Raw genomic sequence first — 55,350 nt, 5'->3', positions numbered from 1 at the left:
TGCAGTTTTCAAGGTTCAAAGAACTCTAACTGAGTTCAAAATATATCTAAAAATACATTTCTGTACTTTATTCAAAAAATATCATTTTAGGGCTTGACTTTTAATAGTTAGTCTCCTTCGGGCGTGTAAGATATTCACGTATTTTCTGGCGTATTGGAAAAAGTTCCGGAAATAATGCAGCCAGCCGGTTGATTTCATCCGGTGTCTCTGCTGTGAAAAGCGAGAGATACATAAGCCTGTCACGCCTCATCTTTTCCGTCAGCCTGTTTTCGTACTGTGTGTCATCACAGTCAATATCAGCTGAATCAATACGTCCTTCTATGATGTCAGAATATCTGTATTTCCTGAATGTGTCAAGGCTTATCAGGTGATATTCCTGCAAAAGCTTCATGTTGATTTCGGTATTAAAAACAGTCTTTCCAACATGGAAGTACAGTCTTTTGTCTTTAGGGCTTTTAAGTGAACTGCTGCTTTTTTCAAAAAATATGATGGTATGTACTTTTTTCATGTTTTCATAAGAAGGCTTGCTGGATGAACCATCAGCTGCTTGAGATGTTTCATTTCCGGCTTTTCCGGCCGCGGCATCGTCGTAATAATCGTTTCTTTGTCCTTCATTCATTCCCTGCAACATGCGGAACTGCCTTAATACAAGGTCAGCAGAATAACATGAGATTCTTGCTGCCGGAAAATCGTAAGGGACTTTCTGAATCTCAATATTTGTGATGCTGCCGTCATCAAGCCTTACAACCATATCCATAATTACAAAAGAATTAACAAATGCGTAACTGGTATCCGGAAACACCTCAATAACAGTTACATGCTGGCCGAGGATGCAGCTTACAAGCTCGGAAAGCCTTGCCCTTGATTCAACCGGGTTAAATATCATTTTAAAAAATGGGTCATATAAGAGGGGCAGGGTTTTCTTTCCGGCAAAGAAGCCGGCAAAACGGTCAAACCACTCTTTGTCAGACATGAGATATCCATACAGATGTTTGGTTGATGGATTATCTGCAAGAGAATGCAGTGCGGCTTCGTAATTGCGTAGAGCGTCAGGATTATCTGACATATCAAAATTACCCACTGCATCAGATATAACGACATTATTATCACCGTTATAAAAAGAAAAGCTATTTTGTTTATTTTTCAATAAAAATCCTTAACATCGATGTTTTTTCTTTCACGTTAAAAATGTAAAGTGACTTGATTATAATAGTATAAATTACAAAAATATATAAATATGCATATCTATAGATATACTTATAACATATGTTTTAAAAGTATGCAAGTAATATTTAAAATAAATAAATAATATTAATACTTGCAATTATAGATAAGTTATGTTAGTATTGAAATATAAAGAGGCTATTCATGTGGATATTGTGACAAGTGATTTGCTTGTGATAGAATTTGCTGATAACGAGGAAAAAGCTAAAATATATATGGCTGACGACGGACAAACATATTATATAGGTGATTACGCCACACCTGATGAATTGTTTATTGCAATGATGAAAGAAATAGAATATGAATTAAAAACGTCATAGGCTTGATGACAAATGACGTTTTTATCTATAAAGTTATCATATTCAATTCTTTTTTTGTTTGTTAATTGTAAGGTATAAAAGTCCTATGCCTATGAAAATTAATAAAAGCAATATTATCATGTATGCAACGCCTATTCCAAGTGTTTCAGTACTCATCCGGCTTAAATCCCATCCGAACCATCCGGTAGGAGCATTATAATTAAGAAAATTATATGGTGCTGTCATTGTTTGATACCAACGTACGCCGGTTAAAGCAAGGAGGTATACGAATCCGACATAGCAAAGAGGTGGAATGACGGCATATATGGCGTATATTTTTTTTGATTTGAATCCTTTATCAAATAGAAGAAAATCAGCTATAGCGAATAGTGGACCTACAAAATGTACACCGAAACTTCCGGCATGATTGCGAAAATATGCACCGATAAGTCCATCTTCAGATGTTGGACCAAGAATCAACATGTAAACAAGAAATGTAAGTGTGATTGAAAGTGTCATAAGAAATTTTAATATATATAATTTGTTATTTTTGTAATCTTTGCCTGTTTTAAGCAGAATAATATCTAACACAATAAATATTATAAGAATTATGTCCAGTGCGACATTTGACAATGTTGTAAAAAATGTAAAAGACATAATGTTATCAATTGTAAATATTAATCCATATAACGATGCAACAAGTGAGATGGATTTTAAAACAATGCTTATAATTAAAGATTTTTTATTTGTAGTGGACATGTTTATTTTAGCCTCCAAATATTTGATTATCAAATTATAATACATTTGTGAATATATTGCAATATTACAAAAATAAGATATAAATTTCTGATGCATCAGATAATATATTGACCTGGATTAAGATTAGTGATACTCTTTTTTTAAAAAGTAGTGAAATAATACCTTTGCATGGAGGGCAGCATTTATGGGAGAAATAAGAAATAAAGATGGATTGACAGAGGAAGAATTTTTAAAACAATACAAGCCGTCAAAGTATGAAAGACCAAGTGTTACGGTTGATATGCTGATTTTGTGTATGAGCAGATATCTTGATAATCTGAAAGTATTATTAATTCAGAGAAAAAATCATCCATATATTAACTGCTGGGCTTTGGCGGGAGGATTTGTAGGAATTTATGAATCAACTTATGATGCGGCTTGCAGGGAATTACAGGAAGAGACAGGATTAGTAACAAATACATATCTAGAGCAGTTGTATACAATGAGTAATCCTGACAGAGACCCAAGAATGCGTGTTATAGATGTAGCATATATAACATTGATGAGAGAACAGCCAGTGCTGGCAGGAGATGATGCGAAAAAAGCACTATGGTTTGATATTAGTTTGCATGATGATATTTTGGAACTTAAAAATGAAGAAGAAAATATTAATATAAAATATTGTCTGCATAAAAAAATATTTAAAAATGGTGTGGTGGATACGACAGGGTATACGCAGGAAAGCATAACAGATGAAAAATTGGCATTTGACCATAATGAAATAATATTAGAAGGATTATTAAGATTAAAAAATAAAATTTTATATAGTGATATTGCTTTTAATCTGCTACCTGAAGAATTTACACTCCCAGATGTTAAAAGGGTGTATGAAGTGATTCTGGGGAAAGAATTGTATAAATCGAATTTTAATGCAAATATAAAATCTAAATTAATATCAACAGATTGTAAAATTACATCTATGATAAAAGGCGGAAAAAAAGCAGCTGGTTATAAATATAAAGGACAATGATTTAAGGAGAACAGTTATGAAAATTTTAGTTATTGTAGATATGCAGAATGATTTTACATCAGGAGTATTGGGGAATAATGAGTGCGAAGAAGCGGTTTCAAAGGTTGTAGAAGTTATCAATGAAGATAATTATGATAAGATTTTTCTTACAAGGGATACACATCAAAAAAATTATCTTGAAACTCAAGAGGGACGGAATTTACCAGTTGAACATTGCATAGAGGGAACAATTGGCTGGCAGATTAGAGAAGAGATTATGAAAGCTGTCAGCGACAATAATTTTTGCATTATAGATAAGCCTGTTTTTGGTTCCCTCAAACTTGCAGAAGATATAAAAACGGAATATGAAAATAAGCAGGATAATCTTGAAATTGTTCTTGTGGGTGTGTGTACGGGGATTTGTGTTATCAGTAATGCAATGCTGTTGAAGGCAGCTTTGCCTGAAGCTGTAATTACAGTTAAGGCAGATGCATGTGCCTGTGTAACACCCGAATCGCATAAAATAGCATTGGATGCAATGAAAATGTGCCAGATTAATATTGATTGAAATTCGGAGAAATTATGCTTAAATATATACGTGATGAACTGGTATCAATGACAGATAAAGGAAATTATCAAACATTTACATCTTCACTCATTCCGGGGTGTAATAATATTATCGGTGTGCGTCAGCCGGCACTGAAAAAATATGCAAAACAGCTTGTGAAAGAAAATGAGGATTTTAGAAAACTTCTTACGGAGCCTGATTTATACTATGAGGAAACCCTTCTAAGAGGTTATATCATAGGAATGGGTACCGCGAAAGAAAAAGATTTTGACAAAGCTCTTGAAGATTTAAAGAAATTTGTTCCGCTTATTGATAATTGGGCTGTTAATGATGGATTTTGTGTGGAATTCAGAATTATGGATAAATACAGACAGGAATTTCTGCCGTTTTTGGAAAAATGTATATTGTCGGAAGATGAATTTGAGGCAAGGGCCGGACTTATAATGCTTCTTGACCATTATATTAAGGTTGATGCCGACGGCAATAAAAAGCCGAGAATGAAAAAAGTTATGCTTGAAGATATAGGCATGTGTGGTGAAAATAATAAAAAAGAAGAGCAGGGAATGTACATAGATAAAATTCTTTTGCTTGTGAACCGTGATTTTTCTTCAAACGGATATTATACTCAGATGGCGGCAGGATGGCTTCTAGCAGAGTGTTTTGTTACATTTCCGCTAGATACATGGCGTTATCTTACGGATAAAGAAAATATGAAACTTGATAATGTTTCATACAAAAAAGCAATAAGAAAAATATGTGAGTCGCTCACACCGGATGATGAAGTTAAAAAAGTAGTGAGAGAGCTTGCGTGATGATGCTGTAAAGAGTTTGTGTAATGACGCAAAACTGAGAGGCGGTTTTGGGGTAAGTTTGTATGAAATCAGTATGTATGTTATTATATATAAATATATGTTCTGTAGTAACAGCCGTGATTAAATTAAAAATCGCGGCTGTTACCGTTTTTATCGCATTCTTGACTGTAAAAATGCCGGTATTACAAGTTCAGTTTCTTTTTTGTGTGCATTGTTTTTAAGCGTATCAAATACAGGAATATCAGAATTGCTGATATAAATGTTTTTCGTGTCATGTTTCGGAACGTAAGCCTTGTCGTAAGCCTTGTCGTAAGCCGTATTTGAATCGGATTTTGAGGCAGATACATTTTCAAGTCCGGTTGCAATAATTGTAATAACAGAATTTTTATTATCGTTTAACTGTTCTTCACTTGAGACAGTTCCCCACATTATTTTTGCATCTTTTCCTGCAATTTCCTGGATGTACTGGATTGCATTGTTTAATTCTATAAGATTGACGTCTCCGGATGAATTAATCATTACATATTTGGCATTTGTAAGATTAGTGTTAAGGAGCGGCGAATTTACTGCCTGTTTCACCGCATCTGTTATTGATGTATTTTCGTCTGCATATCCGATTCCCAGATGTCCGTAACCTTTGTCACCAAGAACTGTTTTTAAATCATTAAAGTCAAGATTGACAGTACCACAGTTGAATACAATATTTGTTATTGTGTCAATGGCATTTTTAAGTACAGAATCTGCAAGAGAAAAAGCTGCAGACATAGTAACAATTTTTTCATTGCACGAAAGAAGTTTGTCGTTGGAAATTACAAGCAGTGTGTCAATGTATTTTTCGAGATTTTCAATTCCGGCATTTGCAATGTTTGTACGATTAGGATTTTCAAAATTGAAAGGAGTTGTGACAACAGCTACTGTAAGTATTCCCATATCTTTACATATTTTAGAAATGTAGGGAAGTGCACCGGTACCTGTCCCGCCACCCATTCCTGCAGTCAGGATAACCATATTTGCATCGTTTACAAGTTCCTTGATTTCATCGGTACTTTCTTCGGCAGCGGCATATGCAATCTCAGGATTTCCTCCTGCACCGAATCCATTTGTCAATTTTTTACCGATTGTAAGACAGATATCGGCATTTGATTTGTCAAGAACCATCTGGTCGGTGTTTATGGCAATAAACTGAATTGGAAAAGGGGTTTCGTGAGAAAGCCTGTTTACAGCGTTGTTGCCACAGCCGCCGACACCTATAACTTTAATTACAGGCATATTTGATGAAGCATATTTTAAGTCTGTTATTTCAAGCATATTTAACCTCCTGAAGTTTGCATAAATGCGAATTTATAATTTGCAATATAATGCATTTATGCTAAAATGTCAATGATAATATGCAAAAACGCAAAAAATAATTGCGAAAATGCAAAAAGAGGTGTATGATTTTAATAGAAAAATGCAGCAGGAGATTTATTATGGATTTAGGGAAAAGATTGAAAGCAAAAAGAAAAGAAAAAAATATATCTGCCGAATATCTTGCAAAAGAATTGGGGATTTCAGTGTCAACCGTTTACAGATATGAGGATTCAAGCATATTAAAGATTCCTGTATCAACTTTTGAAAAAATGTGTGATATTCTGGGAACAACACCGGCACAAATGATGGGAAATGTTCCTGAAAAAACAGTTGATATAAAAAGCGGTAATGATTTACCTGTGAATTTTGATAATCCAAAAGATGCTATGGAATTTCTTTTGAAGCTGCCGACAGTGGCGGCTTATGGCGGATATGATCCGTCAAAGATGGATGACGAGACAATGGTGGCATTTGCAAATGAAATTTTACAGCAGTTACAACTTGTGAGTTACAAATACAGGTAGGTGGAAAAATGAGAGCAAAAGAAATAAAAAATCTCGCAGAGGATTTACGAGAAAATTACAATACGAGAAATCCATTTGAACTGGCGGATAAGTTTGGCATAAAAGTGCTTATAAGCAAAGTGCTTCCGGCGGATAAAAAGGCGTATACAATAAAATCAGATAATTATCCTACAATTATAATTGTCAACGGCAGATATGAATATAAAAGTCAGATGGTGCTTTGTGCACATGAGCTGGGGCATGCACTTCTTCATTCAGATGCGGTCAACAATTTCGCAGTTACAAGTAAAAATGCTTTTAAAAATGTTGAATATGAAGCGAATCTTTTTGCAGTATCATTGCTTTTTGATGAAGAAGATTTTAATATAAAAATGCTCAATATGAGCAATTACCTGTTAAAACAGGTTTTAGATTACAATATAGAGGAAAAATAGGGAAGTAGTTATATTGTGAAAAATAGAATTTTTAGTTATATTTTAATTTTGACTTTATTAATCGTGACTGCCGGTTGTGGAAGTAAAAAGCAGGCAGAATTAAATACACAGAATGTAGTCGAAACAACAGCTGCCGATATTGCACTGACAGAAAAACAAACTAAAACTGAAAGTATAAAAGAAACAGAAAGTGAAAATATGACAGAAGAATCAAGTGAAGAAAATGTTGATACACAGGAAGAAGTTGATGAAGATTCAACAGTAGAAGATTCAGGTGATACATATTATGAGGAATATGAGGAAGAATCACGAAACGATGAGACTCCAGGGGAAAGCAGACCGATAATAATATGTATAGACCCCGGACATGGCGGAGATAACGATGAGGGCACAAAAGAAACTTATGACGGAAAGCTTGTTATGGAAAAAGACTTAAATTACAGGATTGCGACAAGTTTAAAGTCTTATTTTGAGCAGTATGACGGAATCAAAGTTATACTTACAAGAAATGAAAATCAGGGGCTTGGCCTTATTCAGAGGATTGATTATGCTGTTGCAAATGAAGCAGATTATTTTATATCAGTCCATGTAAACAGCAGAAGCACTGACGAAGTAAATTCGCATGGATGTATGGTTCTTATGAGCTGCAGCAGATATCAGCCTGCAAATACAAAAGTCGGAAGTCTTTATGACACAGAAAGAGGAATGGCATTGTCTGTGATTTCAAAGCTTAACCGGCTTGGGCTACCAATAGCAAATGACTGGAATACAGAAAATACACAGGGAATTCTGCAGAGGGTAAATACCGTAGGTGCGACATATCCTGATGGCTCACAGGCTGATTATTATACACTTCTTTATTGCGGAACCGAAGCCGGACTTCCAACGATAATTATTGAACATGCTTTTTTAAGTAATGAAAATGATTACAGGAATTTTCTTTGCACTAATGATAAACTTGATGCATTGGCAAAAGCGGATGCTGAAGGCATAATTGAATCAATACGTTAAGCCGCGTGTCATACAGCATGCAGTAATAAAGAAAGGATTAAAGATATGCAATTTATTATTCTCATGTGCTGTGTTGTAAGCATAATAATTTCGGTTTTATGTTTAACAGTAAGCATGAAAAATAAAAATACTGATGAATATAAAAGAGTTAATCAGCAGCTTGATATGATGTCACAGACGTTTGCAACACAGATTTCTACACTTTATGACCAGCTTAACCGTCAGAATAACCTTATGGTTAATAATATAACAGCACTTGGCAGGGAGTTAAGAGAGTCACAGGAAACACAGCAGGGCAGGGCGAAAGAGCAGCTTGTAAATGTGCAGAATGAAATGAAAGAATTAAGAAAAGAAAACAGGGAGATTCTTGATAAAATCCGTGAAGACACATTGGGTACACTTGACAGCATGAGAAAATCCAACTGGGAAAGTCTTGAACAGTTAAGGAATGATAATCAGAAGAGTCTTGATAAAATTAATGATACTGTAAATGAAAAACTGCAAAAAACACTTGATGATAAGATTTCACAGTCGTTTGAAGCTGTAAATAAGCGTCTGGCTGAAGTTTACGAAGGCCTCGGTGAGATGAAAAAAGTTGCATCGGGAGTTACCGATCTTAAAAATGTACTTTCAAATGTAAAGACAAGAGGAATTATGGGAGAGATTCAGCTTGCATCAATATTAAGTGAGATACTTGCACCTGAACAGTTCGCAGAGCAGGTTGTGCTTGTTCCGGGTAAAAATGAAAAAGTTGATTTTGCCGTAAAACTTCCGGGGGCATCTGCTGACAAAACAGTATATCTTCCTATTGATTCAAAATTTCCGGGTGATACATATGCCAATCTTATGTCGGCCTATGAAAATGGCGATGTAGATGATATAAAGCAAAAGAGAATTCTTCTTGTAAATGAGATAAAAAAATGTGCAAAAAGCATACATGATAAATATATTATTCCGCCATATACAACTGATTTTGCAATAATGTTTCTTCCTTTTGAGGGACTTTATGCAGAAGTTGTAAATATGGGGCTTGTGGAAGATTTACAGAAAAATTACAAAGTAAATATTGCAGGGCCATCTACCATGGCGGCAATGCTTAACAGCCTTCAGATGGGATTCAGGACACTTGCAATACAGAAAAAAAGTGGGGAAGTCTGGAAAATACTTGAATCTGCCAAGAAAGAATTTGAGACATTTGAGGATGTACTTAACAAAACACGCAGCAGATTAAGACAGGCTGACGAAGAACTTGAGAAGCTTATCGGAGTCCGTACAAGAGCGATTAACCGTAAGCTCACTAATGTTACAGTTCTGGATGAACCGCAGGAGCTTGATTAAGAATACTTAATTCAGAGAAATAATAAAATTCAGAATTTACAAAAAAATTAAATTGATTTCATACGGATATAATTTATATTTTACATACCATCTGTATATTAATAGCTGTGATTGAAAAAACAATCATGGCTATTTTTTATATTTATAAAATGTGAAAGGCAGATGGAAATGAGAAAAACAAAAAAACTTGTAAAAACAAAAAGAGCAGTATGTGCACTGACTGCAGGAATTCTTGCAGCGGGAATGATAATGCCGGCATTTGCACAGGATGAGGCGATTGCACCAAAAAGTGCAGATTATGGTTATTATGTAGATAATTATAAGAAAAACGGTGAGAGTGGAGTTAAGGATACGATTGACAATCCGGCTAATGGAGTGCTTTCAGAAATGCTTGATTATTTTACTCCGGGAACATCATGGGATAATGGAACAATCCTTAATAAAACAATTCATGAAATGAATATTGCCGAGTCATCAAAAATAAGAAATGGTGCTGATGATTCACAGCAGGTTCTCGCTTTTTATGATGATGTACGTGATAAGAATTACAGCATGATTTCAGGACTTGGAAAATATGCAGATGAATTTAAGCATGGTGTAAATGCACAGAGTTATATTATTAAAAGTGATGAATATAAAAATTCCGGAAAAACTGAGGCTGATTACACAGATAATACTGCAGAATGGTCAGCTGTCGTCCCACAGGATGCTGAACAAAATAAATATATGGATGTACATAATGATTCAGCGTGGGCATCAGCAACAGGTGATTATGCGGGAATAGTTAATCTTGTATCTGTTTTAAGAGGCGGTGCTGCAAGTACATCTCCAGCAAAGAAGTTTTTTAAATATATGAGACCTTTCCGCTGGTCAAGAAAAGATGCATCTCTTGCAAAAGTAACAATTCTTCCGTCACTTACAACTATGGAAAAAGCAGACCCGTCTAATGACGGCGGTTATCCAAGCGGACATACTAATGCTGCATATCTTGCTGCTATCACAATGGCATATTCAGTACCTGAGCAGTATTCAGAACTTATGCTTCGTGCAAGCGAACTTGGATATGACAGAATAGTTGCGGGAATGCACTCATGCCTTGATGTTATTGGAGGAAGAATGACATCTACAGCTATTGCAGCTTCTAATTTATATGATGGTAATAATGCTGATGCAAAAAAAGCTGCTGTTCAATCAGGACAGAAACTTACCGGAAATGACAGTACAGTTGAAGAAAAAAGCGATTACGATGCTTATCAAAAAGATAAAGATACATATTTTTACAGAATGACATACAATCTCAAAGAAGACAGTGCAGATACAACAAAAGCAGTATCAGTTCCTAAAGGTGCAGAAGCACTTCTTGAATCAAGATATCCGTATATGGATGATACACAGATAAGATATGTTCTTTATTCAACAGCAATTTCATCTGGCTATTCAGTGCTTGATGATGCAGAAGGATGGGGACGTCTTAATCTTTTTGAAGCATCAAATGGTTATGGCTCATTTGATACAGATATAACGGTAAATATGGATGCCTCAAAAGGCGGATTCAATGCGGCTGATAATTGGAAAAATGATATTTCAGGAACTGGTTCACTCACAAAGGAGGGAAGCGGCATGCTTGTTCTTTCAGGAAATAATACATATACAGGCACAACAACTGTTGATGATGGAAGTATACGGGCTGATTATGCTTCGGCATTTGGTAATGGAAATGTTGTAAATAATTCAGTTATAAAAGAAAATACAGATGATACATTAAAGATTAACGGTGATTATAAACAGAACAAAAATGGTGTTCTTGAACTTACTGTTTCAAATGAAAATGATTTTGTTGATATATCAGGAAATGCTGAATTTGGCGGAAAACTTATTCTGAATTTTAATGACTATATTCCGTCATCAGATGCAGAAATTATCAAGTGTGCATCTGTTGCTTCACAGTTTGATGAAATTGAAGTAAATGCACCTGAAGGATTTGAAGGCAAGATTGTATATAATAACGGAGGAATTGACCTTGTATTTTCGCAGCCTTCCGGAAATGAAACAATCGACAATGTTACAGACAATAATTCACCTGAAACAGGTGACACATCATCAGCAGTAATGGCATTTGTAGCATTTGCATTATCGCTAGCCGGACTTCTTACAGCATCATTTGCAGATAAGAAAATGATTGATAAAATCAGATAATATTTATAATTATAAATTTAAAACTTGCATTTTATCCGAAATCGGAGTATATTAAAAAATATCCGATTTCGGATAATTTTTTTGTGCTTGCGGAGATTATAATGAACAGAGAAAAAATGGAAGAAGATTTACTTAGAAGTTTTAACCAGTTATCAAAAGAAACAAATGTGATATATCACAATTATGCAGCTGCAAATGGAATGTCGGATGCGACATTCTGGATTTTGTATACTATCTGTTATTATGGTGAGGGCGTAACACAAAAAACCATCTGCGAAGAATGGTTTTACAGTGCACAGACGGTTAATTCGTCCTTGAAGCTGCTTGAAAAAAAGAATCTTATTGAACTCAGGCTTGCACCGGGAAATAAGAAAAACAAGCAGATTTTTCTTACAGAAGAAGGAAAAGATATGACAAACAGGCTTATAGTACCTGTTATAGAAGCTGAAAAACTTTCGTTTGATGCATTTGATATACAGGAATTAAAAAAGATGTTCAGGCTCTCTTTTGAACATGTAAAACAACTTGAAAAGTTAGTTGGTAAAATAAGTGACAATAGTAAAGGAGAAGATGAATGAAAATTCAGTTATCAGATCATTTTTCATATAGCAAACTTATAAAATTTACACTTCCAACAATAGCAATGATGATATTTACATCAATTTATGGTGTTGTAGATGGTGTTTTTGTTTCAAACTGTGTCGGAAGTGATGCTTTTGCGGCTGTTAATCTGATTATGCCTATAATTATGATACTAGGTTCTGTCGGATTTATGATAGGAACAGGAGGGAGTGCCATTGTATCAAAGACACTGGGAGAAGGCAAGAAAGAAAAGGCTAATGAGTATTTTTCAATGCTTGTATATCTGTGTGTTGTATCAGGCGTAATATTGTCTGTTATAGGTATAATATTTACAGGACCGATTGCTGTTTTACTCGGTGCTAAGGGAAGTATAGCAAAAGACTGTGTGACATATGGCAGAACTGTGTTTTTTATGCTTACGGGCTTGTTTTTGCAAAATGCATTCCAGAGTTTTCTTGTTGTTGCCGAAAAGCCCAAGCTTGGACTGTTTGTAACGCTACTTGCCGGATTTACTAATATGTTTCTGGACTTTTTATTTGTATATGTATTACGGTTTGGCGTTTTTGGTGCGGCACTTGCAACAGGAATAAGCCAGTTTGTCGGTTCTGTAATTCCGATTATATATTTTGCCGGTGGTAAAAATAATGTACTTAAACTGACAAAATGCCGTTTTAACAAAGATATAATTATAAAGACATGTATTAACGGTTCATCAGAAATGGTCACCAATATGTCAATGTCTCTTGTAAATATTCTGTATAATATGCAGCTTATGAAATATATAGGTACTAATGGAGTTGTTGCATACGGAATAATTATGTATGTGGGATTTATATTTGTGGGAACATATATGGGATACGCTGTTGGTTCTGCTCCTGTTATAAGTTATCATTACGGTGCAGGCAATAAAGATGAACTTAAAAATCTTTTCAAAAGAAGTCTTACTATAATAATTGTAAGTTCTGTTGTCATGACACTTATTGCTGAAATTATTGCCGGTTATCTTGCAGGAATATTTGTAAGTTATGACAATAATCTGCTTGAGCTGACAACTGAGGCGATTAGAATATATGCTGTTTCATATCTTATAAGCGGTGTAAATATATTTGCTTCGTCATTTTTTACTGCTTTAAATAATGGTGTTGTTTCAGCTGTTATTTCATTTATGAGAATGTTTGTATTCCAGATTGTCATGATTCTTCTCCTTCCGGTCGTTCTGGGAATCAGCGGAATATGGACTGCGGTGATTGCAGCAGAAGTTCTTTCTGTTGTAATAAGTGTGATGTTTCTTGTAAAAAACAGGAAAAAATACAGCTATTAAACTATTTTGTTTGACAAATATAGTCATGTAGGCTAAAATTTTACGCAGAGTTTTATACAAAAGATTTATATGGAATTGATGAGGAAGGAGCTTGTAAAATGGCAGAGAAAAAGACATTTGTAACATTGGAACAGTTGAAGGAGATTGATAAGACATATCCTACACCATATCATCTTTATGATGAAAAGGGCATCCGCGAGAATGCAAAGAAACTTAAAGAAGCATTTTCATGGAATAAAGGATACAGAGAATATTTCGCAATTAAAGCTACTCCAAATCCATACATACTTAAAATCTTAAAAGATTACGGCTGTGGAGTTGACTGTGCATCGATGACTGAACTTATGATGGCATATGCATTAGATTACAAACCGGAAGAGATTATGTTTTCTTCTAATGATACACCGGCAGAAGAATATGAATATGCAGCAAAGATTGGTGCAACAATCAACCTTGATGATATAACACATATTGATTTTCTTGATAAGATACTTGACGGAAAGTTCCCGGAGACAATGAGCTGCCGTTATAATTCGGGTGGATTTTTTAAGCTTGGTACTTCGATTATGGATAATCCGGGAGATGCCAAGTATGGTATGACTCATGAACAGATAATTGAGGCATTCAAGATTCTCAAGTCAAAAGGCGTTAAGCATTTTGGTATTCATTCATTCCTTGCAAGCAATACTGTAACTAATGAATATTATCCTACACTTGCCAAGATTTTATTTGAGCTTGCTGTTGAACTTAAAGAAAAAACAGGAGCAGATATCAAGTTTATCAATCTTTCAGGCGGTATCGGCGTTGATTACAAGCCAGAGCAGGAAAAGAATGATATTTCAATTATCGGTGCCAATGTACACAAGGTATATGATGAAGTATTAAAGCCGGCCGGAATGGACGATATTGCAATTTATACAGAGCTTGGACGTTTCATGCTCGCACCTTACGGATGCCTTGTGACTAAAGCAATACATGAAAAGCATACTTACAAAGAGTATATTGGTGTTGATGCATGTGCTGCAAATCTTATGAGACCGGCTATTTATGGTGCATATCATCATATCACTGTTGCCGGAAAGGAAAATGCACCTTGCGACCATGTTTATGATGTAACAGGTTCACTTTGTGAAAATAATGACAAATTTGCCATAGACAGAAAGCTTCCAAAGATTGATATGGGAGATTATCTCATTATTCATGATACAGGAGCACACGGATTCTCAATGGGATATAACTATAATGGCAAGCTTCGTTCAGCAGAGCTTCTCTTAAAAGAAAATGGTGATGTCCAGATGATAAGAAGAGCAGAGACTCCAAAGGATTATTTTGCAACATTTGATTTCAGCGATGCATTGGATAAGCTTAATCTTAAATAAAATAGTTAATCCGGATAATCTCAATTTTAAAATAAAAATTAAGGAACTTGATAATGAAAGATTTAAAATATATTGCAGGCGAAATAAGCAAAGGTAAAAATCTTGATATTAATCTTGAAAAATATGCGACGGGTATGTGTTCTTTTTACAATACCCTCGCATGTATAAAGCTGGCAATGAATTACTATACAGTATATGATATGTATAATGAACAGCCTGTAAAAGAACCTCTTTTTAATGAATGTTTCGAAGAGTTTAACAGCCTTGTTGCAAAGATTGCAGCAAAAGAAGATATTGACATTAAAACTGTTGATGATTTAAGAAATAAGATTACGGGAATTATGGAAAGTGTAACTTCTTTTGTTGACAGATTAAGAATATATGAGCATGCATTAAACAGAATTGAATACAGATTCAGGGATGATGAATTTGATAAAGAATATTATAATACGTATCTTACAAATGATTTGATGCATTATATATTATCTGATAAGGATAATGTGGTTATTCACAGTAAGATAGCAGAGGTTGTAGGCCAGCTTCCTATGAGATTGTCAAGAAATAAGTTTTATGAATATTTAAGAGATGCATTCTCTTTGTATCATGGTGCCCAGAAAGGCACAATTGATGATTTTGCCTATTCTTTAAAGACAACAGCTACAATACATAAGCCGGAAGGCTTTGATGAAATTATGCCTGAAATGCATGAACTTGTTGGTTTACTTGAAAATGCAGATTACACATCCCTTGACAAAGACGAGTACAAGAAACTTCATGATGCATTACAGATTGGTGCTGAAAAAGTAACAGATCTTGCAGATTATTTTGTACTTCTGGCACAGATGGTTAATGATTTGTATACAATACTACTCACAGGCGGATATACTGTCGGTGAGGTAGAGGAGACAAATCTTGCATTTTCTATTATAGAGCAGATTGTTATGGCACATAATGGAAAAGATGAACTTAGCGAGGACATTCTTGAAGATTTTACCCAGTTTGAGGGTAAACAGGAAAGAATTTTAAGTGTTATAAGCCAGTGCGATTATGCTGTCGATATGGTGATTGATGAGTATAAAGAGGAGGCAGAAAAATGCAATCTTCTTACAGTATACGAAGCACTTAAAAAGGTTTCACTTTTACAGTCCGGAAGTGATTTTGTTGAGCTTGAAAAAGATAAATCAAGTGAAGAAGTTCCACAGGATTTATATGCAGATGAGGTGTGTGAATCGCTTATTGATGATTTGAAAACATTTTTTGAAAGTGCAAGCGTTCCGGTCAGAAGAGCAGTGATGGCAACTTTGTTATCACAGCTTCCTGTATTTTTTAATAATACTGATGAAATTCAGAATTACATCAATGTTTCACTTATGCAATGTACTGATGAAGCCGAAGCAGCAGCTACGGTTGAGGTTTTGAAGCTTATAATTAATTCATAGATGGGACTGTGATATATAATGAGATGGTATAGAAACCTGTATCTGGGTGATAATGCTAAAAAAGCAAAATATAAAGTATTTGGCAGAATACGAAAAGGGAGATTTACATCGGATACATTTCTTATAACACTTCCTTCCTCTGAGGAAAATCTGCTTGATATAACATCAGCAAATTTTTTATTACAGCCATATTTCAAGAAGAAAATAAATCTTGATAAAATATATGTTGTGGGGCTTGCAAAAGGAAGAGAAGAGGCTTTATATCTTGTAAGAGATATAATTGATGAAGTGTATTCAAATACCAAAGGTTTTGACATAGCCGGATATCTGCATTTCGGGGTTGGGAGAAATAGAGAATGATTCATATATTGCTTCTGGTTTTAAAAATAATAGGGATTATTCTTCTTGTTATCCTGCTTGCGGCTATTGCGGTTATTATGGCAGTGCTTTTTGTTCCCGTAAGATATAATCTTACGGCAGAATATTATGATAATAAGCCTGATGTTAAGTTTAATGTTTCATGGCTTTTGCATCTTTTCAGGATTAATGGCCTATATAACAAAAATGACGGTTTCATGATGAAAGTGAAAATTTTATTTTTTACACTTTATCCTAAAAATAAAAAGACAGATGCAGATGATAATGCAGTGAAAAAAAGCCATGAGAAAAAAACTGAAAAAAAAGAACAAACAGAACATAAAAGACATGAAAAGAATGTTTTTGACGATCTGCCTGATAAAGATGAACTTCAAGATAAACAGGAAGACCCGTGCCAGCAGGAAGTTTCTGTTGATGAATTAAAAAAGCCTGAAAATGTGTCACAAAAAATGATTGAGAAGAAAGATTCTCATTCTGAGACATGTAAAAAAACAGGAATCATGCAGAAAATTTTGGGTATTTTTGATAAAATAAAAAGTATTGCAGTAAAAATCAAAATCACTTTTAAAAATATAAAAAACAAACAGGAAAATTTATCTGATAAAATCAGAAATTTTAATAGTAAAATAACAGATGAAAATAACAGAAAGCTTGCCGGCTTCCTATGGGAACAGACAAAGCTTGTTATTGCAAAGGTTAAGCCTTCAAAGTTTAAGGGGCATATCTGTTTTGGGTTTGATGAGCCTGATATAACAGGCAGGGCTGCAATGTATGCAGCTGTTCTGTATGGCTTTCTGGGACTTGATTTTGATATAATTCCTGATTTTGAGAATGAGATTCTCGAAGGAGAGGTATATTTAAAAGGCAGCGTACAGCTGTTTGGAATGGTAGTTATAGCTTTAAGGGTATATACTAACGAATTATTCAAAAAGATAATTTTAAAGAAAAATTAATATTTTATCAAAGTTGGATAATAGTTAAAATAAAGGAGGATATTATGGCAGAAAATAAGAATAACTTTGATGCTACTGTGGCATCACTTTTTAAAGGGATGGATTCATTTGTATCAGCCAAGACGGTAGTGGGTGATGCTGTGACGGTAAATGATACAATCATTCTTCCGCTTGTTGATGTTTCATTTGGTGTTGGTGCCGGTGCATTTGCAGGTGAAAAGAAGAATAATGCCGGTGGTGCAATGACAGGGAAAATGTCACCAAGTGCTGTTCTTGTTATACAGAATGGTGCAACTAAGCTTGTAAATATCAAGAACCAGGATACTGTCACAAAAATTCTTGATATGGTTCCTGATATTATTGATAAATTCACAGGTAAATCAGGCAATGTGACAACTGATGATGACATTAATGATGCTATTGACGGAGTTGCAAAGGAATTTGAATAACAGATTTTAATAAATATATTTGAATAACAGATAAACTGTGTGCATATAATAAAGCAGGGAAATGTGCATTTTAGGAGAATGATATGTGTTGCAGAATGATTGGTTTTATACTTTTCTGGATTGCAATCGGAATGATAATTGCACTTTTTCTTGCTGAAAATATGTTTTTTTGCATATGTGTTATTATTGCACTCATATTGCTTGGATATAATATGTTTTGCAAATGATATATAAAGGCTGGAAAAAAGCAGGGCAGTAAAAATACATAAGTAAATTATGATGATATCAAACATTCGACAAACTTTTTTCAAAAAAGTATTGCATTTTGTCTTGTTGTCTGATACAATGTCTGTTGTTGTGGGTAAAAATAACCCAGCCGTAAGGAGGTGTAAATCAATGGCAAAATGTGCAATTTGCGAAAAAGGTGCTCATTTCGGTATAGCTGTGAGCCATTCTCATAGAAGAACTAATAAGAAGTGGAATTCTAATGTTAAGTCTGTAAGAGTTAATGTTAATGGAGCAGCTAAGAAGATGTACGTTTGTACTTCATGCTTACGTTCTGGATTAGTTGAACGTGCTTAATTTCATTCAGTAAGCATCTGCTATTAATTTTCGAAAATTTATAACAGTAAAAAGTGGATTGCTGTCAGCGACCCACTTTTTTCTTTTTAAACGGATATTAAACTGAGAATAAGCATTGTGCTTCTTAATAGAAGAAAAAGGGTTTATTTTTTGGTCAAAGCAATGTATAATAACATCAATGAAGTAGAATATAAATTCAGATGTTTTATTACATCTGTGAATGGAGGTATATATGAAAGGTTATTTGGATGGTGAACTGGGGATGATTTCCATTGATTCAGAGGTGATTGCCAGATATGCAGGTTCTACTGCGGTGGAATGTTTCGGCATCGTCGGAATGGCAGCTGTCAGCATGAAAGACGGACTTGTCAAGCTTTTAAAGGGTGACAGCCTCACAAGAGGAATCAAAGTTGATATTGATGAAGATAATAAGATTACAATAGATTTTCATGTTATAGTTTCATACGGTGTAAGTATTCTTACAGTTGCTGATAATCTTATTGAAAATGTCAAGTATAAGGTTTGTGAATTCACAGGTCTTGAGATTAAAAAAATTAACATATTTGTTGAAGGTGTCAGAGTAATAGATTAACTGGCACATATATATATATTGATTCATATATATTGATTATTGCAGACAGACGTAAAGTTTGTCATTTGCCGTTGTATCGGCGGAATGGAGGAAAATTGTGGCAACCAATACAATAGATGCAGCACTTGTCCAGAAGATGTTTCTTGCAGGTGCCAAGAATCTTGAATCAAAAAAAGAATGGATAAATGACCTTAACGTATTTCCTGTACCGGATGGTGATACAGGTACTAATATGACAATGACAATTATGTCGGCAGCCAAAGAAGTAAGTTCAATTGCCAATCCTACTATGGAGAATCTCGCAAAGGCAATTTCTACAGGTTCATTAAGAGGTGCTAGAGGAAATTCAGGTGTTATTCTCTCACAGCTTTTAAGAGGATTTACAAAGGAAATGTCATCACTTAAAGAGATTACTGTTGAGAATCTTGCAGCTGCAACACAGCGTGCAACAGAGACAGCTTACAAGGCTGTCATGAAGCCAAAGGAAGGTACAATTCTTACTGTTGCAAGAGGAATTTCTGAAAAGGCAGCTGAAGTTGCGTCGCAGACAGAAAATCTGGAAGAAGCTCTTCTTACTATAATTGAACATGCTGAATATGTTCTTTCAACAACACCTGATCTGCTTCCTGTATTAAAAGAAGCCGGTGTTGTGGATTCAGGCGGACAGGGACTTGTTGTAGTCCTCAGAGGAATGTATGATGCACTCACAGGAAAGGTTACAGAATTTGATATTTCAGAACCAAAGGCAGATATATCAGAGAAGACACAGGCTAAAGGTGCAGCTATTGATAATGTTGATATCAAATTTGGATATTGTACAGAGTTCATTATTATGCTTGATAAAGAGTTTAATGAAAAGACAGAACAGGAATTTAAGGCATTTTTATCATCAATTGGTGATTCGATTGTATGTGTTGCATTAGATGATATTGTAAAAGTACATGTTCATACAAACCATCCTGGTCAGGCATTTGAAAAAGCACTTGAATATGGCCAGCTTACAAAAATGAAAGTTGACAATATGAGAGAAGAGCATAACCAGAAAGTTGTCGAACAGGCAGAGGTGCAGGCTGCTGTTGCTTCAGAGGCACAGAAAAAGAATGGCAAGCCGATTGCATCAAACCAGCCTAAGAAAGACTTTGGATTTGTTACAATTGTAGCAGGTGAAGGTCTTGCTGAGATTTTTAAAGGACTTGGCGTTGACAGCGTAATTGAAGGTGGTCAGACAATGAATCCGAGTACAGAAGACATCCTCAATGCGGCAGACAGTGTCAATGCTGATGTTGTATTTGTTCTTCCTAATAATAAGAATATTATTCTTGCCGCACAGCAGGCAGCTTCGATTGTTGAAGGCAAGAAGATTGTTGTTATACCTACAAAGACAATTCCACAGGGTATCACAGCTATGATTAATTTCGAGGCGACAAGAAGTGCAAAAGAAAATGAAGATGCAATGGTCGAATCACTTTCTACAGTTGCAACAGGACAGCTTACATATGCAGTCCGCGACACTTCAATTGACGGCAAAGAGATTAAAAATGGTGATATTATGGGTCTTGGCGATTCTGGACTTCTTGCAGTCGGCAAAGACATAGATTCAACTCTTATTGAAATGCTTGATGAGATGATGAAAGAAAATGCTGAAGCAGAACTTATCAGCGTATACTATGGTGAAGATGTGACAGAAGAGGATGCTGAAGCAGTTGTTGCCAAGATAGAAGAAAAATATCCTGATACAGATGTTGAATTACAGCCGGGTGGCCAGCCAATTTATTATTATCTTGTATCAGTAGAATGATTTATGTTAAACAGGAGGATGTTTGGTCATGAGTATGATAGATGTTGTAAGAGCAGATATGGTAGCTGCAATGAAGGCAAAGGAAAAAGAAAAGAAAGAAGTTCTTTCAATGCTTCTTGCTGATCTTAAAAATTATGAGATTAATAACAGAGTTGAGCTTACAGATGAAGCAGCTGCACAGGTTGTTTTAAAACAGATTAAACAGCTTAAAGAAACTTTGTCACTTACACCTGCGGACAGAACAGATATTATTAACGAATGTAATTTTTCAATAAGTGTATTGCAGAATTATGCACCTGAGATGATGGATAAAGATGCAATTGAAAAAGTAATCAAAGAAACACTTGCTGAACTTTCAATCGAAAAGCCAACACCTAAAGATAAAGGTGCCATTATGAAAACACTTATGCCTAAAGTTAAGGGTAAGGCAGATGGCAAACTTGTAAATGAAGTTTTAGCATCAATGATGTAATAAGCCTATGAAAATAACAGAGTTAAAAGGTATAGGCGAAAAATATGCACAGCTGCTTGGCAGGCTTTCTGTATATACAGTTGAAGATCTCGTGGGTTTGTACCCACGGGATTATGAACTGTATCAGGAGCCTGCTTTTATTAGCACACTGTCGCCAGATTATGAGAATACTAATGTTGTAATAGACGGTGTTGTATCAAAAAAAATTGATGTCTATCATACGGGAAAACTTGCAGTTATAAGTACATTTATCAATGATGAAAATGGTGACAGAATAAAATGTACATGGTTTAATATGCCATTTTTAAAATCGTCATTAAAGCTTGGAATGCGTTATATATTCAGAGGCAGGTTTGTTATAAAAAATGGAATAAAAATACTTGAGCAGCCGCAGATGTATACACGATCGCAATATTCTGAGATTGAAGGAACCATGCAGCCGATATATCCGCTTACAAAAGGATTGTCTAATAAAACGGTTGCCAACGCTGTGCATCAGGCACTTGAAAAGTTTGATGCCGGATTGGAGAAAGAATACATTCCAGGTTATGTGAGACAAAAAAACGAACTTGCTGAGCATAACTATGCAGTTGTAAATATTCATTTTCCAAAATCGATGGAGGACTATATTCAGGCACGAAAAAGGCTGGCTTTCGAGGAATTCTTTTTATTTGTTCTTGCTGTAAGAAGTCTTAGAAATTCTAACGAAAGAATTCCTAATGGATACATTATACAAAATGATTCACGGACGGATGATTTTATAGAAAAGCTTCCATTTTCGCTTACAAATGGACAAAAGAGTGCGTGGACGGAAGTTAAAAAGAATATGTCAGGAAAAGGTCTTATGAGCAGGCTTATTCAGGGCGATGTTGGTTCTGGAAAAACAATTATAGCAGTGCTTGCACTTATGAATACAGCATATGCCGGTTATCAGTCAGCAATGATGGTACCGACGGAAGTTCTTGCAAAACAGCAGTACGATTCAATAACAAAAATGTTTAATAATATGGGCGTTGAACTTAATGTTTCATTACTTGTCGGTTCAATGACAGCTGCCGCAAAAAGAAAGGTATATGAAGATATAGAAAACGGAAGCACCGATATAGTAATTGGAACACATGCTGTAATACAGGAAAAAGTGATATTTAAAAATCTTGCACTTGTAATTACAGACGAACAGCACAGATTTGGCGTAAATCAGAGGCGGGACTTGTCAGATAAAGGAAATAATCCGCATATTCTTGTAATGAGTGCGACACCTATTCCAAGGACGCTTGCAATAATTGTATATGGCGATTTGGACATATCTGTTATAGATGAACTTCCGGCAGAGAGGCTTCCGATTAAAAACTGTGTTGTCGATGAAAGTTACAGGCCAAATGCGTATAAATTTATTGAAAATCAGGTCCATGCCGGAAGACAGGCATATGTTATATGTCCGATGGTAGAGGACAGCGAGAATATTGAGGCTGAAAATGTTATTGATTATGCAAAAAAATTATCAGGTGAGCTTCCGGATGATATAAAAGTTGAATATCTTCACGGAAAAATGAAAGCTTCACAGAAAAATGAGATAATGGAGAAGTTTTCAAAAAATGAAATAAATGTGCTTGTTTCAACAACTGTAATTGAAGTTGGCGTAAACGTGCCAAATGCAACAGTTATGATGGTTGAAAATGCAGAAAGATTCGGACTTGCACAGCTGCATCAGTTAAGAGGCCGTGTCGGACGAGGCGGTTTTCAGTCGTATTGCATATTTGTGTCAGGTAATAAATCAAAGAAAACAAAAGACAGACTTGAGATTCTTAATAAGACAAATGATGGATTTAAAATTGCAGAAGAAGACTTGAAACTGCGTGGTCCGGGAGATTTTTTCGGAGTAAGACAAAGCGGAGATTTTGATTTTGGAATAGCAGATATTTATACGGATGCAAAAGTTTTAAAAAGTGCGTCAGAAGCAGCAGGAGAAGTACTTGACAAAGACCCGGAACTTGAACTTGAAGAAAACAGATATCTGGCAGAAAAAGTGTCGGAATATACAGTTAAGTGCCTTGAAAAGCTCAACATCTGAATATTGATGAAAAGAGGAGATTGTTTTATGAGAGATATGGAATTTACAATGAGCCGTCCCGGTCTTGTTGAGCCGGGACAGGAAGTTGAAATTACAGAAGGAAAACTTCCAAGCAGTTATTATTATACAATAGAACCGGCTGTCGCAATGTCAGGCAATTACACGACATCGGAGCGTTTAAAGTCAAGAAAAGGCATTGTCAAAGAAGTTGGTGAAACGGCGAGAGGATATTATGTAATTGCATCTTTTGACGAATAAATATGATTGCTATCCGCATATACATTTACCAATATAATATAATTATATAATTATTAATATTTACAAGTGTATTTCGGAGGGTGATTTATGGATAGTGCTTTAAAATTTGATATCTACAAAGATATACAGATGAGAACCAGTGGTGAGATTTTTCTGGGAGTTGTAGGTCCTGTAAGAACAGGAAAATCAACATTTATAAAACGGTTTATGGATCTTTGGGTCATACCCGCAATTGAAAATGAAAATGTCAGGAAACGTACTATAGATGAACTTCCGCAAAGTGGTTCAGGCAGCACAATAACGACAACCGAACCGAAATTTATTCCGGGAGTTGCTCCTGTAATATGCCCTGTTGACGGTGTAAATGTAAAAGTGCGTCTTATTGACTGTGTTGGATTTATGGTGAAGGGTGCTCTTGGTGTGTATGAAAATGATAAGGAGCGTCTTGTAAAAACTCCGTGGTCTGACAGTCCAATTCCATTCAGTCGTGCGGCAGAAATAGGAACCGGTAAAGTTATTTCGGAACATTCAACGATTGGAATTGTTGTAACAACTGACGGTTCTTTTACGGAAATTCCGAGAGAATCATACGTCGAGCCTGAAGAGCGTACCATACGTGAATTAAAAACTATAGGTAAACCATTTGTTGTTATTTTAAACAGCAGCAAACCTTATGCCAAAGAAACCAAAGCACTTGCTGAAGAAATGTCACAAAAATATAACGTAGCGGTAACTCCTGTAAACTGCGACCAGCTTAAAAAAGAAGATGTAAAGCAGATTTTAGAGAGTGTTTTGATGGAATTTCCTATACGCTGCATAGGATTTTTCGGGCCACAGTGGCTTGAGATGTTATCGTGCGACCACTGGCTAAAAAAAGAAATAACTGATGCGGCTGCCAAAATCCTTGACAGTGCTACATATATGAAAGATACAAGAAATAATAATATTTTTGATATGATAATGAACACAGATGGGGAGAGTCACATTCAGGATATGTCATTCAGAAATATTAATATGGCAGACGGAAATGTCTCAGTTGATATAAAAATGAAACCTGATGTTTACTATGATGTGCTTAGTGAACTTACAAAAACGCAGATAAAAAATGAATATGAACTGATAAATACAATAAAAGAACTTGCATCAAAGAAGCAGGAATTTGATTCTGTCAAAGAGGCACTTACGGACGTCGGAATCAGTGGATTCGGTGTTGTAACTCCTTCAGTTAAAGATATTGTGCTTGATGAACCGGCTGTTATAAAAAACGGAAATAAATATGGTGTACGCATAAAAGCCCAGGTTCCGTCAATTAATATGTTAAAGACAAATATCAATGTTGAGATTGCACCGATAGTCGGCAATAAAAATCAGGCTGATGACCTGATTGAATATATAAAAGATAATACAAAGGATAATCCACAGGGAATCTGGGAAACTAATATTTTTGGAAAAACTGTTGAACAGATTGTAAGTGACGGAATAAAAGAAAAGACACATAATATTACGCCCGAAAGCATGGAGAAAATCAGCGGCACACTTGAAAAGGTGATGAATGAAAACACAGGACTTGTATGCCTTATTGTATAAATAAACTTGTACAATAATATGAAAATGTGTTATTATTAACAAAGAATAAAGATATCTATTTGGAGGATACGAGATGAAGAAATTGGAAGAATATGTAAGAAGTATTCCTGATTTTCCTGAAAAAGGAATTATATTCAGAGATGTGACAAGTGTACTTCAGGATGCGGACGGATTACATCTTGCAATTAACGAGATGGATAAGTGTCTTGAAGGAATTGACTATGATGTTGTTGTAGGTCCTGAATCGAGAGGATTTATTTTTGGTGTGCCGATTGCATACAATAATCATAAAGCATTTGTGCCTGTAAGGAAGAAAGGTAAACTTCCATGTGAGACAATTTCGTGTGATTATGATCTTGAATATGGAAAAGCAACTATCGAGATGCACAAGGATTCAATCAAACCTGGTCAGAAAGTTGTAATTATTGATGATTTAATTGCTACAGGTGGTACAACAGAAGCTATTATCAAGCTTGTTGAAGAACTTGGCGGCGTAGTTGTAAAGGTTGTATTTCTTATGGAACTCAAAGGACTTAAAGGAAGAGAAAAGCTCAATGGATATGATGTTGATGCTGTAATCCAATATGAAGGTAACTAATTATATTATGGCTGCTGACAATCTGCATAATGCGGATTTTTGCAGCCTTTTTAAATTTCATTATAAAAGGAGCTTAACTTATGGCAACACCACATAATAATGCCCGGATGGGAGATATTGCAAAGACGGTTCTTATGCCCGGAGATCCGTTAAGAGTTGAATATATAGCAAAAAATTATATGGAAGATGCAGTATGTTTTAATAAAGTAAGGGGTATGCTTGGATATACAGGAACATACAAAGGCAGAAAAATATCTGTTATGGGAAGCGGCATGGGAATGCCGTCTATGGGTATATACAGCTATGAATTGTATAAAATGTATGATGTGGACAATATAATAAGAGTTGGTTCGGCTGGAGCTTTTAAAGATGATATTAATCTTAAAGATATAGTAATTGCACAGGCTGCATGTACAGATTCCAATTATATGTCACAGTTTAAGCTCCCGGGAACATTTGCACCGGTTGGTGATTATAATCTTATTTCGACTGCTGCCGGAAAGGCAGAAGAGCTTGGACTTAATGTCCGCGTAGGCAATATCCTTTCTACTGATTCATTTTATACTTATGACCCATTGGACAATGATGCATGGAAACGTATGGGAGTTTTGTGCGTGGATATGGAAGCAGCTGCTCTTTATGCTAATGCAGCGGCACTTTCAAAAAAAGCATTGTGTATGCTTACAATAAGTGATCATTTGTATAAATCAGAAAAACTTGATGCCGGTGAGAGGCAGGAAGGATTTAATGATATGATTAAACTTGCACTGGAGGTAGCATGGACTCAAAAGTAATCTTGTTTATTGCAGCACTTATTGTGGCGGTGATTTATCTGTGGGTGGATAATAACAGGCGAAGGCGTGAACGTATTGAAAAAAAGCTTGAATCCAGCTGGGGAAAACCGTCAACAAGGAAAATAACAGATGATGAAATGAAAGTTATTTCTCATTATTATGAGGACAGCATAGAAAATTCCGGGGCCGACAGCGGATATATAGATGATATAACGTGGAATGACCTCGATATGGATAGAATTTACAAAAAAATGAATATAGCAAATTCTTCTGTTGGTCAGGAAAGTTTGTATAAAATGCTCCGTATTCCGTCGGATATAAAGAAGTTAAAAGAAACTGACAGACTTGCTTCGTTTTTTGCATCCGATAAAGAAAAAAGAAAATCTGTGCAGAGGATTTTCTGCTGGCTTGGATTTTCAAAGGGTGTATCGGTAAGTGATTATATCAGCCTGCTTTCGGATTTGAAGCCGTCGGGCAATCTTATTCATTATCTGTCAGTAATTTTAATAGCAGCTGCGATTATATGCTGCATTTTTGTGAATCCTGTTGCGGGAATCGGGCTTGTTATTGTGGCTGTAAGCTTTGCTGTAATAAGTTATTACAAATTAAAAGCCGGCGTTGAACCTTATTTTATATGTATAACACAGATTGTACGCATGGTCCAGGCTGCACATGATATTGAAAAATTAGATATAGAAGAACTTTCGGAATATAACAGATATTTTAAAGATGCTGAAAAAGATTTTTCTTCTGTTGTAAAAAATTCGGGAATTCTGACATCAGGCAATGTGACAGGTTCACTTTCAGAGATGGTACTTGATTATGTACGTATGCTCACACATATAGACCTCATTAAGTTTAATCATATGCTTAAAAAGCTTGATTCACATGAGGACAAGGTTTATGAGCTTATGGAAACACTTGGATATATTGAAGCATGTATATGCGTAGCCTCTTTCAGAAAACAGCTTGAATACTGGTCAAGACCTGCGTTATCTTCACATGGGACTAACATGTCGGTGACTGAGGTTTTTCATCCGCTTATTAAAGAACCAGTTGTAAATTCGATAACAACATCAAAACATGTTCTTGTAACGGGGTCAAATGCATCGGGTAAATCGACATTTTTAAAGACGATTGCAATAAATGCTCTTTTATCACAGACTATTTATACAAGTACATCAAAAGAATATAATGCTCCTTTTTATAGGATATATTCTTCAATGGCACTTCGTGACGACCTTAATGCACAAAACAGTTATTACATTGTTGAAATAAAATCATTAAAACGTATACTTGATGCTGTTGATAAAGATGATAAAAGACCTGTACTCTGTTTTGTTGACGAGGTTCTTCGCGGAACAAACACCGTTGAACGAATTGCTGCATCATCTGAGATACTAAAAAGCCTCAGATATAAAAATGTGCTTGTTTTTGCGGCTACGCATGATATTGAACTTACGTATCTTCTTGAAAAATATTATGATAATTATCATTTTCAGGAAGAAGTTACAGATGATGATGTAAAGTTTAATTACAGACTGTTTACAGGACCTGCGGTTACAAGAAATGCCATAAAACTGCTTGGTGTGATTGGGTACAACAAAAATATAATTGATGCAGCAGAATCACAGGCTGGCTATTTTATCAGGAGTGGAAGCTGGAAGGTTGATTAATGATTTTTTTTGTGATAATATATAACAATGTGATTGCATAGTAAATGTATGCAGAATTGGAGGCAATATGGTTGGTTTGGTAAGTATTTTGGCCGGAGAGATTTTATATGAGAGCATAAAATTTGTAATTATGCTTGGTTTATTAGTTGCCGCAGTATTTATTGGCGGCACACTTAGAAAGAAAAAAGATGCTAAAAAAGCCAGGAGGGAAGAAGAGTGCAATACAGAGGCGTAAACGAGTTAAGAAAGTTATTTTTGGATTTCTTTGAAAGCAAAGGACATCTCAAGATGAAGAGCTTTTCGCTCGTTCCACATAACGATAACAGTTTATTAATTATTAATTCAGGTATGGCACCATTAAAGCCGTATTTTACAGGACAGGAGATTCCGCCAAGACGCAGGGTTACAACATGTCAGAAGTGTATCCGTACAGGTGATATCGAAAACGTAGGAAAGACAGCAAGACATGGTACATTTTTCGAGATGCTTGGTAACTTCTCATTCGGTGACTACTTCAAGAGAGAAGCAATTCACTGGTCATGGGAATTCCTTACAGAGGTTGTTGGACTTGATGCCAACAGACTTTATCCATCTATTTATGTAGATGATGATGAGGCATTTGATATATGGAATAAAGAGATTGGGATTGCACCTGAAAGAATTTTCAGATTTGGCAAAGAAGATAATTTCTGGGAACATGGTGCTGGTCCATGTGGTCCATGTTCAGAGATTTATTATGACAGAGGCGAAAAGTACGGATGCGGCAAGCCGGGCTGTACAGTAGGCTGTGACTGCGACAGATATATGGAAGTATGGAACAATGTATTTTCACAGTTTAATAATGATGGCAAGGGTAATTATTCTGACCTTATCCAGAAGAATATCGATACAGGTATGGGACTTGAACGTCTTGCGGTTGTAGTTCAGGATGTTGATTCAATATTTGATGTTGATACATTACAGGCACTCCGTGACAAGGTCTGTGAGATGGCAGGCGTTAAGTACAAAGATGATGAGAAGCAGGATGTTTCTATCCGTGTTATCACAGACCATATCCGATCAGTTACATTTATGGTAAGTGATGGTATTATGCCATCTAACGAAGGAAGAGGTTATGTTTTAAGAAGACTTCTCCGTCGTGCAGCAAGACATGGACGTATCTTAGGTATTGAAGGTAAGTTTCTGTCTAAGCTTTGTGAGACAGTAATCGAAGGTTCAAAGGATGGTTATCCTGAACTTGAAGAAAAGCGAGTATTCATTACCAAAGTTATTTCTGAAGAAGAAGAAAAGTTTAACAAGACAATTGACCAGGGATTAAGTATTCTTAATGATATGGAAGCAGAAGTATTAAAGAATGGCAGCAGCGTACTTGCCGGTGAAGATGCTTTTAAGCTTTATGATACTTATGGATTCCCACTTGATCTCACAAAAGAGATTCTCGAAGAAAAGAATATCACAATTGATGAAGAAGGCTTTACAAAAGCTATGAACGAACAGCGTGAAAAAGCCCGTAAAGCGAGAAAGACAACTAATTATATGGGAGCGGATGCTACTGTATATGATGATATTGACCCTGCAATTACAAGTAAGTTTGTCGGTTATGACAAGCTTGAAAATCATTCACATGTAACAGTTCTTACAACTGAAGAAGAAGTTGTTGAAGCTCTTTCTGAGGGTGATAAAGGAACAATTATAGTTGATGAGACAGTATTCTATGGCACAATGGGTGGTCAGGAAGGCGACTGTGGTACAATTACAGGCAGTGAAGGCGAATTTAAGGTAGAGACAACTATTCACCTTAAAGGCGGCAAAATCGGACATGTCGGTGTTATGACAAAAGGCATGATTAAGTCCGGCGACGAAGTCACATTAAAAGTTGATGGTGCATGGAGAGCTGACACAAGCAAGAACCACAGTGCAACACATCTTCTTCAGAGAGCACTTCGTGAAGTTCTTGGCAATCATGTTGAGCAGAAGGGTTCATTTGTTAATCCAGAGAGATTAAGATTTGACTTTACTCATTTCCAGAGCATGACAGCAGAAGAAATTGCAAAAGTTGAAGATATTGTAAATGATAAGATTTCAGAAGCAATTCCTGTAATCACACAGGTTATGACTATTGAAGAAGCCAAGAATACAGGAGCTATGGCTCTCTTTGGTGAAAAATACGGTGATAAAGTACGAGTTGTATCAATGGGAGAATTTTCTAAAGAATTCTGTGGTGGTACACATGTTGCAAATACAGCCAATATCAGACTTTTCAAGATTATTTCTGAATCTGGTGTAGCTGCCGGTGTAAGAAGAATCGAAGCTCTTACAGACAAAGGAGTTATGAAGTATTTTGCATCACTTGAAAAAGAATTAAATGAAGCCGCTGTTGCTGCAAAAACAGAGCGTCCACAGCTTATCAGAAGAATTAATGCAATGAACGAAGAAATCAAAGCTCTTTCAAGTGAAAATGACAAACTCAAGGCACAGATTGCTAATAATGCACTTGGTGATGTCTCTAATGATGTCAAAGAAGTAAAAGGCGTTAAATATATTGCAGCCAAAGTTGATAACGTAGATATGAACGAATTAAGAAACTTAGGTGATAAGCTTAAAGGTGAAATTGGTTCAGGTGTTGTACTTATTGTCAGTGCCCAGGGTGATAAGGTTAATATGATTGCAATGGCAACAGACGATGTTATTGCAAAAGGTGCTCATGCAGGAAATCTTATCAAAGCTGTTGCATCAATCGTTGGCGGTGGCGGCGGTGGTCGTCCTAATATGGCACAGGCCGGCGGTAAAAATCCGGCAGGAATTGATGAATTACTTGCAAAAGTACCAGAAGTTCTTGAAGGACAGATTAAATAAAAAATTGTGCAAAAAATTCAATTTTATCATTGACGCAATGAGATTATGTGGTATAATGTTTATTGTGCGATTAGTAAATACCCTAATATGTATTGCACAGCACAATTTGCAACAGAAGGGTGGTCAGGAAGAGATATGTCAAATGTCATCGTTAAAGAGAACGAGTCTTTAGATAGTGCATTACGCAGATTCAAGAGAAACTGTGCTAAGGCAGGCATTCAGCAGGAAATTCGTAAAAGAGAACATTACGAAAAGCCAAGCGTAAGACGTAAGAAAAAGTCTGAAGCAGCTAGAAAACGTAAGTTCAACTAATATTAAATGACTTTTATTGAAGGTGAGCCTTTCGGGGCTCATCTTTTTTTATACAGATATACTGGCAAAAAAGATGCAGAGTCTGTAAATGAAGCCGCATCATGAATAAAAACCAGATGTCTGGCATATTAATTATAATAATACTGCCTGACGATGTGAGTAATTTATGAATAAAGCTGAAACTGCAAGGTCGCTTGGACTGCCAAAAGATGTTGTCTTTGGCATGCCTGTTATAAATATTACAGGAGATATGCAGGTTGTTGTACAGAACTTCAAATCAATAGTAAGCTATGAAACAACCGAAGTGAGACTGACTACAAAAAAAGGATGTGTTGGCATAAAAGGGAAGTGCCTTGAAATTGAATATCTGGATGATGACCAGATTCAGATAAAAGGGATAATATGTATTGTGGAATATGAAAATCATAACAGGCAAAAATAAAAGAGGCGTAGTTTATGGCTGGATTTAAATTTATTTATGGATGTGTAACGATACATGTTATGTCCGGCAGCAGAGAAAGATTTATTAATATGTGCCACCACAGAAAAATATGTCTTGAGCATGTTATTTCTGGCGATGAATATCTGGAGGCTGTGATATCTGCCAGAAACTTCAGGACGGCGTGTGAAATTGCAAAAAAAACAGGAAATAAAATACGCATAAAAAAGAAAAAAGGAATTCCATTTATAGCATTCAGGTATAGAAAGCATTACTCGTTTGTTGCTGGAGTTGTACTGTGCATGGCTTTTATATACATATGCAGTCTTTTCCTTTTCAACATTACATTTTCGGGTAACAGCAATCTTACAACGCCTGTTCTCACACGATATCTTGAAAGCATCGGTGTAAAAAACGGATGCAGAACTGCCTGTATTGACTGTAATGATATAGAAAAGAAAATGAGAGAGGATTTTGATGAGATTACATGGGTCGCAGCGGCAGTAAAAGGTAATCATCTTTATATTTCAATAAAAGAAAATGACAGCTTTGAGGGCGAAATAAAAAGCACAGAGATTCCCGAAAATATAATTGCGTCTGATGATGGAACAATAGAGTCAATAATAACAAGAAGCGGCACCCCGCTTGTAAAAAAAGGTGACAACGTTGAAAAAGGACAGGTGCTTGTTTCCGGTGTTGTAAATATATGTGACGATTCTGGTGAAGTTATAGCAAAAAGAGGCGTCACGGCAGATGCAGATGTATTAATAAAAACAGAAATGATTTACAGTGATGAGCTGTCTGAAAAATATGAAAATAAAGTATTTACAGGAAAAACAAGGGTGAATGCAGTAATAAGAGCCGGTAAATATATTATCAGTATAGGACCCGGAGCTGTTGGATTAAAGTTGTGCGATAAAAAAGAGGATTATACGACATTAAAGATTAATGACGACTTATATCTTCCGGTGTCAGTTGGAAAAATAACATATTATGAATATAAACCGGAAGAATATACATATAGTGATGAGGAAGCTTCTGCTGTATTAAATGGCAGACTTGCAAGATTATTGTCACAGTTGAATCAAAAGGGCGTGCAAATAGCTGATGAACGTGTTAAAATATTTAAAAATAATGATATTTATACATGTGAAGGTGCACTTATTCTTATTTCACCGCAGACAGTAAAAGAAAATGTTGCGGCAGATGAACTTGCAATGCCTGACAGTAAAATATCGAATGGAGAAAAGAAAGAGAGCAATTGATGAGTGTTATTGAAACAAATATAGAAATACCGGCTGATTACAGCGTTTCGGTTTTTGGACAGTTTGATGAATATGTAAAAAAGATTGAAAAGACATTAAAAGTTACAATAATAGCAAGAGATTCGCAGGTAAAAATTCTTGGAAGTGAATCCGGTGCCGGTCATGCACGAAAGGTACTGGCAAATCTTTTGGAACTTGCCAAACGGGGAAATACAATAACAGAACAAAATGTTGACTATGCACTTGCATTATGCATGGATGAGAAAGAAGATGCTGTATTAGAAATAGATGATGAACTTGTATGCAGAACAATAACAGGAAAGCCGATTAAGCCCAAAACACTTGGACAGAAGTATTATGTAGAACAGATAAGACAGAAAATGATTGTATTCGGACTTGGTCCTGCCGGAACAGGAAAGACATATCTTGCAATGGCAATGGCTATACAGGCATTTAAAAATAATGAAGTCGGAAGAATAATTCTTACACGTCCTGCAATAGAAGCCGGAGAAAAACTGGGATTTCTGCCCGGTGATCTCCAGAGTAAAGTTGACCCATATCTAAGGCCTTTATATGATGCACTCTATCAGATTATGGGAGCTGAAAGTTTTGCTGCAAATATGGAAAAAGGGCTGATTGAAGTAGCACCACTTGCATATATGCGAGGACGGACACTTGATAATGCTTTTATCATTCTTGATGAAGCACAAAATACTACTCCGGCACAGATGAAGATGTTTCTTACAAGAATAGGATTTGGTTCAAAAGTAATAGTTACAGGTGATTCGTCACAAAAAGACCTTCCGGCCGGAACTGTATCAGGACTTGATGTTGCAATTAAAGTATTATCAAAAGTTGATGATATAGGTTTTGTCAAACTTACGAATCAGGACGTAGTAAGGCATCCTCTTGTCCAAAAGATTGTAAAGGCATATGAAGATTATGAGAGCCGTCAGAACAGACGAACAAAAAGTCTGGTAAAAGACAAAGAGAGCGAAAATAAAAAAGAAAAAACAACAAAAAGAAGAGGAAGACAAAATGACAATTAATATAGAATACGAAACGGACAAAGAATTAAAGCTTGATTACGAGAATATTATAAACCGTGTTATAAACGAAGCTGTTGATTATGCAAAATGCCCATATGAAGCTGAAGTTAATGTTACACTTACAGACAATGATGAAATAAAAAAAATAAATGCTGAGTATAGGAATATTAACAATCCTACTGATGTATTATCATTTCCGATGCTTAATTTTGCATTACCCGGAGATTTTGACGGCATAAGTGATGAACTTGAAAATGACGTTGAAGATTATTTTAATCCTGATTCGGGTGAACTTATGCTTGGTGATATAGTTGTATCGGTAGAAAAGGTTGTTGAACAGGCAGAAAAATACGGACATTCACAGGAACGTGAACTTGCGTTTCTTGTTGCACACAGCATGATGCATCTTTTTGGCTATGACCATATGGAACCTGATGAGGCTGCTGTAATGGAGTCTAAACAAAGAGAAATACTTGATAATCTTGGAATTACAAGATGAATAATATCTGGGGAGGATGTAAATAGTGAAAAAAAGGCGTAAAAGAAGAACCGGAATCCAGTTTGTTATATTTTCACTTGTGGCAGCTGTTTCAATATTGACAGTAATTCTTGTTATGGGAAAGCTTACAAGAAAAAAAGTAAATATAGATAATTCTGTAATAATTACACAAAAAGATACGCCTGCTGACATGACAGAGACAAAAGATACACATGAAGGAATGGTAAGAAGCCTTTTGAGCGGTCAATGGATATCAAAAGAAGATTATCAGAATGTTCCTTATGCGGTAATGTACAGTAATATATATGATGCCATGCCTCAGTCTGATATCGGACAGGCAGATGTTGTTTTTGAATCACCGGTTGAGGGCGGCATTACACGTATGTGTTGTCTTTTTGAAAATAAAACAGACCTTGAAAAAATAGGACCTGTACGAAGCTGCCGTACATATTTTCTTCTGTTTGCCAAAGAATTTGAAGCTGTTTATGTCCATTTCGGGTATTCCGAATATGCAGCCGGCTATCTTCAGAGAGCATCATTTCATTCGCTTGATGGAATGAATTACTGTAATTTTTACAGAAGCAGCGACAGAGTTGCACCGCATAATGCATACACAAGCTGGGATGGAATAACTGAAAGTGCTGAGTATAAAGGATATGAGCTTACATATCCCGACGGATTTGTTCCACCGTTTACATTTAATACAGATGATAGCAAAAAAATAGTGCCTGAAAATGGTGCTTCTTGTAAAAAACTTGACATGAATTATCCATATAATGACCCCTGGTTTGAATATGATGAAAAGACAGGGAAATATTTAAGATATCAGTTTGGTGCAGCACAGATAGACCGCGAGAGCGGTGAGCAGCTGAGTTTTGATAATATTCTTATAAAATATGTCACGCCTGCTTATTATGAAAACGGAACACCAAATTATAAAATATATGGTTCAGGAAAAGGATTGTTTGTATCTAATGGATATGCCAGTGAAGTCACATGGATAAAAGAAAGTGAGAGCGAAGGTGCAACGAAGTATTATTATGGTGACGGAACAGAAATTGTAATGAATCCAGGCAAAACATATGTTGCACTCGTTGAAAACACAAGTGAAGTCACAATAAAGGAGTAAGATGATGGATGAAATAAGTGATGAACAACTTATATCAATGGCAAAAGAAGCAGCAAAAAAAGCATATGTGCCATACTCACATTTTCATGTAGGTTCAGCTGTTTTATCAGAAGATAATTATGTATACACAGGCTGTAATATAGAAAATTCGTCATATGGTGCAACAAACTGTGCTGAGAGAACGGCAATTTTCAAATGTGTAAGCGACCAAAAAAACAGAATAAAAAAGATTGCAATTGCATCAGACAGCAATGAATTCACATGGCCGTGCGGAATATGCAGACAGGTTATGTCGGAATTTATGAACAGTGACGGAATTATAATCCTTGAAAATCATGGATTAATTAAAAAATTCAAGCTTGATGAGCTTTTACCGCACAGTTTTGGTGCATGTGATATCAAAACTGAATAATTGAATTGAAAAAGGCAATAATAACCACATGGAGGCAGCTTATATACAGGCTGATAAACATGTATGAAAAAAATATATGGTTATATTGTGGGAATTGTTGTCGGTTTGATAATAATAATCTGTTTTGTTATATTTATAACAGGTTATTATAAAACGAAACATAATAAAAATAACATTAATCCGGAAAATTATACACAGACAACTGACAGTACGTATCCGGCAGATGAAGATATTAATGAAAGTTTTTATCTTGTCTATGAAGACGGAAAAGTTGTCATATATAAAGAATCGGACAGAACATTCTATGATTATGCCGATATTAATATGAATTCAATTCCGGCAGAAATACGTGAACAGTTAAAACTGGGACTTTATATTGATGGTGAAGAAAATCTTTATAATTTTTTACAGGCTTACAGTTCATAAAATACCTGTTGGAATGTTTATAAAAATACTTATGGAGGAAAATGTGAGATCTTACAGATATGACTGTGTTGTTATCGGTGGCGGTGCATCCGGAATGATGGCGGCTGTCACAGCAGCACAAAATGGAGCAAAAACAGCCATAATAGAACATACAAAAAGACTTGGAAGCAAGATTTTATCTACAGGTAATGGCAAATGCAATTTTACAAATCACAAGATGGATGCAACATGTTTCCAGAATGAAGATAAGGATTTTGTTATGAATGTCATTAATAAGTTTAATGAAAAAGAGGTCATCGGATTTTTCAGGCAGCTTGGCATTTATTCAAAAGAAAAAAACGGTTATGTATACCCACATTCTGAAACTGCAGCTTCAGTCTGTGATGCTTTATGCATGGAAATAAAAAGACTGGGAATAGAAATTTTTCTTGAATGTAATATAGAGAGCATATATAAAAAAGAGGATTTTTTAATTGATTGTTATGATAATAATGAAAACAGGCGTGTAAATACAAAATCAGTCATTCTGGCTGCCGGCTCAAATGCATTACCTGTTTCGGGTTCTGACGGAAGTGGATATAAAATTGCATTAGATATGGGATGCAGTGTTAAAAGACCTCTTCCGGCACTTGTACAGTTGAAAAGTGACAATAAATTCTGCAAAATAATGGCTGGCGTAAGAAGCACCGGAACTGTAAAAATATATATTGACGGCGAAGAAATTTCGCGTGATACAGGAGAGATACAGTATACTGATTACGGTATTTCCGGAATTCCTGTGTTTCAGGTGAGCCGTTTTGCAGTCAGGGGCGTTTTTGAAAAGAAAAAAGTAACTGCTGCCATAGATATGATTAGCGATATTGAATATGATGATATTGCAAGTGACATAGAAATGCGGATAAAACGCGAACCGCAAAAGACAATTGAGCAGTTTTTTGCTGGAATTGTAAATAAAAAGCTTGTGTCTGCGGCAGCAAAAAGCGTAAATGCAGATATTAATATGTCTGTTAGTGAAGCTGGAAAAGAAATGTGTTTTCTGATTGTAAAGCAGTTAAAAAACTACATTTTTAATATAACGGGATATAAAGGATTTGAAAATGCCCAGGTATGTCAAGGCGGTATTGAACTTTCACAGATAAATCCTGATACAATGGAGTCTCTTAACACAAAAGGACTTTATTTTGCCGGTGAAATTGTTGATGTTGACGGAAAATGCGGCGGATACAATCTGCAATGGGCATTCAGCAGCGGACATCTTGCCGGGCTTATGAGCAGCCGGAGTAAAAATATAGAACGGAGATAATTATGAAAAACGTGATACGTGTAAGCCAGCTGAAATTAAAGCCGGATGAATCCGAAAAAAAGCTTAAAAATATGATTATACATACATTAAAGCTTCCTGCAGATGCACAGATTGAATGGAAAATATTTAAAAAATCGCTTGATGCAAGACATAAACCTGATATTTATTATGTATACAGTGTTGATGTATACAATGTTATAATATCCGGAAAAAATATTGCTTTAAATGACATTATTGAAGGAAAAATCACTAAAAAACAAAAGCATAAAATGCAGATAAAAAATGCTTCAATGGCATGTATTAATGAGTTTGATTTTCCGGCTAAAGACGTTAATTACAGCCTTGATTCACATAAAAGACCTGTAATTGCAGGATTCGGACCTGCAGGAATATTTGCCGCACTGAAACTTGCCGAAGCAGGACTTAAACCAATTGTAATCGAACGTGGAGAGCCTGTGGATGAAAGAAGAAAAACTGTAGAAAATTTCTGGAATACAGGTGAACTTGACACAGAATCAAATGTGCAGTTTGGCGAAGGCGGTGCAGGTACATTTTCTGATGGAAAACTAAATACAATGATAAAAGATACAAGCGGCAGAATCAGATGCATGCTTGAAACTTTCGTTGAATTCGGGGCTGACCCATCAATATTATACATAAATAAACCGCACATTGGAACTGATGTACTTGGAAATGTTGTATCTTCAATAAGAAAACATATTATTGAACTTGGCGGTGAAATAAGGTTCAACTGCAAAATTACTGATATTTTAACAATTGAAAAGAATTCATACAGAGCAATCTCCGGTATTAAAATCAAAAATGTAAAAAATGGTGAAGAATATGAACTTGCATGTGACAATCTGTGTCTTGCAATAGGACACAGTGCAAGAGATACATTCGAGATGCTTGAAAAAAGAAATATAAATATGACAGCAAAGTCATTTGCTGTCGGTTTAAGACTTGAACACCCACAGTCATTTATTAATTATAATGCTTATGGTGATTCTGCATACAAGATGCCTGCGGCAGATTATAAAGTTACATACCAGACAGAAGCGGGCAGAGGCGTTTATTCATTCTGCATGTGCCCCGGAGGTTATGTTGTCAATGCCTCTTCTGAAAAAAATATGCTTGCCGTCAATGGAATGAGCTATTCAGGACGAAATTCAGGCAATGCAAACAGTGCAATAATTGTCACGGTAACACCTGATGATTATGGAAATAATGGTGCATTGGCAGGAATGTATTATCAGCGAGAGCTTGAAAAGCTTGCATACAGATACGGTGATGGTAATGTTCCTGTCCAGCTGCTTGAAGACTTCAGACAGGACAGAATTTCAACCGGATTTGGCATTGTAACACCGAACATTAAAGGCAGTTACAGCTTTGCCAATTTAAGAAATGTCTTAGGCACAACAATAAGTGATTCAATAAGTGAAGGCGTTAAAGGCTTTGCAAAACACATCAAAGGTTTTGATATGGAAGATGCTGTGTTTTCAGGTGTTGAGAGCAGAACATCAAGTCCGGTAAGAATTATAAGAAACGAAAACTGTGAATCAGATATTAAGGGCCTGTTTCCATGTGGCGAAGGTGCAGGATACGCAGGAGGCATTACATCTGCTGCAGTTGATGGAATGAAAGTTGCGGAAAGGATTGCATCGGAATATATAAAAAAGGTGACAATCTGAGCAAAATAGTGTAAAATAGTACAGAAATATTTTAAATTGGAAAAAGGACAGCTTATATGTGTAACGGAAGAGATTTTCTTAAAGATAAAAAAAGAATAGTTGTAAAGATTGGTTCATCATCACTTATGCACAGCGAGACAGGAAAACTTGATTTGTTAAAAATTGAGCGTCTTGTAAGAGCATTAGTAGATATTAAAAATTCCGGAAAAGAAGTAATACTTGTTTCATCAGGTGCAATTGCAGTTGGAAAAACAGCCATAGGGCTTCACGAAAGACCTGACGAGCTTCCTGTAAAGCAGGCGTGTGCAGCTATAGGACAGGCCAAACTTATGATGGTATACCAGAAACTTTTTGCAGAATACGGAACAATTGCAGCACAGGTACTTCTTACTAAATATACAATGCTTAATCCAGTTACACGTACTAATGCAGAAAATACATTTAAAGAACTTTTACATATAGGAGCAATTCCTGTTGTAAATGAAAATGATACTGTATCAACATATGAGATTGAACAGGTTCAGAGTTTCGGAGATAATGATAAGCTCTCGGCTTTAGTTGCTTCGATAACAGAGGCAGATTTACTTATTCTTTTATCTGATATAGATGGTCTTTATACAGACGACCCGAATAAGAATCCGGATGCCAAGTTCATTAATGTGGTAGATAAAATAGATGAGCAGCTTATGAATATGGGCAAAAATTCATCAGGAAGTTCAGTAGGAACAGGCGGTATGTCAGCCAAACTTGTTGCAGCACAGATTGCAACATATTCTGGCACAGACATGGTTATTACGAATGGAAATGATGTTACAAATATAAGCAGAATAATTAATGGTGAAAATACCGGAACATTATTCCTGCAACACGAATATAATGATTTTAATATACTTGAATTGATTTAAGAGGTTGAATACGTACAAATAGTTTTGGGGTTTAACGGAGGTTTTATGGACATTAAACTGGTCAAGAATTTTGAAGAGGGCATGTATATTCCTGTGAACAGGGAAATTCTCCTTCAGATAATTGACGATAACAGAAGACTTGAGCAATTCAACGGCAAACATATTTTCTTATTTAATCCGGCAAATAATGAGCGTTTTGAAATTCTTCCGGAAGTGCCAAAGTTCAATGTTACGAAGATTTATTACGGCTCTGAGGAAAGAGATTATTTTGTATTTACATCAGCAAAAATGATAAATGAACATGAAACACAGATTACATTTTACTGGTATCAGATTTCACTGCAGGAGACATTTATCATACATACACAGATTGTTCCTACAGACAGACTCAGAGAACCGGATTATCTCAAAGTCCTTGTACTGGCACAGGATTTTTGTGTTTTTGAGACAAAAAATGGTGAGTATGGCAACAAAGACAGCTATAGTTTTTTGCTTAAAGATGTAAAAAATAATAAAGAACTTGAATTCCAAAACGAAGAACTTGGTCGTTTTGGAATTGACAAGATTGTTCCATTAAGCGGAAATCTGTGCGGAATAAAAATAGGCAATAAAACCATAGGAGTAATAAATGTCAACCAGTTTGTATCTGATATGGTAATTGGACTTGAAAAGATTACTTATACAGACATTCTTGACAATGCAAGTGATACAATGCAGCTTGCACATATGCGTAAATATAACAATACTCTCTTGTATACAAAGAGAGATGTATCTGCAGACAGTGAAGAAGTTGTAATATATGATTATGATAACAAAGTCAAACGTGTACGGCTTAACAGCCGTATATCGGAGGCAGCAGACTTTAAGAATATATGCGTGATATCGGGGGTTCCTTATAATTTCCTTGAGAGTGATAAAGGAACACGTATAATCAACCTGAACACACAGAAAACAGAATATAAATTACCGGCAGATGTCTGCGTCGAATATGTTCAGGATGATATAATAGTTACAAGTGAACATGTCAAGAAGATGTCTATATTCAGGAAAGAAAATGATTTTGTGGAGGTATTCAGATTTCCGGATATGCATCATGCGATATATAAAACAAGAGACAAATTTAAAGGGTGCATAAAGCATTTTGATGATCTGCTTATATTTGTCGGGTAAAGTTGGAAGATTTTTGAGTGATAATATGACTAAACATGAAATACGCAAAGAAATAAAAGCAAAAAGAGCTATGCTTGGCGAAGCCTATATAAAGAATAATAGTGCAGCTATATTTAAAAAAATAAAGGAAATGCCAGAATTTAAAAAAAATCATGATATTCTTGTTTATGTAAGTTATAATAATGAAGTTGATACACATGATTTTATAAATGATTGCATTTCTTTGGATAAAAATGTATATGTACCAAAAGTTTATGGAAAAGACATGAAATTTATAAAAATAAATTCTTTTCACGATTTAACTCCTGGTGCATATGGAATACCAGAACCGGATGATGACGGTACAGTATGGGAAGACAGCGATGAAGCTTTTATGGTAATGCCCGGGATTGCTTTTGATTTATCACATCACAGAGCCGGGTACGGCGGCGGTTTTTATGACAGATTTCTTAAAGACCATAATAATATATTTACAGTGGCTGCCGCATTTGAAATGCAGATAACAAAAGAGTTTGAGACCGATGAATTTGATATATGCCCTGATATCATTGTGACACAGGACAGAGTTTTTTAGTTTAAGTGTTTTTGGAGGAAAAAATGGAATCATTAGATGTATTGGGAAAAAGAGCAAAAGCAGCGTCAAGACAGATGGCAAAGTTTAAAATCACAAAAAAGAACGAAGTTCTTGAAATGGTTGCAGATGAACTTATTAAAAAAGCTGATGAAATCAAAAAAGCTAATAAGGCAGATGTTGATGAAGCTGTTAAAAATGGCATGAAACCTGCACTTATTGACAGGCTTACACTCACAGATGCCAGAATCGAAGGAATGGCTGAAGGATTAAGACAGCTTGTTGCACTTGAAGATCCAGTCGGTGAGATTACTTCAATGAAACAGCGTCCTAATGGTCTTATGATAGGATATAAAAAGGTTCCGCTTGGTGTAATCGCAATAATATATGAGTCGCGGCCAAATGTCACAGTTGATGCTTTCGGACTGACATTTAAGTCAGGAAATGCAGTTATACTCCGTGGAGGAAGTGATTCCATTAACTCCAATATAAAACTTGTTGAGATAATAAGAGATACACTTATCAGAGCCGGCGTATGCGAAGATGCTGTTATATTAATTTCTGATACAGACAGAAAATATGTAAATGAACTTATGAAGATGAATGAATATGTAGATGTAATCATTCCAAGAGGCGGTGCCGGTCTTATAAAAAATGTAGTAAATAACAGTACAGTTCCGGTAATTGAAACAGGAACAGGAAACTGCCATATTTATGTCCATGAAGATGCAGATTTTAAAATGGCATGCGATATAATTTATAATGCAAAGACACAGCGGATTGGTGTGTGTAATGCGTGTGAATCTCTTGTTGTGAATAAAAAAATAGCAAAAGAATTTATTCCACTTGTCGTTGACCGTCTCAAAGAAAAAAATGTAGAAGTACGAGGAGATGAAACAGCATGTGAAGCTGATTCACGCATTGTTCCTGCAACACAGCAAGACTGGGGAACAGAATATCTTGATTATATTATATCACTGAAAACAGTTGATACGATTGACGAAGCTATAGAACATATTAATAAATATAATACAGGGCATTCAGAATCAATTATAACAAATGATTATATTGCATCTAGAAAATTTCTTGATGAGATTGATGCAGCCGCAGTTTATGTAAATGCATCTACAAGATTTACAGATGGATTTGAATTTGGCTTTGGTGCAGAAATAGGTATAAGCACACAGAAAATCCATGCAAGGGGACCTATGGGGCTGTCAGCTCTTACGACAGGCAAGTATGTAATACTAGGTAACGGCCAGGTCAGAAAATAATAATTGCACAAATGTCAGTATAAGATGTGAAATGGGGCATAAGATGAATTGGAACAATGAGAACGTATCGCGTGTTTTAAATTACGAAAATTTGATTAATATTTTAGATGAATGTACGTCAGGATGTATTTATGTATATGATTTAACAAATGATTATTATACGATAAGCCATAAAGCTTTGGACATATTTGCTCTTGACAGTGTGTCATTTGATAATGCAGCTGAGAAACTTAATGAAGTAATATATCCGGATGATATAGAAATGCTGGCTAATGACATTAATCGTATTAAACAAAACAAATCAGGAAGACATGACCTTGAATACAGATGGTACAACAAAGAAAAAAAGCCTGTATGGATTAACTGCCGTGGTGAGGCTGTATATGATAAAGAAAATGATGTACTTTATCTTGTAGGTGCAATTGAAGAAATTGGCAGCATAAGAAAGTATGATAATACAACTAATCTTTACAGTGAAAGCATGCTTGAAAAAAATTATTTTATGATGGACAATAATTCTGAAATAAAACGCGGTTACATGCTCCTTATCGGTGTAGATAATTTTAAGGCAGTCAATGAAAAATATGGAGTTAAAACAGGTGATGAAGTTCTTGCTGATATAGCAGGATGTATAATTCAGTGTGTAGGTGATACGAAGTCCGTGTACCGTCTTTCAGGGGACGAATTTGCAATTCTTATGACAAGACAGGGTACTGATGAAGAAATCGTCGATAAAGCAAAGCTGCTTTATAAATACATAAGAGTACGTGTTGACAATATGATAAAAGAGCGTAATTACAACATTTTTTATACAATCTCCGGCGGTGCAGATATATTTGAATCGGGACGTGATTCATTTGACAGTGTAATCCAGAATGCACGTTTTGCATTACATGAAGCAAAACTCAAAGGCAGGAATACATTTGTTGCATATTCAAAAGAACAGTATGAGACCTATATTCATAAAATGGATATTCAGGAACATTTAAGAAGCAGTATTATAAATGGATTTAATGGCTTTGAAGTATATTATCAGCCAATATTCAATACTTCATGCAATGCTATAAAAGGTGCCGAGGCACTTATAAGATGGAACAGCGAAAAATACGGTTTTATGTCACCGGTTGATTTTATTCCGCTTCTTGAGGAAAGTTCACTTATTATTCCGCTTGGAAAATGGATTATAACCCAGGCTGTGCAGCAGTGTAAAAAATGGTGCGGAATAATTCCGGATTTCACAGTCAATATCAATCTTTCATTTGTACAGGTTATAAAAAGTGATATTGTAGGTGATGCAATGGAATGTATCACTCAGGAAGATATAAGCCACAAAAATATTGTTTTTGAAGTTACTGAAAGCGGTGAGCTTGAAAACAATCCTATGGTGCGTAATGTTCTGCGTTCATTTGAACTTCTCGGCTTCAAACTTGCGATTGATGATTTCGGCACAGGATATTCTAATCTTCGATATATACGTGATATGACATTTGGCATAATAAAAATTGACAGAATGTTTGTCCAGAATATAGACAGTAATACAGAAAATTATTCGCTGGTAGAATATGTTATCGATATGGCACACAAGCTTGGAATAAAAGTGTGCGTGGAGGGTGTCGAGACCGCCGAAGAACTTGAGTGCGTTAAATCACTTGGTGCCGACTGCATACAGGGATATTATTATGGAAAACCGATGCCGGCAGATGAATTTGAATCAAAATTCATCAGAAATTAACATGTTTCTTGATAACATGTTTCTTGACACAATTTTGTATGTTAATGTACAATCTAATACCGGAAAAGGATAAGAAAGAGGAAAACAATAAATGAGTAATATAAGCATAAATAATGCAATACCCGAAAATGCACTTGAAAGACAGCTGTATTTTATAGAAAAATGTAAAGAACATGTTGCACAGTTAAAGAAAGAACTTAACAGACCGCTTCTTTGCTGCACACAGACATTTGGATGCCAGATGAATGCAAGAGATTCCGAAAAACTTCTGGGAATCCTTGAAGAAATCGGATATACTCCAACAGATTCAGAAGAGGCCGATATTGTTGTATACAATACATGTACAGTACGTGAAAATGCAAATTTACGTGTATATGGAAGACTCGGCCAGTTAAGTAAAATAAAAGAAAAGAATCCACATATGGTTATTGCACTCTGCGGATGCATGATGCAGGAGCCGGATGTTGTAGAAAAAATCAGAAAATCATATAAATTCGTTGACGTTATATTTGGTACATTTAATATATTTAAAATAGCAGAACTTCTCTATACACACTGGCAGCAGGCAGGTCAGATAATTGACATCTGGGACAGCACAAAAGATGTTGTGGAAGAACTTCCTACACAAAGAAAATTCCCGTTCAAATCAGGTGTTAACATTATGTATGGCTGCAATAATTTTTGCAGCTATTGTATAGTTCCTTATGTGCGTGGACGCGAAAAAAGCCGTGAACCTAAAGAGATTGTACGTGAAATCGAACGTCTCGTTGACGATGGTGTAAAAGAAGTCATGCTTCTTGGACAGAATGTTAATTCATATGGAAATACATTTGAAGAACCATTTTCATTTGCACAACTTTTAAGAGAAATAGAAAAAATTGACGGGCTTGAGCGAATCAGATTTATGACACCTCATCCAAAAGATTTTTCGGATGACCTCATTGAAGTTATGAGAACATCAAAGAAAGTCTGCAATCATATCCATCTTCCTCTCCAGTCAGGAAGCAGCCGCATTCTGAAGCTTATGAACAGAAAATATACAAAGGAACATTACCTCGAACTTGTAGATAAGATAAGAGACAGACTTCCTGATGTGTCAATAACAACAGATATTATTGTCGGATTTCCCGGTGAGACGGAAGAAGATTTTGAAGATACACTTGATGTAGTAAGAAAAGTTAAATATGACAGTGCATATACTTTTATATATTCAAAGAGAACAGGAACTCCTGCTGCCAAAATGGAAAACCAGGTACCTGAAGATGTTGTAAAAGACAGATTTAACAGGCTTCTTGCAACAATTAATGAAGTTTCACATACAATCAGTGCAAGATATGAGGGACAGAGTGCAAAAGCTCTCGTTGAGTGTATTAACGACCATGATTCAAGCCTTGTTACAGGACGTCTCACTAATAATATGCTTGTACATTTTCCGGGCGATGAATCACTTATCGGCAATATAGTTGATGTAAAACTTACAGAATGTAAGGGATTTTATTATATGGGAGAAATGTTGTAATGGCTGAATATTCACCAATGATGCAGCATTATCTTGCGACAAAAAAACAATATAATGACTGTATATTATTTTACAGACTTGGCGATTTCTATGAAATGTTCTTTGATGATGCAATAACTGTATCCAAAGAACTTGAACTTACACTTACAGGAAAAGACTGCGGACAGGAGGAACGTGCACCTATGTGTGGCGTTCCTTTCCATGCTGCCGAGACATATATCAACCGCCTTGTATCTAACGGACACAAAGTTGCAATATGTGAACAGATGGAAGACCCGAAGCTTGCAAAAGGCATTGTAAAACGTGAAGTAATAAAAGTTGTAACTCCGGGAACCAATCTTAATGCACAGGCTTTGGATGAAACAAAAAACAATTATCTTTTCTGTATATATTATCAAGGAGATGTTATAGGTGTTTCGATATGTGATTTCTCAACAGGTGATTATTTTGTTACAGAATTAAAATCGGAAAATGAGCTTATTGATGAGATAAATAAATTTGTTCCGTCCGAAATAATTGTAAATGAATACTTTGCCATGAGTGGTATTGATTTAACAGCTGTAAATGAAAAACTGAATATTTCAATGTCAACACTTGAAAACTGGTATTTCGATGAGGACAGTTCAATCAAAAAGCTCTTATCTCATTTTAAAATATCAGCACTTGACGGTCTTGGTGTAAAAGATTATCCGACAGGTATCATTGCTGCAGGTGCTCTTCTTACATATCTTTATGAGACACAAAAAAGCGATATGTCACATATTATCACGCTCACTCCTTATACAACAGGAAAATATATGCTTATTGACAGTTCATCGCGTAGAAATCTTGAACTTGTAGAGACACTCCGTGAAAAACAGAAACGAGGCTCATTAATCTGGGTTCTTGATAAGACAAAGACTGCTATGGGTGCAAGAGCACTCCGGTCTATGATTGAGCAGCCTCTTATTAATAAAGATGAAATAATAAACAGACAGAATGTTGTTGAAGAACTTTGCAATAACCAGATTGACAGGGAAGAATTACGTGAATATATGAATCCTATTTACGATCTGGAGCGTCTTATGACAAAGATAAGCTGCAAGTCGGCAAATCCAAGAGATTTGATTGCATTCCGTAATTCACTTGAAATGCTTCCGTATATAAAACAAATTATCGGTAATTTCAAATCGAATTTATTTAAAAAATATTATGAAGATATGGATGATTTAAGGGATATCTATAATCTTATTCTTTCAGCTATTGTTGAAGAACCTCCTATATCAATGCGTGAAGGCGGAATGATTAAAGATGGATTTTCAGCGGAAGCTGATGAATTGCGAAGAGCAAAGACAGAAGGAAAAGAATGGCTTGCACAGCTTGAAGAACGCGAGCGTAACAATACAGGAATCAAGAATCTGAAAGTTAAATATAACAAAGTGTTCGGTTACTATCTTGAAGTAACAAATTCATTCAAATCAATGGTTCCGGACAGCTGGGTTAGAAAACAGACACTTACTAATTCCGAGCGTTATACAACAGACGAGTTAAAACATCTTGAAGATGTTATTCTTGGTGCCGAAGACAAGCTTAATAGTCTTGAATACGATTTATTCAGCCAGGTGAGGGAACACATTGCAACGCAGGTTGTAAGAATCCAGTCAACTGCAAAAGCAATTGCAATGATAGATGTATTTGCATCACTTTCAGTTGTGGCAATGCAGAATAATTATGTCAAGCCAAAAATCAATGAAAAAGGTGTTATTGACATAAAAGGCGGCAGACATCCTGTTGTTGAAAAAATGATGAATAATGATATGTTTATCGCCAATGATACTTATCTTGATAATGCATCAGACCGAGTTTCAATTATAACGGGTCCCAATATGGCCGGTAAATCAACATATATGAGACAGACTGCACTTATTGTCCTTCTTGCACAGACCGGTTCATTTGTTCCGGCTGACAGTGCCAATATATGTATTGTAGACAGAATATTTACAAGAGTAGGTGCATCTGATGATCTTGCTTCGGGACAGTCAACATTTATGGTTGAGATGACGGAAGTTGCCAATATTCTAAGAAATGCAACACCTAAGAGTCTTCTTATTCTTGATGAAATAGGAAGAGGTACAAGTACATTTGACGGTTTAAGCATAGCATGGGCTGTGGTTGAGCATATCGCAAATACGAAGCTTTTAGGTGCAAAAACACTTTTTGCCACACATTACCATGAACTTACCGAACTTGAAGGAACGCTTGATGGTGTAAATAATTACTGTATAGCTGTAAAAGAAAAAGGCGATGATATAGTATTTTTACGTAAAATCATAAAAGGCGGTGCTGATAAGAGTTACGGAATTCAGGTTGCAAAGCTTGCCGGAGTGCCTGATGTTGTAATTGAGCGTGCAAAAGAGCTTGTTACGGAATTAAGCGATGCTGATATTTCACAGAAAGCAAAAGATATTGCACAATATTCCCAAAAGCTTGATAAGCTGAATAAAGAATACCGGAAAGTAGATGAACTTGAAGTAAAGCAGATGTCACTTTTTGATACGGTAAGTGATAATGACATAGTTGCAGATATAAAAAATCTTGATATAGGACACATGACACCAATTGATGCACTTAATACATTATACAAGCTTCAGGAAAAAATAAATAACCGCTGGTAAATTGCAGAAAGAGAGGGAAAAATGTCAATTCAGGTATTGGATCAGGAAACAATCAATAAAATTGCTGCCGGAGAAGTTATTGAAAGACCGTCATCAGTTGTAAAGGAACTTGTTGAAAATGCAATAGATGCCAGTGCAACCGCTGTTACAATAGAAATCAAAGACGGTGGAATATCTTTTATAAGAATAACAGATAACGGAAGCGGAATTTCAAAGGATGATATTCCTATGGCATTTTTACGCCACTCAACAAGCAAAATCAAATCAATTGAAGATTTAATGAATGTCTCATCTCTCGGATTCAGAGGTGAGGCACTTTCAAGTATAGCTGCTGTATCACAGGTCGAGCTTATCACCAAGACAGCAGATGATTTTACAGGCAGCAGATATGTTATTGAAGGTGGTAATGAAATATCACTTGAAGAAGTAGGTGCTCCTGACGGAACTACATTTATTGTGAGAAATCTGTTCTACAATACTCCTGTACGCCGCAAGTTTTTAAAGACTGCCGCAACAGAAGCAGGATATGTCAATGCACTTATAGAACATCTGAGCCTGTCACATCCGGACATATCGTTTCGTTTTATAAATAATAACCAGAATAAACTCCACACATCCGGAAATATGAATCTTAAAGATATAATTTATGGTGTGTACGGTCGTGATATTACATCAAACCTTATGGAAATATCCGGTAAGACACAGGATGTTGAAATAACAGGATTTATAGGAAAACCTGTTATCTGCCGTGGAAACCGTGGCTATGAAAATTATTATATCAATGGGCGGTATATTAAAAGTTCAATAATTACAAAAGCAATAGAGGAAGCATATAAAGGCTATATAATGCCACATAACTATCCTTTTACGGCAATCCATTTTAAAATTAATCCGTCGATAATGGATGTTAATGTACATCCGACGAAAATGGAACTTCGTTTTTCAAAAAATGAATTTGTATACAGATTTGTGCTTGAAACTGTAAAGGAATGTCTTGCAAACAGAGAGCTTGCAGCACGCGTAAAGCTGCCCGACCCGGTAAAGCAGCAGCAATTTACTAAATCGCCTGAAAATATAAAACAGACCGAAAAATCTTACGTACAGGAAAATACAGATTCAAAACCTTATCAGGCACCACGTATTGAGCCTCCAAGAGAGAGTTTTTACAATTCAACAGAATCTTCTGTTAAACAAAAAACTGTAAATGAAAATCAAACCGCAGGCTTTATAAAAAACATAACAGATTATACAAAAATGCCGCCGACACGTCTTCCGGAACCATTTGAAATCAAGCGTTCTGATGAAATGATAAAAGAAGATAAAAAGATATATGAAGCGGAAAAAAAACAGGAAGCCGAACAGCTTTCAATGTTTGATACTCCTCTTATGAGCGAGAAAGCAAAGGCTGACTACAGGATTATAGGCCAGCTTTTTGAGACGTACTGGCTTATTGAATATGAAGATAAGTTTTATATGATGGACCAGCATGCCGCACATGAGAAAATTCTTTACGAGCGTTTTATGAATCACTTAAAAGTAAAGGACATGGATACGCAGATGATAATGCCACCTGTCATTATTGAACTTAACATGCAGCAGGAAGATGCGTACAAACGCAATAAACAGGCATTTTCAAGGCTGGGCTTTGAGATTGAGGAATTTGGTGGAAATGCGTATAAAGTCAATGGGCTTCCGGCAGGACTTCCAAATATCAATCTTAAACAGATGCTTATAGATATGATAGATGGTCTGACAGATGATAACAGCACTGACCTTGATATAATAACAGAACGTGTGGCAACGATGTCATGTAAGGCTGCTGTGAAAGGAAATAATAAGCTTTCATTTGAAGAGGCAAAAGAACTTATAGAAGAACTTATGCAGGCTGAAAATCCATACAACTGTCCTCATGGCAGACCTACACTTATAGTTATGTCAAAATATGAAGTTGAAAGGAAGTTTAAACGTATTCTATGAAACCATTGATAATACTGACAGGACCGACAGCTGTCGGAAAAACAGAACTTTCAATAAGACTTGCAAAAGCTGTAAACGGCGAAATTATAAGTGCCGACTCCATGCAGGTCTACAAAAAAATGGATATAGGCACAGCAAAAATCAGACCGGAGGAGATGCAAGGTGTAAAACATTATCTTATTGACTGCCTTGAACCGGATGAAGATTTTAATGTTGTATTATTCCAGAAAATGGCAAAAGATGCAATGGAAAAAATATATGATGCAGGACATATTCCGATAATAGCAGGTGGTACCGGATTTTACATTCAGGCACTCTTATACGATATTAATTTTGATAATGTAAATGAAGAATCCGAATACAGAAAGTACCTTAAAGATATTGCTGATAAAGAGGGCAATGAAGTGCTTCATGGCATGCTTGCAAAAGTAGATGAAAAATCAGCGAAAGACATTCATCCCAATAATGTAAAAAGAGTTATAAGGGCTTTGGAATATTTCCACCAGACAGGCAAAAAAATTTCAGAGCATAATGAAGAGCAAAGTCAGAATGTTTCACCATATAATTTTGTCTATTTTGTATTAAACGATGACAGAAAGCTTCTATATGAACGAATCGACAGACGGGTTGATGAGATGTTTGAAGAAGGGCTTGAACAGGAAGTAAAGAGACTTATTGATTCAGGGCTTACAAGAGAAAGTATTTCAATGCAGGGTATCGGATATAAGGAAATGTTTGATTATTTTGACGGCATGTATGATATTGATACAGCCAAAGAATTGATAAAACAGGATACAAGACATTTTGCAAAAAGACAACTGACATGGTTCCGCCGTGAAAAAGATGTCACATGGATTAATTATGAAAATTACAATCATTCAAAAGATGATATGCTTGAAGCAATGATTGAAATAATAAAAAACAAACAGGGAGAAATATAATGAACAGCGATATTAAGAAAATGTACTGTGAACAGCTCGGAATATCCGAAAAAGTATATGATTACAGTGAAAATATAATAGCAGGATTAAAGGAACGCTTTGAGAAAATTGATGAGACGGCAGAATATAACCAGATGAAAGTTATTAATGCAATGCAGAAAAACCATGTTGCTGAAATGCATTTAAATGGTACAAGCGGATATGGCTATAATGATGACGGAAGAGATACGCTTGAGCAGGTTTATGCAGATATATTCAAGGCTGAAGCCGCACTTGTAAGGCCACAGATTATCTGTGGCACACATGCACTGAACATTGCACTCTCATCAAATCTGCGTCCTGGCGATGAACTTTTATCACCTGTAGGAAAGCCATATGATACTATGGATGAAATAATAGGCATCAGACCTTCCAAAGGAAGTCTTGCAGAATATGGCGTTTCTTACAGACAGGTAGACCTGCTTGCTGACGGAAGCTTTGATTACGAAAATATTAAAAAGGCAATAAATGAAAAGACAAAACTTGTTACTATCCAGCGTTCAAAAGGATATGCAAGCCGTCCTACACTTTCAGTTGAAAGAATAGGCGAACTTATTTCATTCATAAAAGAAATAAAACCGGATGTTATTTGCATGGTAGATAACTGCTATGGTGAATTTGTTGAGCGTATCGAACCTACCGAAGTTGGTGCAGATATGATTGTCGGTTCTTTAATTAAAAATCCTGGTGGTGGACTTGCACCATGCGGCGGTTATATTGCAGGAACAAAAGAATGTGTTGAGCAGGCTGCATACAGACTTTCTTCACCGGGACTCGGAAAGGAAGTAGGTGCGACAATCGGTGGCGTAAACAAAGAGTTTTATCAGGGACTTTTCCTTGCTCCGACTGTAGTTGCAGGCGCATTAAAAGGTGCTATATTTGCAGCAAATGCTTATGAAAAGCTTGGATTTAAAGTTGTTCCTGACGGAAAAGAAGAACGTTACGATATAATTCAGGCAGTTGAACTGCGTTCAGCAAAAGGACTTATTGCATTCTGCAAAGGTATTCAGGCTGCCGCACCTGTTGACAGTTTTGTTACTCCTGAGCCATGGGCGATGCCTGGGTATGATGACGATGTCATTATGGCAGCAGGTGCTTTTGTGCAGGGTTCATCAATTGAACTTAGTGCTGATGGACCTTTAAGAGAGCCATATGCAGCATATTTCCAGGGTGGACTCACATGGTATCATGCGAAACTTGGAATTATAATGAGCATGCAGAAAATGTATGAAGAAGGATTAATCACTGTCGAATAATGGTGATAATTTGACTTTAATATCATAAAAAAGTTTATATACATTATAAAAAAAGTATGATATAATAATTTAGCTTAATTTGTAAATTTATATGCTTTTTAGCGGAAATGGAGTGACATGAGTAGTATTTCTAAGTACAAAAACGGATGGCTTTTACTTTTATTTATTATGATTGGCATTGTTATCGGCGGACTTATATCCGAGGTGACAGCAGGAGTTTCAGGACTTTCATGGCTCTCATATGGCAATACGTTTGGCATCAACAGTAACGGTAATCCACTTGTTCTTGATCTGGGAATATTAGTTATTACATTTGCTTTGCAGATTAAGATTACAGTGGCAAGTATTATTGGCGTGATAGCTGCCATTGTGATTTACAGATTCATCTGATTATCCGCTTGTCCGGAAAGGATGACAAATTGTACGAATCAGGTTATTTTTTAAATTCCCATACCGGAGAGAATGAGCATAGGCCATATGAGAGATGTATGGCACTGGGTGCGTCATCATTAAGTGATGCACAGCTTATTGCAGCGATTTTAAGAACCGGAACGAAAGGGATTGATGCCACAAAACTTGCAGAAGAAATCATAAAGATGTGTGGCAGGTTTGATACTAATGATAATGATTCGCTAATCGGTCTTGCGAATCTGTCAATACCGGAACTTATGAAGATTAAGGGGGTTGGCAGGGTTAAGGCAGTGCAGATACAGTGCATATGTGAACTGGCAAGAAGAATTGCAAAAAAGACAGCAGCTGTAAAGCTTGATTTTTCTTCGCCTGAGACAATAGCAGGTTATTACATGCAGGATTTGAGAGGACTTGATAAAGAGCATCTTATTCTCGTTCTCCTTGATAACAAATGCTGCCGTATAAGAGACTGTATAATATCTGTTGGCACAGTCAATGCATCACTGGTTAATCCGAGAGAAATATTTATGGAAGCATTAAAATACGGTGCATCATCCATAATACTTCTGCATAATCACCCAAGCGGTGATGAAACTCCGAGCAGAAATGACATACTTGTCACAAAAAGAGTTGCCGAAGCAGGAGAAATTATGGGAATACATCTGTTAGACCATATAATAATCGGGGATAATAAGTATACAAGTCTTAAAGAAAAAGAATATATGTAAACGAAAGGAGTCCATAATCATGGCAAACATTTACGGAGTTGATATTGGCACAAGTAATTTTAAAATGTGCTGTAAAGATAAGGAGGATATCTTAAACGAAAAGAATATCATCGCAATTGCAAATAAGAAAGACCTTCTTGCATTTGGTGATGAAGCATATGAAATGTATGAGAAAGCACCTGAAAATATCGAGGTTTCATTTCCGGTTAAATTTGGTGTTATCGCAGACATTGAAAATATGCAGACACTTCTTTTAAGCTTTTTCAACAAGATTAATGGTGATAAGAAAGCACCGGGGAATACAGATTTCTATATTGCAGTTCCTACAGATGTGACAGAAGTAGAAAAAAGAGCTTTCTA

At 35.8% G+C, this 55,350-nt stretch carries 55 protein-coding genes (1 of these 55 only partly in view); 52 read left to right on the top strand and 3 right to left on the bottom strand.

The window, feature by feature from the left end:
- Positions 1 to 100 precede the first annotated feature (100 nt).
- A complete protein-coding gene (locus tag H8S01_RS09010; RefSeq protein WP_186836955.1) occupies positions 101 to 1,147 on the bottom strand; it encodes a hypothetical protein in 1,047 nt (348 codons plus the stop codon).
- 223 nt (positions 1,148 to 1,370) lie between these two features.
- On the opposite strand from H8S01_RS09010, the gene H8S01_RS09005 reads away from it, so the two are divergent.
- Entirely contained in the window at positions 1,371 to 1,544 is a 174-nt protein-coding gene (locus tag H8S01_RS09005; RefSeq protein WP_021865515.1) for a hypothetical protein, read from the top strand.
- 42 nt (positions 1,545 to 1,586) lie between these two features.
- On the opposite strand, the gene H8S01_RS09000 is transcribed toward H8S01_RS09005, so the two are convergent.
- Positions 1,587 to 2,282, bottom strand: coding sequence for a hypothetical protein (locus H8S01_RS09000; RefSeq protein ID WP_021865514.1), 696 nt, complete (start codon positions 2,280 to 2,282; stop codon positions 1,587 to 1,589).
- Between the two features lie 184 nt (positions 2,283 to 2,466).
- On the opposite strand from H8S01_RS09000, the gene H8S01_RS08995 reads away from it, so the two are divergent.
- The 3 genes from H8S01_RS08995 to H8S01_RS08985 are packed head-to-tail and all read left to right on the top strand — an operon-like array spanning position 2,467 to position 4,650.
- Complete coding sequence (locus H8S01_RS08995; RefSeq protein WP_186836954.1) at positions 2,467 to 3,291, top strand: NUDIX hydrolase; 825 nt, start codon at positions 2,467 to 2,469, stop codon at positions 3,289 to 3,291.
- A 16-nt stretch (positions 3,292 to 3,307) separates the two neighbouring features.
- On the top strand, positions 3,308 to 3,838 hold the full coding sequence (locus tag H8S01_RS08990; protein WP_021865512.1) for a cysteine hydrolase family protein: 531 nt from the start codon (positions 3,308 to 3,310) through the stop codon (positions 3,836 to 3,838).
- Between the two features lie 14 nt (positions 3,839 to 3,852).
- A complete protein-coding gene (locus H8S01_RS08985) occupies positions 3,853 to 4,650 on the top strand; it encodes a DNA alkylation repair protein (RefSeq protein ID WP_186836953.1) in 798 nt (265 codons plus the stop codon).
- Positions 4,651 to 4,800: 150 nt separating this feature from the next.
- Here H8S01_RS08985 and ftsZ read toward each other — a convergent pair whose 3' ends face one another.
- Positions 4,801 to 5,958, bottom strand: a complete 1,158-nt coding sequence (ftsZ, locus tag H8S01_RS08980) for a cell division protein FtsZ (RefSeq protein WP_186836952.1) — start codon at positions 5,956 to 5,958, stop codon at positions 4,801 to 4,803.
- Positions 5,959 to 6,119: 161 nt separating this feature from the next.
- Between ftsZ and H8S01_RS08975 the strand changes: the two genes are divergently transcribed.
- From H8S01_RS08975 to H8S01_RS08740, 48 genes are all read left to right on the top strand, one after another.
- Entirely contained in the window at positions 6,120 to 6,524 is a 405-nt protein-coding gene (locus tag H8S01_RS08975) for a helix-turn-helix domain-containing protein (protein WP_186836951.1), read from the top strand.
- Positions 6,525 to 6,532: 8 nt separating this feature from the next.
- On the top strand, positions 6,533 to 6,958 hold the full coding sequence (locus H8S01_RS08970; RefSeq protein ID WP_021865508.1) for an ImmA/IrrE family metallo-endopeptidase: 426 nt from the start codon (positions 6,533 to 6,535) through the stop codon (positions 6,956 to 6,958).
- Between the two features lie 15 nt (positions 6,959 to 6,973).
- Entirely contained in the window at positions 6,974 to 7,969 is a 996-nt protein-coding gene (locus H8S01_RS08965) for an N-acetylmuramoyl-L-alanine amidase family protein (protein ID WP_330605558.1), read from the top strand.
- A gap of 45 nt (positions 7,970 to 8,014) precedes the next feature.
- Positions 8,015 to 9,307 carry a DNA recombination protein RmuC gene (locus H8S01_RS08960; RefSeq protein WP_243204303.1) on the top strand — a complete coding sequence of 431 codons (1,293 nt, stop codon included), beginning with the start codon at positions 8,015 to 8,017 and terminating at the stop codon, positions 9,305 to 9,307.
- Between the two features lie 168 nt (positions 9,308 to 9,475).
- Positions 9,476 to 11,503 carry an acid phosphatase gene (locus tag H8S01_RS08955; RefSeq protein ID WP_186836950.1) on the top strand — a complete coding sequence of 676 codons (2,028 nt, stop codon included), beginning with the start codon at positions 9,476 to 9,478 and terminating at the stop codon, positions 11,501 to 11,503.
- A gap of 101 nt (positions 11,504 to 11,604) precedes the next feature.
- A complete protein-coding gene (locus H8S01_RS08950; protein ID WP_021865504.1) occupies positions 11,605 to 12,081 on the top strand; it encodes a MarR family winged helix-turn-helix transcriptional regulator in 477 nt (158 codons plus the stop codon).
- Positions 12,078 to 13,406, top strand: a complete 1,329-nt coding sequence (locus H8S01_RS08945; protein WP_186836949.1) for an MATE family efflux transporter — start codon at positions 12,078 to 12,080, stop codon at positions 13,404 to 13,406. Before H8S01_RS08950 ends, H8S01_RS08945 begins: the two co-directional genes overlap by 4 nt.
- A 98-nt stretch (positions 13,407 to 13,504) precedes the next feature.
- Entirely contained in the window at positions 13,505 to 14,785 is a 1,281-nt protein-coding gene (locus tag H8S01_RS08940) for a diaminopimelate decarboxylase (protein WP_186836948.1), read from the top strand.
- Positions 14,786 to 14,838: 53 nt separating this feature from the next.
- Positions 14,839 to 16,224 carry a hypothetical protein gene (locus tag H8S01_RS08935; protein ID WP_186836947.1) on the top strand — a complete coding sequence of 462 codons (1,386 nt, stop codon included), beginning with the start codon at positions 14,839 to 14,841 and terminating at the stop codon, positions 16,222 to 16,224.
- A gap of 18 nt (positions 16,225 to 16,242) precedes the next feature.
- Entirely contained in the window at positions 16,243 to 16,584 is a 342-nt protein-coding gene (locus H8S01_RS08930; RefSeq protein WP_021865500.1) for a hypothetical protein, read from the top strand.
- The gene (locus H8S01_RS08925) at positions 16,581 to 17,555 is read left to right on the top strand and encodes a hypothetical protein (protein ID WP_186836946.1); all 975 of its coding nucleotides are present in this window, start codon (positions 16,581 to 16,583) and stop codon (positions 17,553 to 17,555) included. The genes H8S01_RS08930 and H8S01_RS08925 overlap by 4 nt, the downstream gene beginning before the upstream one ends.
- Before the next feature lie 44 nt (positions 17,556 to 17,599).
- Positions 17,600 to 18,004, top strand: coding sequence for a GerW family sporulation protein (locus H8S01_RS08920; RefSeq protein WP_021865498.1), 405 nt, complete (start codon positions 17,600 to 17,602; stop codon positions 18,002 to 18,004).
- Positions 18,005 to 18,087: 83 nt separating this feature from the next.
- The gene (locus H8S01_RS08915) at positions 18,088 to 18,231 is read left to right on the top strand and encodes a hypothetical protein (protein WP_021865497.1); all 144 of its coding nucleotides are present in this window, start codon (positions 18,088 to 18,090) and stop codon (positions 18,229 to 18,231) included.
- Between the two features lie 169 nt (positions 18,232 to 18,400).
- Positions 18,401 to 18,586: a 50S ribosomal protein L28 gene (rpmB, locus tag H8S01_RS08910; protein ID WP_021865496.1), complete on the top strand. Its 186-nt coding sequence runs from the start codon at positions 18,401 to 18,403 to the stop codon at positions 18,584 to 18,586.
- A gap of 232 nt (positions 18,587 to 18,818) precedes the next feature.
- Entirely contained in the window at positions 18,819 to 19,178 is a 360-nt protein-coding gene (locus H8S01_RS08905; protein ID WP_021865495.1) for an Asp23/Gls24 family envelope stress response protein, read from the top strand.
- 97 nt (positions 19,179 to 19,275) lie between these two features.
- Complete coding sequence (locus tag H8S01_RS08900) at positions 19,276 to 20,976, top strand: DAK2 domain-containing protein (RefSeq protein WP_186836945.1); 1,701 nt, start codon at positions 19,276 to 19,278, stop codon at positions 20,974 to 20,976.
- A gap of 28 nt (positions 20,977 to 21,004) precedes the next feature.
- The gene (locus tag H8S01_RS08895) at positions 21,005 to 21,448 is read left to right on the top strand and encodes a GatB/YqeY domain-containing protein (protein ID WP_021865493.1); all 444 of its coding nucleotides are present in this window, start codon (positions 21,005 to 21,007) and stop codon (positions 21,446 to 21,448) included.
- 7 nt (positions 21,449 to 21,455) lie between these two features.
- Positions 21,456 to 23,519: an ATP-dependent DNA helicase RecG gene (gene recG, locus H8S01_RS08890; protein ID WP_021865492.1), complete on the top strand. Its 2,064-nt coding sequence runs from the start codon at positions 21,456 to 21,458 to the stop codon at positions 23,517 to 23,519.
- Positions 23,520 to 23,546: 27 nt separating this feature from the next.
- Positions 23,547 to 23,777 (top strand): hypothetical protein, encoded by a 231-nt coding sequence (locus H8S01_RS08885; protein WP_186836944.1) that lies wholly within the window; start codon positions 23,547 to 23,549, stop codon positions 23,775 to 23,777.
- An 87-nt stretch (positions 23,778 to 23,864) separates the two neighbouring features.
- Positions 23,865 to 25,364, top strand: a complete 1,500-nt coding sequence (gene spoIVA / locus H8S01_RS08880; RefSeq protein WP_186836943.1) for a stage IV sporulation protein A — start codon at positions 23,865 to 23,867, stop codon at positions 25,362 to 25,364.
- Between the two features lie 73 nt (positions 25,365 to 25,437).
- On the top strand, positions 25,438 to 25,962 hold the full coding sequence (locus H8S01_RS08875; RefSeq protein WP_186836942.1) for an adenine phosphoribosyltransferase: 525 nt from the start codon (positions 25,438 to 25,440) through the stop codon (positions 25,960 to 25,962).
- A gap of 80 nt (positions 25,963 to 26,042) precedes the next feature.
- Positions 26,043 to 26,756: a purine-nucleoside phosphorylase gene (deoD, locus tag H8S01_RS08870; protein ID WP_186836941.1), complete on the top strand. Its 714-nt coding sequence runs from the start codon at positions 26,043 to 26,045 to the stop codon at positions 26,754 to 26,756.
- Positions 26,741 to 28,432: a MutS-related protein gene (locus H8S01_RS08865; protein WP_186836940.1), complete on the top strand. Its 1,692-nt coding sequence runs from the start codon at positions 26,741 to 26,743 to the stop codon at positions 28,430 to 28,432. Before deoD ends, H8S01_RS08865 begins: the two co-directional genes overlap by 16 nt.
- Before the next feature lie 67 nt (positions 28,433 to 28,499).
- Positions 28,500 to 28,667, top strand: a complete 168-nt coding sequence (locus H8S01_RS08860; protein ID WP_186836939.1) for a hypothetical protein — start codon at positions 28,500 to 28,502, stop codon at positions 28,665 to 28,667.
- Entirely contained in the window at positions 28,649 to 31,288 is a 2,640-nt protein-coding gene (alaS, locus tag H8S01_RS08855; RefSeq protein WP_186836938.1) for an alanine--tRNA ligase, read from the top strand. Before H8S01_RS08860 ends, alaS begins: the two co-directional genes overlap by 19 nt.
- Before the next feature lie 135 nt (positions 31,289 to 31,423).
- Positions 31,424 to 31,600 carry a 30S ribosomal protein S21 gene (gene rpsU / locus H8S01_RS08850; protein ID WP_005539624.1) on the top strand — a complete coding sequence of 59 codons (177 nt, stop codon included), beginning with the start codon at positions 31,424 to 31,426 and terminating at the stop codon, positions 31,598 to 31,600.
- Between the two features lie 166 nt (positions 31,601 to 31,766).
- A complete protein-coding gene (locus H8S01_RS08845) occupies positions 31,767 to 32,042 on the top strand; it encodes a YabP/YqfC family sporulation protein (protein WP_186836937.1) in 276 nt (91 codons plus the stop codon).
- A gap of 14 nt (positions 32,043 to 32,056) precedes the next feature.
- Positions 32,057 to 33,304, top strand: coding sequence for a sporulation protein YqfD (locus H8S01_RS08840; protein ID WP_186836936.1), 1,248 nt, complete (start codon positions 32,057 to 32,059; stop codon positions 33,302 to 33,304).
- Positions 33,304 to 34,353, top strand: coding sequence for a PhoH family protein (locus H8S01_RS08835; RefSeq protein ID WP_021865481.1), 1,050 nt, complete (start codon positions 33,304 to 33,306; stop codon positions 34,351 to 34,353). The genes H8S01_RS08840 and H8S01_RS08835 overlap by 1 nt, the downstream gene beginning before the upstream one ends.
- On the top strand, positions 34,343 to 34,852 hold the full coding sequence (gene ybeY / locus H8S01_RS08830; protein WP_186836935.1) for an rRNA maturation RNase YbeY: 510 nt from the start codon (positions 34,343 to 34,345) through the stop codon (positions 34,850 to 34,852). The genes H8S01_RS08835 and ybeY overlap by 11 nt, the downstream gene beginning before the upstream one ends.
- 25 nt (positions 34,853 to 34,877) lie before the next feature.
- A complete protein-coding gene (locus tag H8S01_RS08825) occupies positions 34,878 to 35,981 on the top strand; it encodes a DUF3048 domain-containing protein (protein WP_186836934.1) in 1,104 nt (367 codons plus the stop codon).
- 4 nt (positions 35,982 to 35,985) lie between these two features.
- Positions 35,986 to 36,393, top strand: a complete 408-nt coding sequence (locus H8S01_RS08820; RefSeq protein WP_243204302.1) for a cytidine deaminase — start codon at positions 35,986 to 35,988, stop codon at positions 36,391 to 36,393.
- Between the two features lie 63 nt (positions 36,394 to 36,456).
- Entirely contained in the window at positions 36,457 to 36,819 is a 363-nt protein-coding gene (locus tag H8S01_RS08815; RefSeq protein ID WP_186836933.1) for a hypothetical protein, read from the top strand.
- A 43-nt stretch (positions 36,820 to 36,862) separates the two neighbouring features.
- Positions 36,863 to 38,122: an NAD(P)/FAD-dependent oxidoreductase gene (locus H8S01_RS08810; RefSeq protein WP_330605557.1), complete on the top strand. Its 1,260-nt coding sequence runs from the start codon at positions 36,863 to 36,865 to the stop codon at positions 38,120 to 38,122.
- A 2-nt stretch (positions 38,123 to 38,124) separates the two neighbouring features.
- Complete coding sequence (locus tag H8S01_RS08805; RefSeq protein ID WP_207723039.1) at positions 38,125 to 39,813, top strand: NAD(P)/FAD-dependent oxidoreductase; 1,689 nt, start codon at positions 38,125 to 38,127, stop codon at positions 39,811 to 39,813.
- A gap of 56 nt (positions 39,814 to 39,869) precedes the next feature.
- Entirely contained in the window at positions 39,870 to 40,718 is an 849-nt protein-coding gene (gene proB, locus H8S01_RS08800) for a glutamate 5-kinase (protein WP_021865473.1), read from the top strand.
- 45 nt (positions 40,719 to 40,763) lie between these two features.
- The gene (locus tag H8S01_RS08795) at positions 40,764 to 41,888 is read left to right on the top strand and encodes a hypothetical protein (RefSeq protein WP_186836932.1); all 1,125 of its coding nucleotides are present in this window, start codon (positions 40,764 to 40,766) and stop codon (positions 41,886 to 41,888) included.
- A 25-nt stretch (positions 41,889 to 41,913) separates the two neighbouring features.
- Positions 41,914 to 42,462 carry a 5-formyltetrahydrofolate cyclo-ligase gene (locus H8S01_RS08790; RefSeq protein WP_186836931.1) on the top strand — a complete coding sequence of 183 codons (549 nt, stop codon included), beginning with the start codon at positions 41,914 to 41,916 and terminating at the stop codon, positions 42,460 to 42,462.
- Positions 42,463 to 42,485: 23 nt separating this feature from the next.
- Positions 42,486 to 43,733, top strand: coding sequence for a glutamate-5-semialdehyde dehydrogenase (locus H8S01_RS08785; protein WP_186836930.1), 1,248 nt, complete (start codon positions 42,486 to 42,488; stop codon positions 43,731 to 43,733).
- Positions 43,734 to 43,776: 43 nt separating this feature from the next.
- Complete coding sequence (locus H8S01_RS08780; protein WP_186836929.1) at positions 43,777 to 45,465, top strand: GGDEF and EAL domain-containing protein; 1,689 nt, start codon at positions 43,777 to 43,779, stop codon at positions 45,463 to 45,465.
- 91 nt (positions 45,466 to 45,556) lie between these two features.
- On the top strand, positions 45,557 to 46,984 hold the full coding sequence (gene miaB / locus H8S01_RS08775) for a tRNA (N6-isopentenyl adenosine(37)-C2)-methylthiotransferase MiaB (RefSeq protein ID WP_021865468.1): 1,428 nt from the start codon (positions 45,557 to 45,559) through the stop codon (positions 46,982 to 46,984).
- Positions 46,984 to 49,638 carry a DNA mismatch repair protein MutS gene (mutS, locus tag H8S01_RS08770; protein ID WP_186836928.1) on the top strand — a complete coding sequence of 885 codons (2,655 nt, stop codon included), beginning with the start codon at positions 46,984 to 46,986 and terminating at the stop codon, positions 49,636 to 49,638. Before miaB ends, mutS begins: the two co-directional genes overlap by 1 nt.
- A 21-nt stretch (positions 49,639 to 49,659) precedes the next feature.
- Positions 49,660 to 51,615 (top strand): DNA mismatch repair endonuclease MutL, encoded by a 1,956-nt coding sequence (mutL, locus tag H8S01_RS08765; RefSeq protein WP_186836927.1) that lies wholly within the window; start codon positions 49,660 to 49,662, stop codon positions 51,613 to 51,615.
- Complete coding sequence (miaA, locus tag H8S01_RS08760) at positions 51,612 to 52,556, top strand: tRNA (adenosine(37)-N6)-dimethylallyltransferase MiaA (RefSeq protein ID WP_186836926.1); 945 nt, start codon at positions 51,612 to 51,614, stop codon at positions 52,554 to 52,556. The genes mutL and miaA overlap by 4 nt, the downstream gene beginning before the upstream one ends.
- Positions 52,556 to 53,851 carry an aminotransferase class I/II-fold pyridoxal phosphate-dependent enzyme gene (locus tag H8S01_RS08755; RefSeq protein ID WP_021865464.1) on the top strand — a complete coding sequence of 432 codons (1,296 nt, stop codon included), beginning with the start codon at positions 52,556 to 52,558 and terminating at the stop codon, positions 53,849 to 53,851. Before miaA ends, H8S01_RS08755 begins: the two co-directional genes overlap by 1 nt.
- A 117-nt stretch (positions 53,852 to 53,968) precedes the next feature.
- Positions 53,969 to 54,241, top strand: coding sequence for a DUF4321 domain-containing protein (locus H8S01_RS08750; RefSeq protein ID WP_186836925.1), 273 nt, complete (start codon positions 53,969 to 53,971; stop codon positions 54,239 to 54,241).
- 8 nt (positions 54,242 to 54,249) lie between these two features.
- A complete protein-coding gene (gene radC, locus H8S01_RS08745; RefSeq protein WP_330605555.1) occupies positions 54,250 to 54,990 on the top strand; it encodes a RadC family protein in 741 nt (246 codons plus the stop codon).
- Between the two features lie 19 nt (positions 54,991 to 55,009).
- Positions 55,010 to 55,350, top strand: partial view of a rod shape-determining protein gene (locus H8S01_RS08740; protein ID WP_186836924.1) — the beginning only. 679 nt of this gene lie beyond the right edge of the window; 341 of the gene's 1,020 nt are visible here — the first part of the coding sequence; its start codon is at positions 55,010 to 55,012; its stop codon lies off the right edge, out of view.

The organism is Lachnospira hominis (ex Liu et al. 2021), from assembly GCF_014287955.1.
GTDB lineage: Bacteria > Bacillota > Clostridia > Lachnospirales > Lachnospiraceae > Lachnospira > Lachnospira hominis.
The sequence above is the reverse complement of the archived record's forward strand: the minus strand, read 5'-3'. Positions and strand labels throughout refer to the sequence as shown.

Coding starts and splice junctions, on each gene's coding strand:
- H8S01_RS09000 (WP_021865514.1), bottom strand. CDS start 2,282: ATGTCCACTACAAATAAAAAATCTTTAATTATAAGCATTGTTTTAAAA.
- H8S01_RS08995 (WP_186836954.1), top strand. CDS start 2,467: ATGGGAGAAATAAGAAATAAAGATGGATTGACAGAGGAAGAATTTTTA.
- H8S01_RS08990 (WP_021865512.1), top strand. CDS start 3,308: ATGAAAATTTTAGTTATTGTAGATATGCAGAATGATTTTACATCAGGA.
- H8S01_RS08985 (WP_186836953.1), top strand. CDS start 3,853: ATGCTTAAATATATACGTGATGAACTGGTATCAATGACAGATAAAGGA.
- ftsZ (WP_186836952.1), bottom strand. CDS start 5,958: ATGCTTGAAATAACAGACTTAAAATATGCTTCATCAAATATGCCTGTA.
- H8S01_RS08975 (WP_186836951.1), top strand. CDS start 6,120: ATGGATTTAGGGAAAAGATTGAAAGCAAAAAGAAAAGAAAAAAATATA.
- H8S01_RS08970 (WP_021865508.1), top strand. CDS start 6,533: ATGAGAGCAAAAGAAATAAAAAATCTCGCAGAGGATTTACGAGAAAAT.
- H8S01_RS08960 (WP_243204303.1), top strand. CDS start 8,015: ATGCAATTTATTATTCTCATGTGCTGTGTTGTAAGCATAATAATTTCG.
- H8S01_RS08955 (WP_186836950.1), top strand. CDS start 9,476: ATGAGAAAAACAAAAAAACTTGTAAAAACAAAAAGAGCAGTATGTGCA.
- H8S01_RS08950 (WP_021865504.1), top strand. CDS start 11,605: ATGAACAGAGAAAAAATGGAAGAAGATTTACTTAGAAGTTTTAACCAG.
- H8S01_RS08945 (WP_186836949.1), top strand. CDS start 12,078: ATGAAAATTCAGTTATCAGATCATTTTTCATATAGCAAACTTATAAAA.
- H8S01_RS08940 (WP_186836948.1), top strand. CDS start 13,505: ATGGCAGAGAAAAAGACATTTGTAACATTGGAACAGTTGAAGGAGATT.
- H8S01_RS08935 (WP_186836947.1), top strand. CDS start 14,839: ATGAAAGATTTAAAATATATTGCAGGCGAAATAAGCAAAGGTAAAAAT.
- H8S01_RS08930 (WP_021865500.1), top strand. CDS start 16,243: ATGAGATGGTATAGAAACCTGTATCTGGGTGATAATGCTAAAAAAGCA.
- H8S01_RS08925 (WP_186836946.1), top strand. CDS start 16,581: ATGATTCATATATTGCTTCTGGTTTTAAAAATAATAGGGATTATTCTT.
- H8S01_RS08920 (WP_021865498.1), top strand. CDS start 17,600: ATGGCAGAAAATAAGAATAACTTTGATGCTACTGTGGCATCACTTTTT.
- H8S01_RS08915 (WP_021865497.1), top strand. CDS start 18,088: ATGTGTTGCAGAATGATTGGTTTTATACTTTTCTGGATTGCAATCGGA.
- rpmB (WP_021865496.1), top strand. CDS start 18,401: ATGGCAAAATGTGCAATTTGCGAAAAAGGTGCTCATTTCGGTATAGCT.
- H8S01_RS08905 (WP_021865495.1), top strand. CDS start 18,819: ATGAAAGGTTATTTGGATGGTGAACTGGGGATGATTTCCATTGATTCA.
- H8S01_RS08895 (WP_021865493.1), top strand. CDS start 21,005: ATGAGTATGATAGATGTTGTAAGAGCAGATATGGTAGCTGCAATGAAG.
- recG (WP_021865492.1), top strand. CDS start 21,456: ATGAAAATAACAGAGTTAAAAGGTATAGGCGAAAAATATGCACAGCTG.
- H8S01_RS08885 (WP_186836944.1), top strand. CDS start 23,547: ATGAGAGATATGGAATTTACAATGAGCCGTCCCGGTCTTGTTGAGCCG.
- spoIVA (WP_186836943.1), top strand. CDS start 23,865: ATGGATAGTGCTTTAAAATTTGATATCTACAAAGATATACAGATGAGA.
- H8S01_RS08875 (WP_186836942.1), top strand. CDS start 25,438: ATGAAGAAATTGGAAGAATATGTAAGAAGTATTCCTGATTTTCCTGAA.
- deoD (WP_186836941.1), top strand. CDS start 26,043: ATGGCAACACCACATAATAATGCCCGGATGGGAGATATTGCAAAGACG.
- H8S01_RS08865 (WP_186836940.1), top strand. CDS start 26,741: ATGGACTCAAAAGTAATCTTGTTTATTGCAGCACTTATTGTGGCGGTG.
- H8S01_RS08860 (WP_186836939.1), top strand. CDS start 28,500: ATGGTTGGTTTGGTAAGTATTTTGGCCGGAGAGATTTTATATGAGAGC.
- rpsU (WP_005539624.1), top strand. CDS start 31,424: ATGTCAAATGTCATCGTTAAAGAGAACGAGTCTTTAGATAGTGCATTA.
- H8S01_RS08845 (WP_186836937.1), top strand. CDS start 31,767: ATGAATAAAGCTGAAACTGCAAGGTCGCTTGGACTGCCAAAAGATGTT.
- H8S01_RS08840 (WP_186836936.1), top strand. CDS start 32,057: ATGGCTGGATTTAAATTTATTTATGGATGTGTAACGATACATGTTATG.
- H8S01_RS08835 (WP_021865481.1), top strand. CDS start 33,304: ATGAGTGTTATTGAAACAAATATAGAAATACCGGCTGATTACAGCGTT.
- ybeY (WP_186836935.1), top strand. CDS start 34,343: ATGACAATTAATATAGAATACGAAACGGACAAAGAATTAAAGCTTGAT.
- H8S01_RS08820 (WP_243204302.1), top strand. CDS start 35,986: ATGGATGAAATAAGTGATGAACAACTTATATCAATGGCAAAAGAAGCA.
- H8S01_RS08815 (WP_186836933.1), top strand. CDS start 36,457: ATGAAAAAAATATATGGTTATATTGTGGGAATTGTTGTCGGTTTGATA.
- H8S01_RS08805 (WP_207723039.1), top strand. CDS start 38,125: ATGAAAAACGTGATACGTGTAAGCCAGCTGAAATTAAAGCCGGATGAA.
- proB (WP_021865473.1), top strand. CDS start 39,870: ATGTGTAACGGAAGAGATTTTCTTAAAGATAAAAAAAGAATAGTTGTA.
- H8S01_RS08795 (WP_186836932.1), top strand. CDS start 40,764: ATGGACATTAAACTGGTCAAGAATTTTGAAGAGGGCATGTATATTCCT.
- H8S01_RS08790 (WP_186836931.1), top strand. CDS start 41,914: ATGACTAAACATGAAATACGCAAAGAAATAAAAGCAAAAAGAGCTATG.
- H8S01_RS08785 (WP_186836930.1), top strand. CDS start 42,486: ATGGAATCATTAGATGTATTGGGAAAAAGAGCAAAAGCAGCGTCAAGA.
- H8S01_RS08780 (WP_186836929.1), top strand. CDS start 43,777: ATGAATTGGAACAATGAGAACGTATCGCGTGTTTTAAATTACGAAAAT.
- miaB (WP_021865468.1), top strand. CDS start 45,557: ATGAGTAATATAAGCATAAATAATGCAATACCCGAAAATGCACTTGAA.
- mutS (WP_186836928.1), top strand. CDS start 46,984: ATGGCTGAATATTCACCAATGATGCAGCATTATCTTGCGACAAAAAAA.
- mutL (WP_186836927.1), top strand. CDS start 49,660: ATGTCAATTCAGGTATTGGATCAGGAAACAATCAATAAAATTGCTGCC.
- miaA (WP_186836926.1), top strand. CDS start 51,612: ATGAAACCATTGATAATACTGACAGGACCGACAGCTGTCGGAAAAACA.
- H8S01_RS08755 (WP_021865464.1), top strand. CDS start 52,556: ATGAACAGCGATATTAAGAAAATGTACTGTGAACAGCTCGGAATATCC.
- H8S01_RS08750 (WP_186836925.1), top strand. CDS start 53,969: ATGAGTAGTATTTCTAAGTACAAAAACGGATGGCTTTTACTTTTATTT.